The organism is Pseudomonas sp. P65(2024) (assembly GCF_057480955.1).
The window spans coordinates 1-55855 of record NZ_JBLIYX010000024.1 but is presented as its reverse complement, the minus strand read 5'-3'; the positions used below and the strand labels follow the sequence as shown (position 1 = coordinate 55855).

Annotated in this window: 53 protein-coding genes (1 of these 53 cut by a window edge); 30 read left to right on the top strand and 23 right to left on the bottom strand. The window is 66.6% G+C overall.

Annotation, left to right across the window (positions count from 1 at the left end; all coding sequences use genetic code 11):
• The 4 genes in view from AC25MA_RS24050 to AC25MA_RS24035 are tightly spaced (at most 30 nt apart) and all read right to left on the bottom strand, a layout consistent with a single transcriptional unit that may run on beyond the window.
• Positions 1–576, bottom strand: partial view of a curlin gene (locus AC25MA_RS24050; RefSeq protein WP_486972461.1) — the 5' end (the start) only. 870 nt of this gene lie to the left of the window's left edge; only the first 576 of its 1446 coding nucleotides appear in the window; the start codon lies at positions 574–576; its stop codon lies off the left edge, out of view.
• Positions 577–606: 30 nt separating this feature from the next.
• Positions 607–1077 (bottom strand): curlin, encoded by a 471-nt coding sequence (locus AC25MA_RS24045; RefSeq protein WP_486972460.1) that lies wholly within the window; start codon positions 1075–1077, stop codon positions 607–609.
• Between the two features lie 16 nt (positions 1078–1093).
• Entirely contained in the window at positions 1094–3328 is a 2235-nt protein-coding gene (locus AC25MA_RS24040; RefSeq protein WP_486972459.1) for an Ig-like domain-containing protein, read from the bottom strand.
• A 26-nt stretch (positions 3329–3354) separates the two neighbouring features.
• Positions 3355–4701, bottom strand: a complete 1347-nt coding sequence (locus AC25MA_RS24035) for a hypothetical protein (RefSeq protein ID WP_028692098.1) — start codon at positions 4699–4701, stop codon at positions 3355–3357.
• Positions 4702–5088: 387 nt separating this feature from the next.
• On the opposite strand from AC25MA_RS24035, the gene AC25MA_RS24030 reads away from it, so the two are divergent.
• The 4 genes from AC25MA_RS24030 to qhpG are packed head-to-tail and all read left to right on the top strand — an operon-like array spanning position 5089 to position 10679.
• The gene (locus AC25MA_RS24030; RefSeq protein ID WP_062363339.1) at positions 5089–7002 is read left to right on the top strand and encodes a sigma-54-dependent Fis family transcriptional regulator; all 1914 of its coding nucleotides are present in this window, start codon (positions 5089–5091) and stop codon (positions 7000–7002) included.
• Positions 7003–7005: 3 nt separating this feature from the next.
• Positions 7006–8733: an ABC transporter ATP-binding protein gene (locus tag AC25MA_RS24025; RefSeq protein ID WP_062363341.1), complete on the top strand. Its 1728-nt coding sequence runs from the start codon at positions 7006–7008 to the stop codon at positions 8731–8733.
• Positions 8723–9400, top strand: coding sequence for a subtilisin-like serine protease QhpE (qhpE, locus tag AC25MA_RS24020; RefSeq protein WP_028692094.1), 678 nt, complete (start codon positions 8723–8725; stop codon positions 9398–9400). The genes AC25MA_RS24025 and qhpE overlap by 11 nt, the downstream gene beginning before the upstream one ends.
• Complete coding sequence (qhpG, locus tag AC25MA_RS24015; protein WP_213883690.1) at positions 9393–10679, top strand: flavin-dependent monooxygenase QhpG; 1287 nt, start codon at positions 9393–9395, stop codon at positions 10677–10679. Before qhpE ends, qhpG begins: the two co-directional genes overlap by 8 nt.
• Before the next feature lies 1 nt (position 10680).
• Here qhpG and AC25MA_RS24010 read toward each other — a convergent pair whose 3' ends face one another.
• Positions 10681–11994: an alginate export family protein gene (locus AC25MA_RS24010; protein ID WP_213883692.1), complete on the bottom strand. Its 1314-nt coding sequence runs from the start codon at positions 11992–11994 to the stop codon at positions 10681–10683.
• Between the two features lie 89 nt (positions 11995–12083).
• Positions 12084–13577 (bottom strand): aldehyde dehydrogenase family protein, encoded by a 1494-nt coding sequence (locus AC25MA_RS24005; protein ID WP_280063989.1) that lies wholly within the window; start codon positions 13575–13577, stop codon positions 12084–12086.
• Between the two features lie 444 nt (positions 13578–14021).
• On the opposite strand from AC25MA_RS24005, the gene peaA reads away from it, so the two are divergent.
• The 5 genes from peaA (at position 14022) to AC25MA_RS23980 (ending at position 20307) form a co-directional block, all read left to right on the top strand.
• Complete coding sequence (peaA, locus tag AC25MA_RS24000; RefSeq protein WP_028692090.1) at positions 14022–15587, top strand: quinohemoprotein amine dehydrogenase subunit alpha; 1566 nt, start codon at positions 14022–14024, stop codon at positions 15585–15587.
• Positions 15588–15622: 35 nt separating this feature from the next.
• Positions 15623–17053, top strand: a complete 1431-nt coding sequence (gene peaB / locus AC25MA_RS23995) for a quinohemoprotein amine dehydrogenase maturation protein (RefSeq protein WP_186597480.1) — start codon at positions 15623–15625, stop codon at positions 17051–17053.
• A gap of 1 nt (position 17054) precedes the next feature.
• Positions 17055–17378: a quinohemoprotein amine dehydrogenase subunit gamma gene (qhpC, locus tag AC25MA_RS23990; RefSeq protein ID WP_028692088.1), complete on the top strand. Its 324-nt coding sequence runs from the start codon at positions 17055–17057 to the stop codon at positions 17376–17378.
• Positions 17379–17397: 19 nt separating this feature from the next.
• Complete coding sequence (gene peaD, locus AC25MA_RS23985; protein WP_486972458.1) at positions 17398–18516, top strand: quinohemoprotein amine dehydrogenase subunit beta; 1119 nt, start codon at positions 17398–17400, stop codon at positions 18514–18516.
• A 108-nt stretch (positions 18517–18624) separates the two neighbouring features.
• Positions 18625–20307: an AMP-binding protein gene (locus AC25MA_RS23980; protein WP_028692086.1), complete on the top strand. Its 1683-nt coding sequence runs from the start codon at positions 18625–18627 to the stop codon at positions 20305–20307.
• Between the two features lie 3 nt (positions 20308–20310).
• Here the strand turns inward: AC25MA_RS23980 and AC25MA_RS23975 are convergent, their stop codons facing one another.
• From AC25MA_RS23975 to AC25MA_RS23965, 3 genes are all read right to left on the bottom strand, one after another.
• On the bottom strand, positions 20311–20868 hold the full coding sequence (locus AC25MA_RS23975; RefSeq protein ID WP_213883699.1) for a TetR/AcrR family transcriptional regulator: 558 nt from the start codon (positions 20866–20868) through the stop codon (positions 20311–20313).
• 138 nt (positions 20869–21006) lie between these two features.
• The gene (locus AC25MA_RS23970; RefSeq protein ID WP_062363361.1) at positions 21007–22158 is read right to left on the bottom strand and encodes an acyl-CoA dehydrogenase family protein; all 1152 of its coding nucleotides are present in this window, start codon (positions 22156–22158) and stop codon (positions 21007–21009) included.
• A gap of 16 nt (positions 22159–22174) precedes the next feature.
• Positions 22175–23245, bottom strand: coding sequence for an enoyl-CoA hydratase/isomerase family protein (locus AC25MA_RS23965; RefSeq protein ID WP_088852609.1), 1071 nt, complete (start codon positions 23243–23245; stop codon positions 22175–22177).
• Between the two features lie 429 nt (positions 23246–23674).
• Between AC25MA_RS23965 and AC25MA_RS23960 the strand changes: the two genes are divergently transcribed.
• The 3 genes from AC25MA_RS23960 (at position 23675) to AC25MA_RS23950 (ending at position 27487) form a co-directional block, all read left to right on the top strand.
• Complete coding sequence (locus AC25MA_RS23960; RefSeq protein ID WP_028692082.1) at positions 23675–24523, top strand: helix-turn-helix transcriptional regulator; 849 nt, start codon at positions 23675–23677, stop codon at positions 24521–24523.
• 68 nt (positions 24524–24591) lie between these two features.
• The gene (locus AC25MA_RS23955) at positions 24592–26082 is read left to right on the top strand and encodes an aldehyde dehydrogenase (RefSeq protein ID WP_486972457.1); all 1491 of its coding nucleotides are present in this window, start codon (positions 24592–24594) and stop codon (positions 26080–26082) included.
• 22 nt (positions 26083–26104) lie between these two features.
• Complete coding sequence (locus AC25MA_RS23950; protein ID WP_062363373.1) at positions 26105–27487, top strand: aspartate aminotransferase family protein; 1383 nt, start codon at positions 26105–26107, stop codon at positions 27485–27487.
• Positions 27488–27530: 43 nt separating this feature from the next.
• Here the strand turns inward: AC25MA_RS23950 and AC25MA_RS23945 are convergent, their stop codons facing one another.
• Positions 27531–28328 carry a helix-turn-helix transcriptional regulator gene (locus AC25MA_RS23945; protein WP_069017021.1) on the bottom strand — a complete coding sequence of 266 codons (798 nt, stop codon included), beginning with the start codon at positions 28326–28328 and terminating at the stop codon, positions 27531–27533.
• Between the two features lie 205 nt (positions 28329–28533).
• On the opposite strand from AC25MA_RS23945, the gene AC25MA_RS23940 reads away from it, so the two are divergent.
• Together AC25MA_RS23940 and AC25MA_RS23935 are read left to right on the top strand one after the other, a co-directional pair.
• Complete coding sequence (locus tag AC25MA_RS23940; RefSeq protein WP_028692078.1) at positions 28534–29898, top strand: APC family permease; 1365 nt, start codon at positions 28534–28536, stop codon at positions 29896–29898.
• A gap of 17 nt (positions 29899–29915) precedes the next feature.
• Entirely contained in the window at positions 29916–31025 is a 1110-nt protein-coding gene (locus tag AC25MA_RS23935) for a DmpA family aminopeptidase (RefSeq protein ID WP_088852610.1), read from the top strand.
• 99 nt (positions 31026–31124) lie between these two features.
• Here the strand turns inward: AC25MA_RS23935 and AC25MA_RS23930 are convergent, their stop codons facing one another.
• Positions 31125–32453 (bottom strand): MFS transporter, encoded by a 1329-nt coding sequence (locus tag AC25MA_RS23930; RefSeq protein ID WP_069017020.1) that lies wholly within the window; start codon positions 32451–32453, stop codon positions 31125–31127.
• 155 nt (positions 32454–32608) lie between these two features.
• Between AC25MA_RS23930 and AC25MA_RS23925 the strand changes: the two genes are divergently transcribed.
• Together AC25MA_RS23925 and AC25MA_RS23920 are read left to right on the top strand one after the other, a co-directional pair.
• Positions 32609–33712, top strand: coding sequence for a sugar diacid recognition domain-containing protein (locus tag AC25MA_RS23925; RefSeq protein WP_028692075.1), 1104 nt, complete (start codon positions 32609–32611; stop codon positions 33710–33712).
• Between the two features lie 111 nt (positions 33713–33823).
• Positions 33824–34963, top strand: a complete 1140-nt coding sequence (locus tag AC25MA_RS23920; protein ID WP_186597470.1) for a glycerate kinase — start codon at positions 33824–33826, stop codon at positions 34961–34963.
• Between the two features lie 115 nt (positions 34964–35078).
• On the opposite strand, the gene AC25MA_RS23915 is transcribed toward AC25MA_RS23920, so the two are convergent.
• Positions 35079–35726, bottom strand: coding sequence for a helix-turn-helix transcriptional regulator (locus AC25MA_RS23915; RefSeq protein WP_062363381.1), 648 nt, complete (start codon positions 35724–35726; stop codon positions 35079–35081).
• Positions 35727–35953: 227 nt separating this feature from the next.
• Here AC25MA_RS23915 and hisN point away from each other — a divergent pair, with 227 nt between their 5' ends.
• Together hisN and AC25MA_RS23905 are read left to right on the top strand one after the other, a co-directional pair.
• A complete protein-coding gene (gene hisN, locus AC25MA_RS23910; RefSeq protein ID WP_028692072.1) occupies positions 35954–36745 on the top strand; it encodes a histidinol-phosphatase in 792 nt (263 codons plus the stop codon).
• Positions 36746–36825: 80 nt separating this feature from the next.
• Positions 36826–37884 (top strand): metal-dependent hydrolase, encoded by a 1059-nt coding sequence (locus AC25MA_RS23905; RefSeq protein WP_062363384.1) that lies wholly within the window; start codon positions 36826–36828, stop codon positions 37882–37884.
• A 70-nt stretch (positions 37885–37954) separates the two neighbouring features.
• Here AC25MA_RS23905 and AC25MA_RS23900 read toward each other — a convergent pair whose 3' ends face one another.
• Entirely contained in the window at positions 37955–38137 is a 183-nt protein-coding gene (locus AC25MA_RS23900; RefSeq protein WP_028692218.1) for a hypothetical protein, read from the bottom strand.
• 101 nt (positions 38138–38238) lie between these two features.
• The gene (locus AC25MA_RS23895; RefSeq protein WP_028692219.1) at positions 38239–38577 is read right to left on the bottom strand and encodes a hypothetical protein; all 339 of its coding nucleotides are present in this window, start codon (positions 38575–38577) and stop codon (positions 38239–38241) included.
• A gap of 161 nt (positions 38578–38738) precedes the next feature.
• On the opposite strand from AC25MA_RS23895, the gene AC25MA_RS23890 reads away from it, so the two are divergent.
• A complete protein-coding gene (locus tag AC25MA_RS23890; protein WP_062363390.1) occupies positions 38739–39560 on the top strand; it encodes a shikimate 5-dehydrogenase in 822 nt (273 codons plus the stop codon).
• A gap of 83 nt (positions 39561–39643) precedes the next feature.
• Here AC25MA_RS23890 and AC25MA_RS23885 read toward each other — a convergent pair whose 3' ends face one another.
• The 3 genes from AC25MA_RS23885 to AC25MA_RS23875 form a co-directional block, all read right to left on the bottom strand.
• Entirely contained in the window at positions 39644–39889 is a 246-nt protein-coding gene (locus AC25MA_RS23885; protein WP_028692221.1) for a hypothetical protein, read from the bottom strand.
• A gap of 93 nt (positions 39890–39982) precedes the next feature.
• Positions 39983–40510, bottom strand: coding sequence for a lactoylglutathione lyase (gloA, locus tag AC25MA_RS23880; RefSeq protein WP_028692222.1), 528 nt, complete (start codon positions 40508–40510; stop codon positions 39983–39985).
• A gap of 206 nt (positions 40511–40716) precedes the next feature.
• Positions 40717–41073, bottom strand: coding sequence for a histone-like nucleoid-structuring protein, MvaT/MvaU family (locus AC25MA_RS23875; RefSeq protein ID WP_028692223.1), 357 nt, complete (start codon positions 41071–41073; stop codon positions 40717–40719).
• Between the two features lie 346 nt (positions 41074–41419).
• Here AC25MA_RS23875 and AC25MA_RS23870 point away from each other — a divergent pair, with 346 nt between their 5' ends.
• Both AC25MA_RS23870 and cobF read left to right on the top strand, forming a co-directional pair.
• Positions 41420–42709, top strand: coding sequence for an OprD family porin (locus AC25MA_RS23870; RefSeq protein ID WP_213883706.1), 1290 nt, complete (start codon positions 41420–41422; stop codon positions 42707–42709).
• A gap of 64 nt (positions 42710–42773) precedes the next feature.
• Complete coding sequence (gene cobF / locus AC25MA_RS23865) at positions 42774–43523, top strand: precorrin-6A synthase (deacetylating) (protein ID WP_213883708.1); 750 nt, start codon at positions 42774–42776, stop codon at positions 43521–43523.
• Between the two features lie 169 nt (positions 43524–43692).
• Here cobF and AC25MA_RS23860 read toward each other — a convergent pair whose 3' ends face one another.
• A complete protein-coding gene (locus AC25MA_RS23860) occupies positions 43693–44007 on the bottom strand; it encodes a hypothetical protein (protein ID WP_028692226.1) in 315 nt (104 codons plus the stop codon).
• Between the two features lie 160 nt (positions 44008–44167).
• On the opposite strand from AC25MA_RS23860, the gene AC25MA_RS23855 reads away from it, so the two are divergent.
• From AC25MA_RS23855 to AC25MA_RS23845, 3 genes are read left to right on the top strand one after another with little or no spacing between them, the layout of a single operon-like run.
• Positions 44168–44812, top strand: coding sequence for an STN domain-containing protein (locus tag AC25MA_RS23855; RefSeq protein ID WP_279153401.1), 645 nt, complete (start codon positions 44168–44170; stop codon positions 44810–44812).
• Positions 44809–45351 (top strand): RNA polymerase sigma factor, encoded by a 543-nt coding sequence (locus AC25MA_RS23850; protein ID WP_028692228.1) that lies wholly within the window; start codon positions 44809–44811, stop codon positions 45349–45351. Before AC25MA_RS23855 ends, AC25MA_RS23850 begins: the two co-directional genes overlap by 4 nt.
• A gap of 29 nt (positions 45352–45380) precedes the next feature.
• Complete coding sequence (locus AC25MA_RS23845; RefSeq protein ID WP_028692229.1) at positions 45381–46283, top strand: FecR family protein; 903 nt, start codon at positions 45381–45383, stop codon at positions 46281–46283.
• On the opposite strand, the gene AC25MA_RS23840 is transcribed toward AC25MA_RS23845, so the two are convergent.
• Together AC25MA_RS23840 and gspH are read right to left on the bottom strand one after the other, a co-directional pair.
• Positions 46276–46869: a type II secretion system protein GspJ gene (locus tag AC25MA_RS23840; protein ID WP_486972456.1), complete on the bottom strand. Its 594-nt coding sequence runs from the start codon at positions 46867–46869 to the stop codon at positions 46276–46278. The two genes, AC25MA_RS23845 and AC25MA_RS23840, sit on opposite strands and share 8 nt — an antisense overlap.
• Positions 46866–47300 carry a type II secretion system minor pseudopilin GspH gene (gspH, locus tag AC25MA_RS23835; protein WP_028692231.1) on the bottom strand — a complete coding sequence of 145 codons (435 nt, stop codon included), beginning with the start codon at positions 47298–47300 and terminating at the stop codon, positions 46866–46868. Before gspH ends, AC25MA_RS23840 begins: the two co-directional genes overlap by 4 nt.
• Positions 47301–47415: 115 nt before the next feature.
• Between gspH and AC25MA_RS23830 the strand changes: the two genes are divergently transcribed.
• Positions 47416–47856, top strand: coding sequence for a general secretion pathway protein GspC (locus AC25MA_RS23830; protein WP_280093511.1), 441 nt, complete (start codon positions 47416–47418; stop codon positions 47854–47856).
• On the opposite strand, the gene AC25MA_RS23825 is transcribed toward AC25MA_RS23830, so the two are convergent.
• A complete protein-coding gene (locus AC25MA_RS23825) occupies positions 47838–48317 on the bottom strand; it encodes a GNAT family N-acetyltransferase (protein WP_028692233.1) in 480 nt (159 codons plus the stop codon). The genes AC25MA_RS23830 and AC25MA_RS23825 overlap by 19 nt on opposite strands.
• A gap of 244 nt (positions 48318–48561) precedes the next feature.
• Here AC25MA_RS23825 and AC25MA_RS23820 point away from each other — a divergent pair, with 244 nt between their 5' ends.
• The 4 genes from AC25MA_RS23820 to AC25MA_RS23805 all read left to right on the top strand — a co-directional run bounded on the left by AC25MA_RS23820 (position 48562) and on the right by AC25MA_RS23805 (position 53001).
• Positions 48562–49182, top strand: coding sequence for a LysE family translocator (locus tag AC25MA_RS23820; RefSeq protein ID WP_028692234.1), 621 nt, complete (start codon positions 48562–48564; stop codon positions 49180–49182).
• A gap of 18 nt (positions 49183–49200) precedes the next feature.
• Positions 49201–50073, top strand: a complete 873-nt coding sequence (locus tag AC25MA_RS23815; protein WP_213883714.1) for an alpha/beta fold hydrolase — start codon at positions 49201–49203, stop codon at positions 50071–50073.
• A 293-nt stretch (positions 50074–50366) separates the two neighbouring features.
• Positions 50367–51503: an HlyD family secretion protein gene (locus AC25MA_RS23810; RefSeq protein ID WP_213883716.1), complete on the top strand. Its 1137-nt coding sequence runs from the start codon at positions 50367–50369 to the stop codon at positions 51501–51503.
• Positions 51493–53001: an MDR family MFS transporter gene (locus AC25MA_RS23805; RefSeq protein WP_028692237.1), complete on the top strand. Its 1509-nt coding sequence runs from the start codon at positions 51493–51495 to the stop codon at positions 52999–53001. The genes AC25MA_RS23810 and AC25MA_RS23805 overlap by 11 nt, the downstream gene beginning before the upstream one ends.
• A 3-nt stretch (positions 53002–53004) precedes the next feature.
• Here the strand turns inward: AC25MA_RS23805 and AC25MA_RS23800 are convergent, their stop codons facing one another.
• Both AC25MA_RS23800 and AC25MA_RS23795 read right to left on the bottom strand, forming a co-directional pair.
• On the bottom strand, positions 53005–53610 hold the full coding sequence (locus AC25MA_RS23800; RefSeq protein ID WP_036986571.1) for an START domain-containing protein: 606 nt from the start codon (positions 53608–53610) through the stop codon (positions 53005–53007).
• An 80-nt stretch (positions 53611–53690) separates the two neighbouring features.
• Complete coding sequence (locus AC25MA_RS23795) at positions 53691–54527, bottom strand: bifunctional allantoicase/(S)-ureidoglycine aminohydrolase (RefSeq protein ID WP_028692239.1); 837 nt, start codon at positions 54525–54527, stop codon at positions 53691–53693.
• 255 nt (positions 54528–54782) lie between these two features.
• Here AC25MA_RS23795 and AC25MA_RS23790 point away from each other — a divergent pair, with 255 nt between their 5' ends.
• Complete coding sequence (locus AC25MA_RS23790; protein ID WP_186600661.1) at positions 54783–55691, top strand: NHL repeat-containing protein; 909 nt, start codon at positions 54783–54785, stop codon at positions 55689–55691.
• The last annotated feature ends 164 nt before the right edge of the window (positions 55692–55855 follow it).

The following is a 55855-nucleotide window of genomic DNA, read 5'->3' as shown; positions in this document are numbered from 1 at the left end:
CTCCTGGTAGATGGCGATATCACCATCCCGGTGGGTCAAATGCTCGGCGGCGGCTTGGTTGTCGCTGCCACCTTGCATGATCGAACTCTTGTTGTTGCTGCCACCGAACAGCTGTTCGACGGTCGCACTGTTGCCGAAGCCCGACTGCAAGGTGGTGGCCTTGCTGCCGGTCTGTGTGTCCTGCCAGATGATCGACTGGTTACCGCTGCCGGCCTGGATCTGCAGCGCCTCGTTGTTTTCACCCACCGACTGGCTGGCGAATGCATCGTTGAACTCGCCGCCGGCATGCTGGGTGATCTGGCTGCCGTTCTCGTACAGTTGCTCGGCGTAGCCGGCGTTGAACGAGCCGGTGGCGCTTTGCTGGATGTGGCTGGTGCTGGCGTCCTGCAACGCCATGTGGTTGTGATCGTGGCCGGTCTGGTTCTGCGTGGCCGAGGCGAAAGGCGCCTGCGACTGCTTGACCTCGGCAATGTTCTGGGCGCCTTGCTGGTTCTGGGTCGAAACGCTGTCGTCAGCCATGGCTTGGCCGGCAAGGGCCAGGACGATGGCAGCGCTCAGGGGGGCGAGCTTGTGCATGGTGTTGCCTCCAGATCTGTCTTGTTGGGCCTAGCGGTATTGGGTGACATGGACCTGCTGGCCGTTGCCGGCCTGGGTCACGGCGCTGTTCAGTCCCGTGCCACGCTGGTCGATGGTGGCGCTGTTGTGGTTGCCGATCTGTTCGATGGCGGCGCTGTTGTCGCTGCCGTTCTGGCGGATCGTGGCGTTGTTGCCTTGGCCCTGCTGGCTGATCGCGGCCGTCAGGTCGCTGCCCTCCTGCAGGATGTACGCTTCCTGCGCGCTCCCTGCCTGGACGATCCGGCCCAGCAGAGCCTGGCCGTTCTGGTCGAGGGCGGCGCGGTTGCCCGTGCCCAGTTGCTCGATCACCGCGGCCTGGCCGGCGCCCGACGGCATTAGGCGCAGCACCAGCGGCTCGCGGAGGTCGCTGCCGACGGCGAGGTCGGCGTTGTCCATCAGGTCGTCGGCCAGGGCCTGGCCGGTGAGGGCCAGGCTCAGCAGCAGTGGGTACAAGGCATTCATGGCATCCCCCCGAGTGTTACTGCACCACCACGTTGGCCGTGCGCGTGGTGCCCTGGCTGCTGGTCACCGTGGCGGTCGGCGCGGCGGTGGGCACCAGCGTCGTGCTGTTGCTCACCGTCAGGCGCCAGCGGCCGGTGACCGGCACGGTGGTAGTGCCAAGGGTCTGCACGCCGGTGGTGGTGGTCACGCGCACGGTGATGGTGTTGCCGGTGGTCACCGAGGACGTTCCGCTGATGTCCCAGTTGAAGCGATTGTTCGAGCGCGCCGTGACCGTCGCCGCGGTGACCGCGAAGGTCTCCTGGGCCGGCCGTGGCGATACCTGCACGGTGACCGTGCCGGGCGTCGAGGTGGCGCCGATCGCGTCACGGGCGATGTAGCTGAAGCTGGTGGTGAACGTCGCGCTCACCGTGGCCGGTGGCGTATAGGTGATCACGTTGCCGTCGGTACTGACCGTGCCGCGCCCGGCCGGGGTCGGCTGGGTGACGCTGGCGATGGTCAGCGGCAGGTTGCCTTCCGGGTCGGTGTCGTTGGCCAGCGCGTTGATGGTCAGTGGCACGCCGAGGGTGGCAACGCTGTCGGCCACTGCAGTCGGAGGTTGGTTCGGCGCGACATTGACGGTTACCGTGGCCGGTGTCGAGTTCAGTCCCTTGGCGTCCTGGGCGCGGTAGCTAAAGGTCGCCACCACGGGCGAGGTTGCACCGCTCGGCGGGGTGTAGGTCACCGAAGTGCTGCCGTTGAGCACCACGCCGCCCAGGCCGGTGCCAGGCTGGGTGAGGTCGGTGATGCTCAGCGGCACGTTGCCGTCCGGGTCGCTGTCGTTAGCCAGCAGGTTGAGGGTGATCGGCACCCCGACACTGGTGCTGGCGCTGTCGGCCTGGGCCACGGGAGCCTGGTTCTCGGTTGGTACCGGGGCGTTGCCGACCACCACCACCGGCTCCACATCGACACCGCCATGGGCCGACTTGACGGTGATGCTGGCGGGTGGCTGGGCCAGGTCGTTGACCGTCAGGCTCTGCTGCACGCCGGACTTGGACATGCGCCCGAAGCCCTGTACCAGTAGGTCGGGCACCACCACTTCATCACTGGAGTGGGCCTCGACCAGCAGGCGCTTGGCGCTCCAGTCGTAGCGCGCGGTGGCAACCTTGACCACGTCGCTGAGCTTGCTCGACAGCGCTGTCGGGCGCGTGGTGCCGGCCGGGCTGCTGGCAGTGACCACCACCACTGACGGCGGCACGGCCTGGCTCAGTTGCTGGCTGAAGAACAGCCCGTTGTTGTCGGCGAGCATGCTGAACTGGCACGGTGACGGCGGCGAGCCGATCAGTGCCAGGCCGTTGCGCAGGCACAGGCTGGCGCTGTTCGGCGCCTTGGCGAAGACCTCGACGCGGGTGCCGGCGGCGTTGCGCTGGTAGGTGGCGCGCTCCAGCGTCACCGGGGTCTGCTGGCGCTGGTCGAGAACCTTGCCCGAGACGCTGAAGACGTTGGTCTGGATGGTACCCGCCGGGCCCTGGATGCGCACGAAGTTGGTGTTGTTCGGGCTGCCGGTCACCGCCTCGGTGATGTTCGGGTCGCCGACGAAGGTCTCGGTGGCGCCGGTGTCCGGGTTGACCTCGGTGTAGGGGCCGCCGACCCCGCGCAGGAACGGGCCGAGATTACCGTTCAGGGCGCCGCTGAAGTTGCCCGGCGCGCCGATGCCGATGTCGCGGGTTATGTTGATCGCCCGCCGGCCGGCGGTGGTCACGTTGACCGTCTCGACGCCGAACGGGTGGGTGATGGTGTAGGTGCCGGTGCGCGGCACCGAGGCGCGGATGCGGATGCGGGCGAAGCTCTGCTGGTCGCCGTTGACCGGGTTCTCGGCGGCGAAGGCCGCCTCGAGGCCTGCGACATAGACTTCCAGCTCGTAGCCGCTGTTGCCCACCTGCGGGATCTGGGTCTCGGCCAGGAACCAGAACATCTCCGGCGGCCAGTTGTCCGGGAACACCAGCGGCAGGGCATCGTCGTAGACCCCGGGCTCGGGCAGCAGGGTGCACATGTAGGCCGGGGCGCCTGGCGCGCCCGGTGCCCGCGAGCTGATGGCGCGTGACTGGCACAGCTCCAGGGCGAGGTTGTTGGCGTCCTTGTACCACATCGGGTAGCCCCCGGTGGCGAAGGTGTAGGGGCCGGGATCGACCTCGCTCAGCGCTGCCCAGGCCGCGCTGCTGACGGTGAGGGTGAAACCAGCGGCGCACAGCGCCCGACGCGACCAAGTATTCATGCGGCCTCCTTGAAGGCGGTGTCTGTTCATGGCACCAGCACCACGTCTTCGTTGTCGCTGCCGCCGTGGCTGCTGGTGACTTGCACCTGCGCCGGCGGGATGGGTGACAGCCCGGTGGTCAGGGACTTGACCGCGCCGTTGCCGCTCAGGTTGCCGATCAGCGTGCCGTTGCCGGTGCGGGCGGTGAGGGCGGGCGGGCTGGTCTCGTCGCTGCTGCTGGCGACCAGGGTCAGCTGGCCGCTGGCCAGGCTGTATTCGGCGCGGCTGATGATCACCAGGTCGGTGAGCGGCATGGCGGCGCTGGTCGGCGTGCTGGTGGCGATGGCCAGGCTGTTGTCGGCGGTCACCTGCAGGGTCAGCGGCAGGGTCGGGTTGAGCGCAGATTGGGCGTACCAGGCGCCGGTGCCGTTGGCCTCGCCCAGGGGCAGGGCCGGTGTCTGACTGGTCAGGGTGACCGTGGCCGGCGCCGGCGGCGCCATGACGAACACATCCTGCTGGGCCCGCAGGTCGCCGTTGACGGTGTGCCGTGAGTAGGTGCTGCGCTGCGGGATCAGCGGTGTCGGGCGGTTGACCGTGGACAGCTTGCCGGAGACGGCGAACAGCTCGGTGCGCAGGTCGATGCCGTTGGGGCCTTCGATGCGCACGAAGTTGGTGTTGAAGGGGCTGCCGGTGACCGGCTCTTCCAGGTTCGGGTCGCCGATGTAGCGTTCGCTGGCGCCAGTGCCCGGGTTGGTTTCGGTGTAGGGCCCGTTGACGCTGCGCAGGAACGGCCCGACGTCGCCCTTGAGCGCGCCGCTGTAGTCACCGGGGGAGCCGATGCCGATGTCGCGGGTCATGTTGATCGCCCGGCGCCCGCCCGCTGGCACGTCGAAGACCTCGACGCCGTAGGGGTGGGTGATCGTGTAGGTACCGGCCACCGGCACATCGACGCGAATGCGCACCCGGGCGAAGCTGACCTGGTCACCGTCCACCGGCTCTTCGGCGGCGAAGGCAGCCTCGATGGCCGAGCCAAAGCTCAGGTCGATACCGCGGGCGGCATCGACGATGGCGGCGTCGGCGGTGAACCAGAAGGCCTCGTCGGGGAAGTTGCTGGGGAAGACGATCGGCTGGGTGTCGTCGAACACGCCGGGGGTGGGCAACAGCGTGCACATGTACGAAGGCGCGCCGGGGGCACCGGCGACTCGCGAGCTCACCGCCTTGGACAGGCACAGGTCGAGCACCCGGCCGTGGCTGTCCTGGTACCAGGCGGGGAACTTGCCGGTGGGCAGGGTGTAGGGGCCGCTGTCGACCGCGTACAGCGCAGCCTGGGCCGGTAGCTGGAGCAGGCCGGCGAAGATCGCCACGGCCAGCGGGTGGGGAATCGGTCGGTGCATGAGTTGCTTCCTCCTGCAAACGGGCCCATGGGTTGGGGCGTCTGGGGAGGGATCGGCAACTGTTGTGCCAGGTTTTTCAGGGGGCGGTTGAAGGGCTCTGGGGTAGGGGTTTCAGCGTTTCTGGCAGGTGTTCGGCTAGGTATGGCGGGTGGGCGGGGGGACCCAGGATTGGGGAATGGGGCAGGGCTTTCAGGGGGTCGCCGATAGCCTTGCAGCGCTTATGAGATCGAGCGCCGTCCGCGCGGCGCTCGATCTCATAAGCGCTGAAAATTCCCCGGCATACACCTCCCAGCGCGTACCTGATGACTACCAACGATTTCTGACGCACACTGCCGAAAAATCCGATGCCCATTGCCCCGCCTGAGCGGGGCACCCCTGGAGCACGCAATGGCGCGACAACTTCCAACAACAACCGCCAACGATCCACTGCAGCAATCCCGTCTGGTCCGCCTGAAACTGGCCAGCGAAGGCGAACTGCCCTCCGGCATGCTGCGTGACGAAATCGATGCCTCCTGGCGCCGCAGCCTCGGCCATGGCCTTGACTGCCTGCAGGGCGAGCAGGTGGGCCTGGGCATTCGCCATGGCCTGGACCTGCGCGCGCTGCTGGAGCACAACCGCCTGCTGATCGACGCGGTCACCCCCGAACTGGACTACCTGGTCAAGCGCCAAGGCAAGAGCGGCATCGTCATCCTCGGTGATGCCCAGGCCAACGTGCTGGCCATCGAGGGCCAGAAGCACGTGCTCGCCCGCGAAGGCCTGCGTGACCTGCACCCGGGCAGTTGCTGGAGTGAGGCCCTGCGCGGCACCAACGCCATCGGCACGGCGGTGGTCGAGGGCCAGCCGACCCTGATCAACTGCGGCGAACACTATCTCGACCGGCTCAGCCCGTTCTCCTGCACCTCGGTGCCGCTGCGCGATCCGCGTGGCGAGGTGATCGGCGTGCTCGACGTGACCCGCGAAGGCGTCATGGCCCAGCCCCAGGATAGCCTCTCCACGTTGCTGCTCGCCGCCGGCAATATCGAAAGCCGGTTGTTCGGGCTGTATCACCCCGAGCACCTGGTGCTGGCCTTCCACAGCCGCCCGCAGTACCTGGCCAGCGCCTGGCAGGGCCTGCTGGCGCTGAGCCTGGAAGGCGAGGTGCTGGCGGCCAACGACAATGCCTGCCAATTGCTGCAGATGCCGCGCCAGGCGCTGCTTGGTCGGCGCAGCAGCGATCTGCTGGGCGAGCGCTCGCCGGCATTCATCGCCCGCCTGTGGCAGGGCGGTGTCAGCAGCGTGCAGACCGCCAAGGGTGAATTCTTCTTCCGCGCCTTGCAACTGCCACGGCATGGCCGCATCAGTGGTCCGGCGCCCAACACCAAACCGGCCGAGCCGGCCAAGGCCCAGGCCCTGGAGGCCCTGGCCGGCGGCGATGCACGCCTGGCCCGTGCCTTGCGCATGGCCCGTCAGGGCCTGGCCAATGGCTTGCCGGTGCTGCTGCTGGGCGAAACCGGTACCGGCAAGGAAGTCGCCGCCCGCGCCCTGCACCAGGCCGGAACGCGGGCCGACAAGCCGTTCGTGGCGGTCAATTGCGCGGCGATTCCCGAGGGCCTGATCGAGTCCGAGCTGTTCGGCTACCGTGAGGGCGCGTTCACCGGCTCGCGCCGCGGCGGCATGGTCGGGCGGCTGATGCAGGCCCATGGCGGCACGCTGTTCCTCGACGAGATCGGCGACATGCCCCTGGCCTTGCAGGCCCGTCTGCTGCGTGTCCTGCAGGAGCGTCGGGTAGCGCCGCTGGGCGCCGGCGACGAGCAGGACATCGACGTGGCGCTGATCTGCGCTACCCACCGCGATCTCAAGCGACTGGTCGCCGACCAGCAGTTTCGCGAAGACCTCTACTACCGGGTCAACGGCGTATCCCTGCGCCTGCCGGCACTGCGCGAGCGCGACGACCTGGCGACGCTCATCCAGGGCCTGCTGGACAAGTCCGGGGCCAGGGGCGTAAGCCTCGATGCGCCCTTGGTGGCGCTGCTGGAGAACTTCGACTGGCCGGGCAACATCCGCCAGCTGGAGATGGTGGTGCGTACTGCCCTGGCGATGCGCGAGGAGGGCGAGCAGGTGCTGACCCTCGACCATCTCACCGACTGCCTGCTCGATGAACTGGCCAGCGGCGCCGCGCCGTCCGGCAGCCTGCGCGACAACGAGCTGGAGCTGATCCGCGCCGCCCTGGCCCGCCATCAGGGTAACGTCTCGGCGGCGGCCGAGGCCCTGGGCATCAGCCGCGCGACGCTGTATCGCAAGCTCAAGCAGTTGCGTGGTTGAGCCATGGGCGGACTGTTTTCCCGATTGATCGAATCCAGCGAGCCGGCGCTGATGCGTCAGGCGCTGGCCTGGCTGTATGGCTTCGTGCGTCCACACCGTGGCGCCATTGGCGCGCTGCTGGCGCTGTCCCTGGGCGCCTCGCTGCTGGCCCTGGCGCAACCCTGGCTGGTCAAGACGCTGATTGACGAGGGGCTGCTGGCCAAGGACTACCAGACCCTCTGGCACATGGCGGCGATCATGATTGTCGCCGGCCTGTTCGGTACCGTGCTGGCCGGGGTCAACCGCTACCTGCACACACGGCTGTCCGGGCGCATCCTGTTCGCCCTGCGCGATGACCTGTACCGCCATTTGCAACGGCTGTCGCCGACGTTCTATGGGCAGCGGCGCACCGGCGACATCCTGTCGCGGTTGGACGGCGATGTCGCCGAGATCCAGCGCTTTGCCGTGGATTCGCTGTTCTCGGCGGTGTCGGCGCTGATCGGCCTGGTCGGCGCCGTGGCCTTGATGCTCATGCTGTCCTGGCAGCTGTCGCTGCTGCTGGCGCTGTTGATCCCGCTCGAGGTGCTGTGGCTGCGCTGGATGCGGCGCAAGGTCGAGCGCGAGGTGCGCAGCCTGCGCGAGCGCTCGGCGGACGTGTCGTCGTTCCTGGTCGAGACGCTGCCGGCGATGAAGTTCATCCAGGCCGCCGGCCAGCAGCAGCGCGAGGCCGAACGTCTCGACCGGCTGGGCCAGGGCTACATGGGGCAGTTGCTCAAGGTGCAGGTCACCGAGTTCTTCACCCAGGCGCTACCCGGCACCCTGACCTCCTGGTGCCGGGCATGCGCGTTCCTGGTCGGCGGCTGGTGGGTGATCCAGGGGACCTGGCAGCTGGGCGCGCTGATCGCGTTTTCCACCTACATGGGCATGGCAGTCGGCCCGGTGCAGAGCCTGCTGGGCCTGTACGTGGCGGTGCAGCGGATGGCCGTGAGCCTGGGGCGGGTGATGGAACTCAAACAAGAGGCGGTCGCGGTGCGCGAGGCGGATGATCCCAAGCCCATGCCGCAGGGGGCCGGCGAGCTGCGCCTGGACCGGGTGTGCTTCGCTCACGACGGCCGCCAGGGCAGGGTGCTGGACAAGGTCGATGCCTGCCTGCCGCCCGGGGCCAAGGTTGCCATCAGCGGCGCCTCCGGTGTCGGCAAGTCGACGCTGATCGACCTGCTGCAACGCTTCTACGACCCCGATGACGGGCGCATCCTGCTCGATGGCGTCGACCTGCGCGAGCTCGACCTGCAGGCCCTGCGGCGACGCATCGCCGTGGTCAGCCAGGACATCGTCCTGTTTCGCGGCACCCTGGCGCAGAACCTGGCCTACAGCACGCCCCAGGCCAGCCGTGACGACCTGGAGCGAGTGGTGCGCCTGACCCGCCTGGACAGTCTGGTGCAGAGCCTGCCGCTGGGGCTCGACGGCCTGCTGGGCGAGCGCGGCCAGCAGCTGTCCGGCGGGCAGAAGCAACGCATCGCCATCGCCCGGGCGCTACTGCAGCAACCGACAATCCTGGTGCTGGACGAAGCTACTTCGGCGGTGGACGAAGCCACCGAGCGCGAGGTGATCGCCGCCATCGACCAGTTGTTCGCCGGGCGCACGCGGATCCTCATCAGTCACCGCGCCTCGACCCTCGCCGACGCCGACCTGCACCTTGAGCTGCACGGCGGGCAGTTGCGCAGCAAGGAGCCCGTCGACCATGGCCGCTGAACCGTGGATTGGCGTGATCGACAGCGGCTGCTCGCCGGAGCAGGCGGCCGGCCTCCTGGATGCGCGACGTTTCTGGCTCGAAGAGGGCAGGTTACGCGAGGGTGACTCGCTGCCGGACGCCTTGGGCCATGGCAGCGCCGTGCTGGCGCGGCTGCGCGCAGAGTCCGGTGCCCAGCCCGTGCTGCTGGCCCAGGTGTTCGCCGGGCAGGGCAGTACCAGTGCCTTGCAGGTGGCGGCTGGCCTGTTGTGGCTGGTGGAAGCCGGCGCGAGCGTGGTCAACCTCAGCCTGGGTCTGCGCCAGGACCGCCCGGTGTTGCGCCAGGCCTGCGCCGAGGCCGTGGCCGCCGGGGTGCTGCTGTGCGCCTCGAGCCCGGCGCGGGGCGAGCCGGTTTACCCGGCCAGCTACCCTGGGGTCATCCGCGTGACCGGTGATGCCCGCTGCGCTCCCGGGCAGTGGTCGTGGCTGGACACGGCCCAGGCCGACTTCGGCGCGGCGGTCGGCAGCGATGGCGGGGCAGGCGCCAGCCTGGCCTGCGCCGCGTTCAGTGGCCGGGTGGCGGCCCTGCTGCGCGATGAGCCCGGCATGACCCGGGAGGCGCTGTTGCGGTGGCTGAAGCATCACGCGGCGTTCGCCGGCCCTGAGCGCAAGGGGCCGATCGATGCCTGAAGCAAGCATCCTGGTACTCGGCGCCGGGCCTGCCGGCGCGGCCACGGCCCTGGGGCTGCGGCGGATGGACTACCCCGTCACGGTGGTGTCCGACTGGCGTCGCTTCGCCGCGGTGGAAGGCGTGTCGCAGCGGGTGCTGGAGGGCCTGCGTCATGCAGGCCTGGGCGCCGCCCTGGCCGAGGCCACCACGCCGGCCACGCGCCAGGTGCACTGGAACGGCAAGCGGCTGCAACCGAACCAGGAGTGCCTGCTTGATCGCCAGCGTTTCGACCAGGCCCTGCGCGACGACCTGCGCCGCGCCGGTGTCGAGCTGGTCGAAGGGCGTGTGCGCGAGGTGGAGCGGGGGCAGGGGTACCGGATACATCTGGACGACGGTCGCACCCTGCACGGCGAGTTCCTGGTCGAGGCCCGTGGTCGTCAGGCCCCGTTGAGTGAAGGTCGCCTGCGCGGGCCGGAGACCGTCAGCCTGCTCAACCTCTGGCAGGCCGCGCCCGGCACGCCGGTGTCGGCGGTGGAGAGCCTGGACGACGGCTGGGCCTGGATGGCGCGGCTGGCCGATGGCCGCTGTTACTGGCAGGTGACGCTGGACGCGACGACGGCGCAGTTGCCGGGCAAGGCGGCCTTGCCTGAATACTGTGCCGAGCGTCGGCGTGGTTCGGCGTTGGTGGCGCAACTGTTCGGTGAGCGGGCCTTCGCCCCTGCGCAGGTGCATGCGCGCAGCAGCACGGCGATCCTGGCCGGCAACTGCGCGGGCCCGGACTGGCTGCGGGTTGGCGATGCCGCGATGGCGGTCGACCCGCTGTCGGGCAATGGTATCTTCCAGTCGTTGTCCTCGGCGCTCCAGGCGCCCGTGGTGATCAATACCCTGTTGCAACGACCTGGGCAGGCGGACTTGGCGCAGCGCTTCCATCAGACACGGGTCGAGCAGCTGTTCCTGCGTTTCGCCCGGATCGGCCGGGATTTCTACGCGCAGGAAACGCAGCGCGTGGCCCAGCCGTTCTGGGCCCGCCGCCGGGGTTGGCCGGATGCCCAGCCGCTGCACGCGGCGGCTGACTGGCAAGCGGTGCGGGTGGAGCGACGCCCGGTGTTGCGCGAAGGCTGGGTGGAGGAGGCCGAGGTGGTGGTGACGGCGGACCAGCCGTTGGGCGTGTGGCACCTGCAGGGTGTCGAGCTGGCGCCGGTAGTGCGGGGGTTGCAGGCCGGCATCGGCCTGGAGCGCCTGGTGAAAAAGGCGCACCAGCCGATGGTCAAGCGCTGGTTACGCGAACAGGGCCATTGACTCAGAAGAACGTCCCGACCACCAGTTGCAGGTAGGTTCCGCTCTCCCGCCCACCCACCTGCACGCCGCCATCCTGCGCACTGCGCTGTGGGGTATAGAACCCCACCAGCGGGCTGATCAGCCAGTGCTCGTTGATCATCCATTCGACATACAGGTCCACCTCGCGCCCACCCAGGTTGCCCTGGTCGGTCTTGAGCGTGTCGAAGTCGAAGTACAGCGCCCCCACGGTCAGGCCCTCCCGCGGCGTGGCCTTGAGCGCCACATGGTGCACCTGGGTGTTGCTGTTGAAGGGACCGGCGTAGTTGGCCGCCACCTCGCCCTGGAACCAGGTGCCGTAGCCACGGCTCAGGCCATAGAACAGCGGGTCGAAATGCTCCGAGAAGCGGCTGTAGCGGTAGGTGGCGGTGGGCGACCAGGGCAGTGCGGAGAAGGTCCAGTTGCCCTCCAGGTACCAGGCGTTCTCGCGTCCGTCACTGCGGTCCTGGGTGACGTATTCGGCGGCCAGTTCGAGGTCTTTGACCCCCAGGTTGCCGCGCCCGCGTAGGCTCACCGTGTCCATGCCGTCGCGGTGTTCCAGGCCGAGGATCTCGGCGTAGCGGCGGTCGACATCCAGGCCGTGGATCCAGCTCAGGCCCACGGTGCCTGCATCGGCGACATGTTCGAAGTTGGCCACCGCCATGGAGGTGTCGGCCTGGAACGGGTTGTCTGATTTGAGCCACATCAGGTCGCCACGCCAGCCTTGCTTGCCCCCCAGGCGCAGCACGGCGGTGCGGTCGAAGGCCTTGCGCGCCGCCAGGTAGTAGGCGCCGCCCCGGTCGAAATCGGCACCTAGGTCGACATTGCCGGCATTGACCGGGTCGCCCTGGATCAGGAAGCCGTCGCCGAGGGTGATGACCTGGCGCCCCCCGGAGACATCGATGCCATCCTCACCGAGGGCCGGGAACAGGCTGCCCGAGCGCCAGCCGAGGTAGGCGTCCTCGATACCGGTGCGACGTTCGTTGCCCAGAGTGAAGCCGGCGGCGTCGCCATCGCCCCAGGTGGCCGAGCTGAGCAGGCTGAAGGCACCGTACAGCGTGCCGCTGCCGGCCAGGGCGTGGCTGGCGCTCAGGCCGTATTTGACGTAGCCCTCGCGCCAGTTGCTGCTGCCGGGCTGGCGGTTGCCGAACTGGTCGAAGCTTTCGTCGCTGTGGAAGACGCCGAACAGGGCTTCGAGGTTGGCGTCCAGGGTGGTGCCGGCGTTGTTGTAGAGTTCATGGGCCTGGGTGAAGGGGGAGGCCAGCAGCAGGGCCAATGTGCAGGCGAGCTTGTGCGTCATGGTGTGCTCCATGTTTTTATTGTGTGTTCTGTAAGGTCTGTACCAGCCTCTTCGCGGGTAAATCCGCGAAGAGGCCAGTGCAGGAAGACTCAGAGCTTGATCAATACCGACTTCAGCTCGGTGTAGTGCTCGATCGCCGCCGCGCCCATCTCGCGGCCGACGCCGGAGAGCTTGTAGCCGCCGAACGGCAGCGCCGGGTCCAGCGCGCTGTGGCAGTTCACCCATACCGACCCGGACTTGATCCGCGGGATCATCCGGTGCACCGCGGCCAGGTCGTTGGACCAGATGCTCGCGCCCAGCCCGTAGGGGTTGTCGTTGGCCATGCGCACCACCTCATCGAGGTCGTCGAACGGCATGGCTACCAGTACAGGGCCGAAGATTTCCTCCTGCACCAGCCGGTGGCGTTGGTCGACATCGACGATCACCGTTGGTTTGACGAAGTAGCCCGGGCCGAAGCCTTCGCCGCCGCAGGCGATGGTCGCGCCCAGTTCGCGGCCCAGGTCGATGTAGCCGGTGACCCGGTCCTGCTGCTTGGCCGAGATCAGTGGCCCCATCTGCACGGTCGGGTCCAGGCCGTTGCCCAGTTTCATGGCGTTGGCGATGCCGGCGATATCCGCCACCACATTGTCGAAGTGCTTGCGGTGCACGTACAGGCGGGAACCGGCGCAGCACACCTGGCCCTGGTTGAAGAAAATCGCCGTGGCGGCGCCGGCGGCGGCTTCCTGCAGGTTGGCGTCGGGCAGGACGATGGTCGGCGACTTGCCGCCCAGCTCCAGGGTGACGCGGGTCATGTTGTCCATGGCCGCCTTGCCGATCAGCTTGCCGACCTCGGTGGAGCCGGTGAAGGTCAGCTTGTCCACGCCCGGGTGGCGGCTCAGGGCGGCGCCGGCGTTCAGCCCGGTGCCGGTGATCACGTTGAACACGCCGTCCGGGTAACCGGCCTCGCTCACCAGCTCGGCGAGCTTCAGCGCGGTCAGCGGGGTTTCGTCGGCAGGCTTGAGGACCACGGTGCAGCCGGTGGCCAGGGCCGGACCAAGCTTCCAGCAGGCCAGCAGCAGCGGGAAGTTCCAGGCAACGATGGCACCGACCACGCCGACCGCTTCGCGGCGAATGAAACCATGGAACTGATCGTCGGGCATCAGCGGCAGTGAGGGCTCGACCGTGCTGCCTTCGAGCTTGGTGGCCCAGCCGGCCATGTAGCGCAAAAAATCGATGGCCAACTGCACATCCATTACCTGGGCCACCGCGGCGCTCTTGCCGTTGTTCAGGCATTCCAGCTCGGCCAGTTCCCGGGCATCGCGCTGCATCAGGTCGGCCAGGCGCCACAGCAGGTTCTGCCGCTCGCGCGGGCGTGTTCGGCTCCAGGCCGAATTGTCGAAGGCCAGGCGCGCGGCCTGCACGGCGCGGTCTACGTCCTGGGCCTCGGCTGCGGGCACCTCGCCGAGGATCTCGCCGGTGGCCGGGTTGCGCAAGGTCATGGTGCGGCCGCTGACGGCGTCCTGCCAGTCGGCGCCGATGCGCATCCTGAGCTTGCGTGCGAGGAAGTCGCGGGTGGCGGGTAGGATCGGCAGTTCGGAATGCATGGGCGGTGCCTCTTGTCAGGGTTGTGACCAGGGTCGGGGCAATGGGCGTGCCAAAGGACTCGGGTGGCGGGCAAGGCCCGGCTAGCGGTGGTTTTTGCCGGATTGGGAGTGAATAGAATCAGGGTTGATCTGTTGCATATTGAGATCGGGTGAGACGTCATGCGATACACATGGTTATGCGTTCGGCTCGAGGGTGCTGGGGGCGCAAAGCAGCCCCAGGATTGCCAGCCACGGCGGATGTCTCAAGGTGAAACACCCAGTCGCGAAATGGGACGTTCACCTACAACCCCAGACGCAGGCCCATTCCCGCAAAACATAGGCAACTCACTGATCCAAAACATTTTTGCTACAACTGGCATGCTTCCTGTATCGCAACTGTCACATGCACACCGCTGTATCCAAGCGTGCGAATAACGATAAGAACAACACCGTGGAGGTCTGACCTTGAAGACGACTCGACTCCGGCGGCAGGCGGGCACACTGGCGCTGGTCGCCACCGCACTGCTGTCCGCCCAGGCCATGGCGGCCGAGCAGGGCCCGAGCCTGTTGCAGAACAAGTGCATGGGTTGCCATATCCCCGAAGGCAACGACAGCTACAGTCGCATCAGTCACCAGCGCAAGACCCCGGAAGGCTGGCTGATGAGCATCGCCCGCATGCAGGTGATGCATGGCCTTTCGATCAGCGACGACGAGCGCCGCACCCTGGTCAAGTACCTGGCCGACAAGCAGGGCCTGGCGCCCAGCGAGACCGAGGGCGTGCGCTACGCCATGGAGCGCAGGCTGAACACCGTCGAACACTTCGACGATCAGCTCAGCCAGATGTGCGGCCGCTGCCACTCCGGTGCCCGGGTCGCCCTGCAGCGGCGACCGGCCAAGGAATGGGAGCACCTGGTCAACTTCCACCTCGGCCAGTGGCCGTCCCTCGAGTACCAGGCCCAGGCCCGCGACCGTGACTGGCTGGACATCGCCCTCAAGCAGATGGTGCCGGACCTGGCCAAGCGCTTCCCCCTCGACAACCCGGCCTGGGCCGAGTGGCTCAAGGCACGGCCCGAGTCCAAGGTCCTGGCCGGGCAATGGGCGTTCAGCGGCCACATGCTGGCCAAGGGCGACGTGCGCGGGGTGATGACGGTCAGCGCCGAGCAGGGCGATACGTTCAAGGTCGAGCTCAAAGGCGCCTATGCCGATGGCACGCCGTTCAACGGCAGCGGCTCGGCGATCCTCTACAACGGCTATGAATGGCGCGGCAACGTCAAGGTCGGCGAAGCCAACCTGCGCCAGGTGTTCGCCGCCATCGACGGCCAGATGAAGGGCCGCATGTTCGAGGCCGAGCACGACGAGCGCGGCCTGGACTTCAGTGCCTCGAAAGCCGGTCAGGGTCGCCTGCTGGCAGTGCAGCCGGCCTTCATCAAGGCCGGTGCCGAGAGCGAGATCACCCTGGTGGGCAGCGACCTGGCCGGCAACCCGGACCTGGGCGCGGGTGTCGAGGTGACCGAGGTGCTGGAGTCGACGCCGACGCTGATCCGGGTCAAGGCGCGTGCCGCCAAGGACGCCGCGAGCGGCCAGCGCGAAGTGGCAGTGGGCGCGCTCAAGGGCGTGCAACTGGCGGTGTACGACAAGGTCGAGGAGGTCAAGGTAGTGCCGGCGTTCTCCATTGCCCGTATCGGTGAGAACGGCGCCTCGGTGCCCAAGGTCCAGGGCCGTTTCGAGGCCGAGGCCTGGGGCAGGGACGCCGGCGGCCAGCCGCTGCGCATCGGCTACCTGCCGGCCAGCTGGAAGGTCGAGCCGTTCAACGAGCGCGCGGTCGAGGACGAGGACGTCAGGTTTGCCGGGCAGATGCAGGCCGATGGCGTGTTCGTGCCGGGCGGGGCAGGGCCCAACCCCGCGCGCAAGATGATGACCAACAACGCCGGCAACCTGAAGGTGATCGCCACCCTCGCCGACGGCGGCCAGCAGGGCGAGGGTCACCTGATCGTCACCGTCCAACGCTGGAACAATCCGCCGCTGCCATAGGCATCAACTGACGCATCGAATCCCGGGAGGTCGCCATGGGCGCACTACTGAACCTGGTCGAACGCAACCTGCACGAAGTGCAGGTGGATGCCGACCGCATGCTGTTTCATATCCCCAGCAGTTCGCTGTTCGCCGCCGACGCGGTGACCGGCGGCATCATCGACACCTTGCGCCGCCAGGGCTGCTCCGCCGAGGAGCTGATGCAACGTCTCGGCCAGCAGTTTTCCGGGCAGGACATCGAGGAAACCCTGCGCGAGCTGATCGCCCTTGAAGTGGTCAGCGACGGCTCGCCGCTGACCCCGGAGATCGCCCTGAAGCAGGTCGAGCGCACGGCGCTGAACACTGTGGTGCTCAACGTCAACACCGGCTGCAACCTGAGCTGCACCTACTGCTACAAGGAAGACCTCGACAAGCCGTCGGCCGGGCGCAAGATGAACACGGCCACCGCCGAGGCCTCGGTGGAGATGCTGCTCAAGGAGTCGCCCGGCGAGCAGCGCTACAGCGTGGTGTTCTTCGGCGGCGAACCGCTGTCCAACCGGGCGCTGATCGAGCACATGGTGACCTACTGCGAGCGGCGTTTCGCCGAGGCGGGCAAGCAGGTCGAGTTCATCATGACCACCAATGCCACCTTGCTGACCGAGGAAATCGTCGACTGGCTCGACGCCCACCGTTTCGGTTTGTCGGTCAGCATCGACGGGCCCAAGACCGTACACGACCGCAACCGCATCACCGTGGGCGGGCAGGGCACCTACGACGTGGTACGGCGCAAGGCCGACATGCTGCTGTCGCGCTACCGCAGCCGGCCGGTGGGGGCGCGGGTCACCCTGACCCGTGGCATCACCGACATCGAGACCATCTGGAACCACCTGTTCAACGAACTGGGCTTCGCCGAGGTCGGTTTCGCCCCGGTGACCTCCGGCGACATGGCCGACTTCAACCTCACAGGCGAGGAGCTGGTGCAGGTGTTCGCCAACATGAAGGCCCTGGGCCGGCGCTACCTGGAGGCGGCGCTGGAGCACCGCAACATCGGTTTCTCCAACCTGCATCAGCTGATCACCGATATCCACGAGGGCCACAAGAAGGCCCTGCCGTGCGGGGCCGGGTTGAAGATGCTGGCGGTCGACCACGAGGGCGAGCTGAACCTGTGCCACCGTTTCACCGGCTCCAGCTTGCCGACCTTCGGCAACGTGCATCAAGGCGTGAAGCAGGCGCAGCTCAATGATTTTCTCTCGCAGCGTCTGGACCGCAGCGGCACCGGCTGCGACAGCTGCCGCATCCGCAACCTGTGCTCCGGCGGCTGCTACCACGAGAGCTACGCCCGCTACGGCGATCCGCAGCACCCGACCTACCACTACTGCGAGCTGATGCGCGACTGGGTCGACTTCGGCATCGAGGTCTACAGCCGCATCATGGCCGCCAACCCGGCCTTCATCGATCGCTACATCACTCCCAGGAAGGCGCACTGACATGAAGCACCTCAAACCGCTGAACAACAAGGCGCGCATTCTTGAACAGGCCGCCGCCGAAGACCGCGTCGACGAAGTGCTGGCCATGAGCGCGGTGGCCGGCTGCACCGCCACCACCGACCCGGGCTGGGAGGTGGATGCCTTCGGCGGCGTCAGCTCGCTGTGCCAGCCGATGGAGGCCGACCTGTACGGTTGCTCCGACCCTTGCTGGTGGCCGGCCCAGGTGCCGGACATGATGAGCACCTACCAGGACTGGAACGCCCAGGCGAGCAACTCCGCCGAAGACTGGCGCAACCTCGGCACCGTATTCCCGAAAGACAAATAGAACGACAAGGGGAAACCGCATGAAAGCTGGATTCTGCGCGCAGCTCGCGCTCACCGTCGCCGCCACGGCCTGCGCCTGGGCGGCCCAGGCCGACGAGGCAAAGGCTTTGAAGGCTGGCCATGAATACCTGATCGCCACCAACTACCCGAACAACCTGCACGTGGTCGAGGTGGCCAGCGACACGCTGTACAAGACCTGCCGCATGCCCGATTCGTTCGGCCCCGGCACGGCGATGATGGCGCCGGACAACCGCACCGCCTATGTGCTGAACAACCATTTCGCCGACATCTACGGCATCGACCTGGACAGCTGCAAGACCACCTTCCACGCCAACCTCTCCAGCGTGCCGGGCGAGGTCGGCAAGGCCATGTACTCCTTCGCCATCAGCCCCGACGGCAAGGAGGTCTACGCCACGGTCAACCCCAGCCAGCGCCTGAATGACCACTACGTGGTCAAGCCGCCGCGTCTGGAGGTGTTCCGCACCCGCGATGGCCTCGACGCCAAGCCCGTGCGCTCGTTCCCGATGCCGCGCCAGGTGTACCTGATGCGCGCCGCTGACGACGGCAGCCTGTACGTGGCCGGGGCGGACATCTACAAGCTCGACGTCAAGACCGGCAAGTACAGCGTCGCGCTGCCACTGCGCAGCTGGAACCGCCCGGGCTACAGCGCCCCCGACGTGCTGTACTTCTGGCCGCACCAGAGTTCGCGGCATGAGTTCTCGATGCTCTACACCATTGCGAAGTTCAAGGATGCCAAGCAGGACCCGGCCACCGCCGAGCCGCTGTACGGCTACCTGAGCATCGACCTGAAGACCGGCAAGGCCCACACCCAGGAGTTCGCCGAGCTGACCGAGCTGTACTTCACCGGCCTGCGTTCGCCGAAGGATCCGAACCAGATGTACGGCGTGCTCAACCGCCTGGCCCGCTACGACATCCAGCAGAAGAAACTGGTCAAGGCCGCCAACCTCGACCATACCTACTACTGCGTGACCTTCGACAAGGCCGGCGACAAGCTCTACCTGGGCGGCACCTTCAACGACCTGGCGGTGTTCGATCCGAATACGCTGGAGAAGGTGCGCAACATCAAGCTGCCTGGTGGCGACATGTCGACCACCACGCCGCAGGTGTTCGTTCGCTAGCGCCATCGCGGGGCAAGCCCGCTCCCACGCCGGCCACACTGGACCGGTGGGAGCGAGCTTGCCCCGCGATAGGGCCATGTCAGGAAAAACAAAGACAAGAGACAGCCCATGCCCCAGCCCAGCCATACCCAAGGCTCAAAAGCCACTCCATTGCTTACCCATTGCATCGGCGACGTCTTCGACGCCACGGTCGCCCGCTTCGCCGACCGCGAAGCGCTGGTGGTCTGCCACCAGCACCTGCGCTACACCTGGCGGCAACTGGCAGATGCTGTCGACCAGCACGCCCGCGCCCTGATGGCCCTGGGCCTGCAGGCCGGCGATCGCCTGGGCATCTGGGCACCCAACTGCGCCGAGTGGTGCATCACCCAGTTCGCCAGCGCCAAGATCGGTGCGATCCTGGTCAACATCAACCCGGCCTACCGCACCAGCGAGCTGGAGTACGCCCTGGGCCAGTCGGCCTGCCAATGGGTGATCTGCGCCGACGCCTTCAAGACCTCCGACTACCACGCCATGCTGCTGGACCTGGCGCCCGAGCTCGGCGCCTGCCGGCCGGGCGAGTTGCACAGCGCGCGCCTGCCCGAGCTGCGCGGGGTCATCAGCCTGGCCGCCACGCCCCCCAATGGCTTCCTGGCCTGGTCGGCATTGCAGGCCCGCGCCGGCGAAATCGACGCCGGGCAGTTGGCCGTACGCCAGGCCAGCCTGCACCGGCATGAGCCGATCAACATCCAGTACACCTCCGGCACCACCGGTTTCCCCAAGGGCGCCACCCTCAGCCACCACAACATCCTCAACAACGGCTACATGGTCGGCGAAAGCCTCGGGCTGACCGAGCACGACCGGCTGGTGGTGCCGGTGCCGCTGTACCACTGCTTCGGCATGGTCATGGCCAACCTCGGCTGCATGACCCACGGCAGCACCCTGATCTACCCCAACGACGCCTTCGATCCGCTGCTGACCTTGCAGGCAGTGGCCGAGGAGCGCGCCACCGCGCTATACGGTGTGCCGACCATGTTCATCGCCGAGCTCGACCACCCACGCCGCCACGAGTTCGACCTGAGCAGCCTGCGCACCGGCATCATGGCCGGCGCCACCTGCCCGATCGAGGTGATGCGCCGGGTGATCGACGAGATGCATATGGGCGAGGTGCAGATCGCCTACGGCATGACCGAGACCAGCCCGGTTTCGTTGCAGACCGGCGCCGCCGACGATCTGGAGCGCCGGGTGACCAGCGTCGGCCGCACCCAGCCGTGGCTGGAGAGCAAGGTGATCGACAGCACAGGTGGCACCCTGGCACGCGGCGAAATCGGCGAGCTGTGCACCCGCGGCTACAGCGTAATGCTCGGCTACTGGAACAACCCCAAGGCCACCGCCGAGAGCATCGATGCCGATGGCTGGATGCGCACCGGCGACCTGGCGGTGATGGACGATGAAGGCTATGTGCGTATCGTTGGCCGCAGCAAGGACATGATCATCCGCGGTGGCGAGAACATCTACCCGCGGGAGCTTGAGGAGTTTTTCTTCACCCACCCGGCGGTGGCCGACGTGCAGGTCATCGGCATTCCCTGCAGCCGCTATGGCGAGGAGATCGTCGCCTGGGTCCGTCTTCACCCGGGTCAGGCGCTGGGCGAGGACGCGCTGCGAGACTGGGCACGGGCGCGCATCGCGCATTTCAAGGTGCCGCGGCATTTTCGCTTCGTCGACGCGTTCCCGATGACCGTGACCGGCAAGGTACAGAAGTTCAGGATGCGTGAGATCAGCATCGAGGAATTGGCGGGCGGCACCGATCAATAGCCGTCATCCCTGTGGCCGGGCGCCGTTCAGGAACAGCTGCTCGACCGTCCGCGCGCTGTCGGCGCTCGCGGCGCGGCCACGGTGCTCGGCATCGACCATGCCGTAGACCAGGGTCATGAATGTTTCGGTGAACACCGCCGCGCTGATATCGATGCGCAGCAAGCCCAACTGCTGGGCGCGCAGGAAGAACGCGTCCATGGCCTGGATATAGGCCTGCCAGCGCAGGTCCTCGGCGTCGTTGAGCAAGGTGTCGGGGCGGTACTGGAACATCAGGAACATCAGCAACTCGCGGTGCTTGAGGTGTTCGGCGATCAGGTGACGAATACCGGCCAGCGGTTCGATGCGTTCCAGGTCGGCTTCGAGGATGACCTGGTTGAGCACCTGCTCGCCATGGTCCTCGAGCAGCTTCACCAGGTTGTCGCGGGTGCCGCAGAAACGGTGCAGGGTCGCCTTGCTGACCCCGGCGGTTTCCGCCAGCTCCTTGAGGGTGGCGCGGGGGTGGACGACAATGGCCTGGGCCAGGGCTTTGAGCAGGCGCTCTTCCTGGAGGGTTCTACGCATGTGGGACCTCGAGTCCGGGTTCGGCGACGAAATATCCACAATTGTATCATATGAGACGAATAAATCTCATTGAGCGCATGATGACCGAGATTACGCGATCCCACAGGGATCGCGTATGGCCTGAGGCAATGGCCGGGCTCAAACCGTGTAATGCTTCAACTCACGCGCAATCAGCATGCGTTGGATCTCGCTGGAACCCTCGTAGATCTGGGTAATGCGCGCATCGCGATAGTACTTCTCCACCGGGTAGTCTTCCAGGTAGCCGTACCCGCCATGCACCTGGATCGCCATCGAGCAGACCCGCTCGGCCATCTCCGAGGCGAACAGCTTGGCCTGGGAGGCCTCCGACAGGCAAGGCTTGCCGGCGCTGCGCAGGCGCGCGGCATGCAGGATCAGCAGGCGAGCTGCGTTGACCTGCACCTGCATGTCGGCCAGCAGGTTGGCGATGCTCTGGTGCTCGTTGATCGGCTTGCCGAACTGGATGCGCTCGCGGGAGTAGGTCAGCGCCGCCTCGAACGCCGCGCGGGCAATGCCCAGGGCCTGGGCGGCGATGCCGATGCGCCCGCCTTCGAGGTTGGACAGGGCGATGGCCAGCCCCTTGCCGCGCTCGCCCAGCAGGTTGGCGGCCGGGATGCGGCAGTCGTCCAGGGTCACCGCGCAGGTGTCGGAGGCGCGGATGCCCATCTTGTGCTCGCTGCGGTCGACCTTGAAGCCTGGGTTGTCAGTGGGTACCAGGAAGGCCGAAAGGCCTTTCTTGCCCAGTTCCGGGTCGGTCACGGCAAAGACGATGGCCAGTTTGGCGCGGCGGGCGTTGCTGACGAACTGCTTGGCGCCGTTGATCACCCACTGGCCATCGACCAGTTCGGCGCGGGTGCGCAGGTTGTGGGCCTCGGAGCCGGCCTGCGGCTCGGTCAGGCAGAAGCAGCCGATCGCCTCGCCGCTGGCCAGTTGCGGCAGCCAGGCCTGCTGCTGCTCGGGCGTGCCGTAGGCCAGCAGCGGGCCGCAGCCCACCGAGTTGTGGATGCTCATCATCGCCCCGGTGGCGCCATCGGCGGCGGAGATTTCCTCCACCGCCAGGGCGTAGGCCACGTAGTCGGTGTAGCTGCCGCCGAACTGCTCCGGGGCGACCATGCCGAGCAGGCCCAGTTCGCCCATCTTGCGCACCACGTCATCGTCGATCCAGCCGGCCTTTTCCCAGGCCTGGGCATGGGGCGCGATCTCGCCGCGGGCGAAATCGCGGGCCATGTCGCGGATCATGATCTGCTCTTCGCTCAGTTCCAGGTCTTGCATCTGTGTACTCCCGGGCTCACAGGCCTTCGAAGAATTGGTCGACCCGCTGGGTGGTGAGGCCGGCCAGGGTCGGCGGATTCCAGCGGGGTTGCTTGTCCTTGTCGACGATCAGGGCGCGCACGCCTTCGATGATGTCGCCATGGGCGAACCACTGGCGGTCGATGTGCAGTTCCATGGCGAAGCAGTCTTCCAGGGCCAGGTGGCGGCCGCGACGCAGCAGTTCCAGAGTCACGGCCATGGCCAACGGCGAGCGCGTTTCCAGCAGGTCGGCGGTGTCCAGCGCCCACTGGCGACTGTCGCCGATGGTCACGGCGCGCAACTGCTCGATGATGCTCGGCAGGTCGGGCAGGGCGAAGAAGTGGTCGATCACCGGGCGCAGTTGCGCCAGTGGCGCGTCCGCCAAGGTCTGGGTGCCCAACCCGGCGAGCAAGCCTTGCAGGTCCTTGAGCGGGTTGGCGCCGAACGCCAGGCGGTCGAGCCTGTCATCGAGGGCCGCGAGCTTCTCACTGTCGACATACCAGTCGGCCAGGCCGCAGTACAAGGCATCGGCCGCCTTGATCTGGCTGCCGCTGACGCCCAGGTAGATGCCCAGCTCGCCCGGTACCCGGGGCAGGAAGTAGCTGCCGCCGACATCCGGGAAGTAGCCGATGCCCACCTCGGGCATGCCCAGGCGGCTGCGCTCGGTGACGATGCGCAGGTCGCAACCCTGGGCCAGGCCCATCCCGCCGCCGAGGGTGAAACCGTCCATCAGCACCAGCACCGGCTTGCGGTAGCGGTGGATGCACAGATCCAGGGCGTATTCCTCGACGAAGAAGTCCTCGTGGAGTTTCTCGCCGGCCTTGTAGCTGTCGTGCAGCGAGCGGATATCGCCACCGGCGCAGAAGCCCTTGGGCCCCTCGCCACGCAGCATCACGGCGTGCACCTGCGGATCCTGGGCCCACTGGTCGAGGTGGCGCTGCAGGCTGCGCACCATGTCCAGGGTCAGGGCGTTGAGGCCGGCGGGGCGGTTGAGGGTGAGGTGGCCAATGTGGTTGCGGACCTCGGCCAGTACTTGATCCGTTGCCGAGGGTTGAGCGTGCGCGGTCATCGCGGTCTCCCTGCTTTGTTATTGATTTTCCAAGTGAAGTCCTGGAATGCGCGGGCGGATCGAACGATCCTGTCATGCAAAATTACCTCGCACAATTGGCAAATCTGCAGGGCTGCCCTGCATTTTTGTCATCACGCGCATTCCCGGCCCGACGCAGTACTGTAGCAATAGCGCGCAATCTGTAGGAGCGGTCTTGCCGAGGCGTCGGACCGGTCGGAAAGGGCCGCAAAGCGGCCCCGGCGATAGGTGCATCAACGCTGAAAACCTGGGGGCGCTGCGCGCCCCTTTCGCGACACAAGGCCGCTCCTAAAAGGATCGTGCGGCAATTAAGACTCGTCCCTCATCTTCCTCACCCCGAAGGGTGATAGCCGCCCGTCCCCCCCCATGAAACAATCCCGCCCAGCACTCACCCTGGCGGGGACAACAACAATGAGCAACGCCCAGCTGAATTCGCCCGACTGGTACGCACAGATGGCCCGCGTGGTCGACGCCATCGGCACGCCCGTTTTCGTCGAGGCATTGTTCGCCGCCCTCAACCAACTGGCGACGTGCCAGGCCATCACGGTGTTCCTGTACCCACGCAAAGGCCTGCCCTCGGCACTGTTCGCCAAGGACGACGAGGGACCCTGGCTGCCGGAGGGCAACGTGCAGAAGTACCTCGAAGGCTACTACCTGTTGTGCCCGTTCTACCGCGCCTGCATGGACGGCATGCCCGCCGGCTGCTATCGCCTCAGCGATGTCGCCCCCGATCATTTCAAGCGCAGCGAGTACTACACCTCGTTCTACCAGCATGCCCACCTGGAGGACGAACTCAACTACCTGGTGCCGCTGGACGCCCAGCTGTCCATCGCCGTGGCCCTGGGCAGCACCCGGCGCCTGGGCAGCCGCCAGGTGGCCGAGCTCAAGTGCGTCGCTGCCTGGGTGGTGGCGGTGGTGCGCCGACACTGGGGGCAGCTGGATGCCGAGGCCCTGGGCGGACGCTTCGAAAGCGTGCTTGGGCGGCAGATCAACGCCGCGCTGAACAATTTCGGCTCCTCCCTGCTCACCGAGCGTGAATGCCATATCGCCCAGTACCTGCTGCGCGGCCATTCCACGCGCTCGCTGGCCGAACGCCTGGGGATCAGCGAGGACACCGTCAAGACCCACCGCAAGAACCTCTACGCCAAGCTCGACATCGCCACCCAGGCCGAGCTGTTCTCGCTGTTCATCGCTTCGCTGGCCCAGGCCCAGGAAGGCTTGAGCAAGGACCCGCTGGAAAGCTACCTGCGACGGCGCTGAACCACCGTTTCACTTCATCCAGACAACGACAATCACCGGCCCCGCGTGTGGCCGGAGGGGAGACCTGCGTGCATACGAAAAGCGATTGGCAGCAGCGCGCTGCACGGCAAAGCTTCATCACCACCGCGTTGATCGACGGCCGCCCGGTGGCGGCCCGCGACGGCGTCACCTTCGCCGCCGTCAATCCGGCGACCGGGCGTTGCCTGGCCCAGGTCGCCGCCTGCGCCGACGACGAGATCGACCAAGCGGTGCGTGCCGCCCGCCGAGCCTTCGAGCACGGCCCCTGGGCACGCATGGCACCGGCCGAGCGCAAGCGCGTGCTGCTGCGCCTGGCCGAGCTGATGCTGGCCCACCGTGAGGAGCTGGCGCTGCTCGATTCGCTGAACATGGGCAAGCCGGTGATGGACGCCTACAACATCGACGTCCCCGGCGCCGCCCACGTTTTCGCCTGGTACGGCGAGGCGCTGGACAAGCTCTACGACCAGGTTGCGCCGACCGCGGCCAGCGCCGTGGCAATGATCAGCCGCGAGGCGCTGGGCGTTATCGGCGCGGTGGTGCCGTGGAACTTCCCGCTGGACATGGCCGCCTGGAAGGTTGCCCCGGCGTTGGCCGCAGGCAACAGCGTGGTGCTCAAGCCCGCCGAGCAGTCGCCGTTCTCGGCCCTGCGCCTGGCGGAGCTTGCATTGCAGGCCGGGCTGCCGGAGGGCGTGCTCAACGTGGTGCCGGGCCTGGGCGAGACCGCGGGCCGCGCCCTGGGCCTGCACCCGGACGTGGACTGCCTGGTGTTCACCGGCTCCACCCAGGTGGGCAAGTACTTCATGCAGTACTCGGCGCAGTCCAACCTCAAGCAGGTGTGGCTCGAATGCGGCGGCAAGAGCCCGAACCTGGTGTTCGACGACTGCCGCGACCTCGATCTGGCGGCGCAGAAGGCGGCGTTCGGCATCTTCTTCAACCAGGGCGAGGTGTGCTCGGCCAACTCGCGGCTGTATGTGCAGCGCTCGATCCATGACGAGTTCGTCGAGCGCCTGCTGCGCCAGGCCCGTGAATGGTTGCCGGGCGACCCGCTGGACCCGGCCAGCCGCGCCGGCGCCATCGTCGATGCCGGGCAGACCGCGCGCATCGAAGCGGCCATCGCCCAGGGCCGGGCCGAGGGCGCGCGCCTGCTGTGCGGCGGCGAGCGGCTGAGCGTGAACGGCTCGCAGAATTTCATCACGCCGACGATCTTCACCGACGTGCGCCAGGACATGGCCCTGGCCCGCGAGGAGATCTTCGGCCCGGTGCTGGCGGTCAGTGCTTTCGACAACGAGGAGCAGGCCATCGCCCTGGCCAACGACAGCGTCTACGGCCTGGCCGCATCGGTCTGGAGCGACGACCTCAACCGCGCCCACCGCGTGGCCCGGCGGCTGAAGGCCGGCACGGTGTCGGTCAACACCGTCGATGCCCTGGACGTGACCGTTCCCTTCGGCGGCGGGCGCCAGTCCGGCTTTGGCCGCGACCTCTCGCTGCATTCGTTCGACAAGTACACCCAGCTCAAGACCACCTGGATCCAGCTGCGCTGACATTCACCCGAGGAGCACGACAATGAACGCACCTTTCTCGCCCAAACGCGACACCCGCGACTACCAGGCCAGCGACGCCGCCCACCACATCCACGCCTTCCTCGACCAGAAGGCGCTCAACGCCGAGGGCCCACGGGTCATCACCCGCGGTGAAGGCCTGTACCTGTGGGACAACGACGGCCGCCGCTACCTGGACGGTATGTCCGGCCTGTGGTGCACCCAGCTCGGCTACGGTCGCAAGGACCTGACCGCCGCCGCCGCCGCGCAGATGGACCAGCTGGCGTACTACAACATGTTCTTTCACACCACCCACCCGGCGGTGATCGAACTGTCCGAGCTGTTGTTCAGCCTGTTGCCGGGTCACTACAGCCACGCCATCTATACCAACTCCGGCTCCGAGGCCAACGAGGTGCTGATCCGCACCGTGCGCCGCTACTGGCAGGTGGTCGGCCAGCCGAGCAAGAAGATCATGATCGGCCGCTGGAATGGCTACCACGGCTCGACCCTGGCGGCCACGGCGTTGGGCGGGATGAAGTTCATGCATGAAATGGGCGGGCTGATCCCGGACGTTGCGCATATCGACGAGCCTTACTGGTTCGCCGCGGGTGGCGAGCTGACCCCGGCCGAGTTTGGCCGCCGCTGCGCCCTGCAGTTGGAGGAGAAGATCCTCGAACTGGGCGCCGAGAACGTCGCCGGTTTCATCGCCGAGCCGTTCCAGGGCGCCGGCGGCATGATCTTCCCGCCCGAGAGCTATTGGCCGGAGATTCAGCGCATCTGCCGCCAGTACGATGTGCTGCTGTGCGCCGACGAGGTGATCGGCGGTTTCGGTCGTACCGGCGAGTGGTTCGCCCACCAGCACTTCGGTTTCGAGCCCGACACCCTGTCCATCGCCAAGGGCCTGACCAGCGGCTACGTGCCCATGGGCGGCCTGGTGCTGAGCAAGCGCATCGCCGAGGCGTTGGTGGAGCGGGGCGGGGTGTTCGCCCACGGCCTGACCTATTCCGGCCACCCGGTGGCGGCGGCGGTGGCGGTGGCCAACCTCAAGGCCTTGCGCGATGAAGGCATCGTGCGTCAGGTCAAGGACGACACCGGGCCGTACCTGCAGCGCATCCTGCGTGAGGTGTTCGCCGATCACCCGCTGATCGGCGAGGTGCAGGGCGCCGGACTGGTGGCGGCGCTGCAGTTCGTCGAGGACAAGGCCACGCGCAAGCGCTTCGCCAACGAGAACGACCTGGCCTGGCAGTGCCGCACCTTCGGTTTTGAGGAAGGAGTGATCATCCGTTCGACCCTGGGGCGGATGATCATGGCGCCGGCGCTGGTGGCCAGCCGAAGCGAGCTGGACGAGCTGGTGGACAAGACCCGGATCGCGGTGGATCGCGTGGCGGGGATGGTCGCCAGACGCTGAGTCTGGCTTGGGAGACTGGGGGCGCAATGCGCCCCCAGGGTCGTCACGGGTCCTGCGGATCATGTCCCAGTGACTGCAGGAACAGCGAAAACAACTCCGGCTGCGACGAGATGTCCAGCTTGGCGTACAGGTGCCGGCGATGGACCTTGATGGTCTCCGGCGAAATGGCCAGCCGCTCGGCCATGGCCTTGGATGAATACCCGCGCAGGATCAGTCGGGCGATTTCCAGCTCGCGCTCCGACAACACTTTCGCTCCAAACAGGCTCATGGCGTCGCGTACTTGGTGGGCCATGCCCGTCGCTGGCGCCGGGCGCAGGCTCAGCTGCAGCCAGTGCTGGGCCATCAGCGCGACTACCCACGGGCACACCACCGCCAGCAACCCATGACTGGCGCTGTCAAACCGCTCGCGGCGGCCCAGCGACAACGACAGGGCGCCACTTTCACCCAACTGCACGATGAACTGCACTTCGTCTTCCAGCACATGGTCGTGGAAGTACTTGAGGTAGTACTCGCTCTGGCGGAACTGGTCCGGCGCCACTTCCTCCAGGCGATGCAGACCATCGCCGATGCGCTCCTGGCAGGCCTGGTAGAACGGGTCGAGCTGGTACAGCCCGCTCAGGTACAAGGCCATGGCCTCGGGATTGCCTTCGCCCCGGGCATCGAAGATCTCCAGCGCGCGGGGCAGGCCGGCGCGCGGGTAGACCATCGCCAGCGCGTTGTCGAACGCCAGCCATTGCTGCAGCAACAGGATCAGCTGGCGCCAGAAGCGCGGCTGGCCGATCTGCTCGACGGTGCGGGCCAGGCCTGCGTGGGTACTGGCTTCGGTGAACAGGTTATGCATGCGGCGGCGCCATGAGAGTGAAGGAAGCGGGCTCGCCCGCGACAAGGCTCCCGCAGTGTTCAGAGCTTTTCACCTCGGCGTCAAGGGGCGTACCCCCTAAGGGTAATTGGCCCGGGCGTTCGCTCGGCCTACAGTCCAGCCCAGGTCCAGCGGCCGCGTGACCGGTTTTCCCCTCACAACCAATAACAACCAGAGGAAAAACGCCATGAGCTCCAGCGCAGCGCCCACGGGCGCGCTCCAGCAACGGCTGGGGGTGTTCGACGTGGTCGCCATCACCGTGTCGGCGGTGACCCCGGCCAGTTCCGTGTTCGTCATCGCCCCGTTCGCCATCCAGCAGGCCGGCAGCGGCGCCTTTCTTTCCTTCATCATGGCTGCGGCCCTGGCGCTGATGTTCGCCTGGTGCTACGCCGAACTGGGGCGTGCCCACAGCTCCGCCGGCGGTGAGTACGTGTACGCCAAGCGGGTGTTCGGTGGGCTGGCCGGCTACGCCACCTTCCTCACCGTGCTGGCCTCGATGCTGTTCATCCCGCCGGTGCTCGCCGCCGGTGCCGCCACCTACCTGAACAACGCCTTGGGTACCACGTTCGACACCCAGGCAGTGGCCCTGGTGATCGTGGTGTCGAGCTATGCGCTGGGCATCCTCAATATTCGCCTGAACGCCTGGATCACCGGGCTTTTCCTGTTCTGCGAGGTCGCCGCGTTGCTGGTGATCGTGACACTGGGTTTCGGCAACGCCAGCCAGCCAGTGGCGAGCTTGCTGCAACCGCAGATGCTCGAGCAGGGCAGCCTGGTCGTCGCACCCTGGGCGCTGGTGCTGGGGGCGGTGGGCATGGCCCTGTTTGCCTTCAACGGCTACGGTGGCGCGGTGTTGCTCGCCGAGGACATGAAGGACCGTGGCCGTACCGTGCACCGCGCAGTGCTGTGGTCGCTGGCGGTGGTGGTGGCGATCGAGGTGATTCCACTGGCGGCGCTGCTGATCGGCGCGCCGTCGCTGCAGGCGATGCTGGCCAGCGGTGATCCGATCGGCTACCTGCTGACCGCCCATGGCAACGAGACCCTGGCGCGACTGGTCAGCGCCGGTATCTTCCTCTCGGTGTTCAACGCCATCGTCGCCATCGTCATCCAGGTCGGCCGGGTGGTCTACAGCAGCGGCCGCGATGCGATCTGGACGCCAACCCTCAATCGCGCCTTCACGCTGATCCATCCGCGCTGGGAGTCGCCGTGGCTGGCGACCCTGTTCCTGGCCGTCCCTTCGGCATTGCTGAGCCTGTCCGGCAGCCTGGAGCAACTGACTTCGTTCACCGTGCTGCTGTTGCTGTTGATTTACCTGGTGGTGGCGGCCTGCGCGCTGTGCAGCCGGGTACTGCGGCGCGACCGTGAGCACCCGTATCGCATGCCGCTGTGGCCGTTGCCGGCCCTGCTGGCGGTCAGCGGCGCCGGCTGGCTGCTGGTGACCTTGCTGCGCGAGGCGTCGCTGCGCGACCTGTCGATCATTCTCGGGCTGCTGGCCGTGTCGATGGTGCTGTACAGCACCCACGGCCGCCTCAGCCCGACTTTCCAGAAATTGTGAGCATCCAAGGAGTACACATGCGTGCGCGTCAACTGGGCATCACCCTCGGCCACGGCACCCCGGGCCCGTTCAATGCCATCACCGACGTACCGGGAGTGCGGGTCGGCCACAGCACCCTGGTCGACGAACAACGCCCGGTGCCGATCCGCACCGGGGTGACCCTGATCGAGCCACGCGCGGGTGCGGCCCGCCAGCAACCGTGCTTTGCCGGTTGCCATGTGCTCAACGGCAACGGCGACGCCACGGGGCTGGAGTGGATCCGCGAGGCCGGGCTGCTGACCACGCCGATTGCCATCACCAACACCCACAGCGTCGGCGTCGTGCGCGACGCGCTGATCGCCGCCGAGCGTGAGCGCCTGCCCGACGACGCGGTGTACTGGTGCATGCCAGTGGTGATGGAAACCTATGATGGCCTGCTCAATGACATCTGGGGGCAGCACGTGACGCCGGCGCAGGTGCGCGAGGCGCAGCAGGCCGCGGAGTCCGGCCCGGTGCAGGAAGGCCCGGTGGGTGGTGGTACGGGAATGATCTGTCATGAGTTCAAGGGCGGTATCGGCACGGCCTCGCGGCGCCTGGCAGATGACCAGGGGGGCTGGACCGTCGGCGTCCTGGTTCAGGCCAACCATGGCCAGCGGCGCGAGCTGCGGGTCGACGGCTATCCGGTGGGGCGTCAGCTGGGTCACCTGCCGTCGCCCTTCGCCGAGGCCGAGGCGGGCACCCCGGGGATGGGTTCGATCGTGGTGGTGATCGCCACCGACGCGCCCTTGCTGCCGCACCAGTGCCAGCGCCTGGCGCAGCGGGCGTCGATCGGTATCGCCCGTACCGGCGGCGGTACCGAGGACTCCAGCGGCGATATCTTCCTGGCGTTTTCCACCGGCAACCAGGACCTGCCCGCAGCGGACTATGCGCGCAAAGGGCTGGCGCAGTGCACGGCGGTGCGCATGCTCAACAACGACCATATCTCGGCGCTGTTCATGGCGGCGGCGGAGGCGGTGGAGGAGGCGATCGTCAACGCTTTGCTGGCGGGGCGGACGATGCAGGGCAAGGGCGGGCTGGTGGTGCCGGCGCTGGAGGGGGACACGCTGTTGACGGCGTTGCACGAGGCGGGGTGGAAGCCTCGCAACTAGCGTTATGACCATCGCGGGGCAAGCCCGCTCCCACAGATCCTGTGCCGGCTGGCTACAGGCGTGGGAGCGGGCTTGCCCCGCGATGAGGTTGTCTGCTGTCTAGCGGGCTCCAGCCAACACGGCACTACCACCTCGCGAAACCCGCAACGCCACCAGGCTGCCGACCACGATCAACCCCGCCAGCGCATACAGCGCCGCGTCGGTCGAACCGGTCTGGTCCTTGATGAAGCCCACCAGGTAAGGGCTGAGGAAACCCGCCATTTGCCCCACCGAGTTGATGATCGCCAGGCCCGCCACCGCGGTGCCTGCAGTCAGCAGTGCAGTCGGCATCGGCCAGAACATCGGCAGACCGGTCAGCGCGCCCATGGTGGCGATGGAAAGGCCGAGGATGGCGATGCTCGGGCTGCCGGCGAAGTTCACCGCGATCAGCAGGCCCAGGGCGCCCATCAGCATCGGCACCACAAGGTGCCAGCGGCGTTCGTTGCGCAGGTCCGCCGATCGTCCGACCAGGATCATGAACACCCCGGCCAGCAGGTAGGGAATGGCGCTCAGCCAGCCAATCAGCAGCGGGCTGTCAAAGCCCATGTTCTTGATGATCGACGGCAGCCAGAAGTTGATGGCGTAGACACCGCTCTGGATGCAGAAGTAGACGAAGCCGAAGGTCCAGATCAGCGGGTTGCTCAGCACCGACAGCACGCTGTCGCCGCGGGTGGCCGGCTTGCTGGCGGCGTCGGCCTTCAGGTCCGCCTCGATCAGCTGGCGCTCGGCCGGGCTCAGCCAGCGGGCGCTCTGGTAACCGTCACTGAGCAGTACGATCGCCAGCGCGCCGAGTACCACGGTGGGCAGCCCCTGAATCAGGAACATCCACTGCCAGCCGGCCAGGCCATGCTGGCCGGCGGCGAAGTGGTCGAGGATCCAGCCGGAGAACGGTCCGCCGAGCAGGCCGGACACCGGGATCGCCGACATGAACAGCGCCATGATGCGGCCGCGGCGGTCGGCCGGGAACCAGCGCGAGAGATACAGCACCACGCCGGGGAAGAAGCCCGCCTCGGCGGCGCCGGTGAGCAGACGCAGGGCATAGAACTCGGTGGGGGTGGTGACGAACAGCAGGCAGGTGGACAGGCTGCCCCAGGCGATCATCATCAGCGCGATCCAGCGCCGCGGGCCGAAGCGGTTGAGCGCCAGGTTGCTGGGCAGGCCGCAGAGCACGTAGCCGATGAAGAAGATGCCGGCGCCGAGGCCGTACACGGTTTCGCTGAACTTCAGCGCGTCGAGCATCTGCAACTTGGCGAAGCCGACGTTGACGCGGTCCAGGTAGTTGAACAGGTAGCAGATGAAGATGAACGGGATCAGCCGCAGGGTAATGCGCCGGTACAGCGCGTTGCGGGTGCTCTCGATGCCTTGGTCAGGGGCGGGGCTGTGTGCCATGATCGGGTTCTCTGTTGTTATGGTTGTCACCGCGTCGCCTGTGCCGGCGCTCGCCTTGAGCAGTCTCGGGGAGTGTAGCGCGGCTGTCTTTGTGCTTTTGCACAGCCTCAGGTGCAGGCTGCTGTGCCGCCGACCAAAGTCGAAGGACCCTTGCAATGTTCGAGCTGGACCACGACCTGGCCCAGGACATCGTCAATCGGGCGATGGCCATCCTGCCGTGCAACGTCAACGTGATGGACAGCCAGGGCCTGATTCTCGGCAGTGGCGAGCCCGAGCGCATCAATACCCGCCACGAAGGCGCGCAACTGGTGCTGGCCAACGGTCGTATCGTTGAACTGGATACGGACGCGGCCAAGTGCCTCAAAGGCGTGCAGCCCGGTGTCAACCTGCCGCTGATGCTCGATGGCCGGCTGATCGGCGTGCTGGGACTGACCGGTGATCCGCAGCAACTGCGCACCTACGGCGAGCTGGTGCGCATGACCGCCGAGATGTTGCTGGCCCAGCGTCACCTGCAGGTGGAGCAGCAATGGCGTCGCCAGCGCTGCGACGACCTGCTGGCGCTGTTGCTGGGTGGCAGCGGTGATTCACCTCGCCTGGTCGACGAGGCCCAGCAACTGGGGCTCAAGCCCAACCTGCCACGAATTCCCTGTCTGTTCGAACTGCGCGCCGGGCCGCCGGCCGAAGCGCTGTCGGCCTGGCTGATGAACCGTTACCCGGACAGCTGGTGTGTCAGTCCCGCGCGCCAGTCGTTGCTGTGGTGCCGTCCGGCGGGCGTGGTGCTGGACGAGCCGCGCCTGTTCGAGCGCCTGCAGCGCCATGGCTGGGACGTGGAACGCCTGGCGCTGGGCAGTCCGGCGCAGAGCCTTGAGCAGTTGCGCCGTGGCTATCGACGGGTGCGCGACCTGCTGGCCTATGGCCGAGAAGTGCTGCCTGACGAACGCCTGCTGAGCCTGGCCCGCTATCGCCTGCCGGCGTTGCTCTGGCGGCATCGCAACGACGATGCGCTGGATGAACTGCTCGAACCGTTGCAACGCATCCGCGCCAAGGATGCCAGCGGCCAGTTGCTGCTCACCTTGCGCGCCTGGTGCGCCCATGATGGTCAGAGCCAAGCCTGTGCCGAGGCGCTGGGGATCCATCGCAACAGCCTGCGTTATCGACTGGAGCGGATTGCCGAGTTGGGGGAGGTGGATCCGTTGCGGATGGAGGGGATGTTGAGTCTGTATCTGGGACTGCAGCTGTTGCCGGCAAAGGGGTTGTAGCGTCGCGAACAGGCATCCGCCCAAACAACGCCCTTGTGTTTTGTGCATCCGACCGAGGCCGCTCTGGCGCACACCTGTCAGCATGCACGGCAACAGGACAGGAGAATCCCCATGAAGATCGTCATCGCCCCCGACTCGTTCAAGGACAGCCTCGACGCCGCCGGCGTCGCCCACGCCATCGCCGCTGGCCTGGCAGAGGTCTGGCCGGCGTCCGAGCGCATCGAATGCCCGATGGCCGATGGCGGCGAAGGCACCATGGAGGCGATTGTCGCCGCCAGCCAGGGCGAGTTGCGCCGCCAGGTGGTGCGCGGCCCGTTGGGCGAGCCGGTCGAGGCGGGCTGGGGCTGGCTGGCCGCGAGCCGCACGGCGGTGATCGAGATGGCCCAGGCCAGTGGCATCCAGCTGGTGCCCAACGGCCAGCGCGACGCCTGCCGCAGCAGCACCTGGGGCACCGGTGAGCTGGTGGCCGCGGCGCTGGCGGCCGGTGCCTCGCGCATCGTCCTGGCCATCGGCGGCAGCGCCACCAACGATGGCGGCAGCGGCATGCTGCGCGCGCTGGGCCTGCGACTGCTGGATGCACAGGGCGCGCCCTTGGCCGAGGGCGGACTGGCCCTGGCGCAACTGGCGCGAATCGATGCCAGCGATCTGGATCCGCGCCTGGCGCAGGTGCGGGTGGACGTCGCCGCCGATGTCGACAACCCGCTGTGCGGCGCCAACGGCGCTTCGGCGATCTTCGGCCCGCAGAAGGGTGCCAGTCCCGAGCAGGTGCAGGCCCTGGACCTGGCCCTGGCGCATTTCGCCGATCATTGCGCGGCGCTGCTGGGCAAGGATGTGCGTGACCAGCCGGGCAGCGGCGCGGCCGGGGGCATGGGGTTCGCCGCCAAGGCGTTCATGGGCGCGCGGTTCCGCCCGGGCGTCGAGGTCGTTGCCGAGCTGGCCGGCCTGGATGAGCTGGTGCAGGGCGCGGACCTGGTGATCACCGGCGAAGGCCGTTTCGATGCCCAGACCCTGCGCGGCAAGACGCCGCTCGGCGTGGCGCGGGTGGCCAAGCGCCACGGCGTGCCGGTGGTGGTGCTGGCGGGGACCCTGGGGGCCGGCTACGAGCAGTTGTACGCACAGGGCATCGATGCCGCCTTTGCCTTGGCCAGTGGGCCGATGAGCCTGGAACAGGCCTGCGCCGAGGCAAAGACGTTATTGAAGGCGCGGGCCGGGGATGTGGCGCGGTTGTGGCAGGTGGCGCGCCAGCGCTGATTCTCAAGTCCTGCGGTAACCCTGAACAACGTCATGGCTGCTGTGCCTGCTGCCCCATTTTCTCCAACCCCCGCATAGTCCGCGTGCGTCACCGGCACCAAGCCGGTGACAACCCTCAGGCCTCGGCATACATCCACCGCATCAGCGAATGCCGGCCACTGATTCCCAACTTGATTGCGGCGCGGCGCAGGTAACTCTCCACTGTATTGACCTTCAGCAGCAAGTGCTGCGCCTGCTGTGGCGCCGTACGCCCGGCTAGCAGCCCTTTGCATACCTGCATCTCGCGTTCCGAGAGGCTGATTCCGGTTTGACGCAGTCGTTCAAGGAACCGTTGACCCAGGCTGTCCAGATCCGCCAGCCCGACGGTGGCGGGCTGCAACGCATTGATGTGCTTCTCGAGCATAGGCAGCAACAAGGGCGAAATATCTTCCAACCGGCTGCGTTCGATGGCAGAAAAACCATTGCGCGTGCCCGCCCGCAGCACGGTGATTTCGTAGCGGTAGCCATCCTTGCGTCGGGTCAGGTGCAAGCGCGACGAATCGTCGAAGCCCTCACCGGGATCGCCGGCACTGAACACCGTCTCGTTGATCAGTGTCGTGTCAGGCTGGCTGGCGCACGCCGGGTCGATTCGCAGTTGACGGATATGCGTCGCGTCAATGGTCAGGTGGGTCTGGATCAGGTCGTGCAGGTGCCTGGGAAAGTGGCGGCTACCGGTACTGGATATGGCTTTGCCGATCTGCGGAAACAGCAGGTGCGAATTCATCGTGTCATCCATGATATGCGGTGGAACGGGGGGCCGCGCGCGCCAGTGACCAGCATCCTTGACTGCCGGCGGGGCCATTGGAGCTGCTTGCTATGCTAGTACAACGATTGAGTGACGATTAAATGAAGTGGCAATAATGGCATAACAATATCATTGTCGGTGCCAGTCATCCGCCGCACCGCGCAGTCGGGTATCATGCGGGTCCTTTCAATCACGAGGCCCGCTCCATGTTCCTGAGCCCCGAACAGACCGACGAATTCCGCTCTTTCGCCGAGCAGCTGGCCGATGCCGCCGCGGAGGCGATCAAGCCTTACTTTCGCGCCAGCCTGGACGTCGAGGACAAGGGGGGGCGCCTTTACGATCCGGTGACCGTCGCCGACAAGGCCGCCGAAGAAGCGATGCGCCGATTGATCCAGTCTCGTTATCCGGACCATGGCATCCTGGGTGAGGAGCAGGGCACGGCAATGGGCAGCAGCCCGTTGACCTGGGTGCTTGACCCGATCGATGGTACCCGCGCCTTCATTACCGGTCTGCCATTGTGGGGCACCCTGATCGCCCTCAATGATGGCGCGCGCCCTGTGGTCGGCGTGATGAACCAGCCGTTCACGGGCGAGCGCTTCGTCGGCACCCCCCAAGGTGCCTGGCGTGGGCAGACGCCGCTCAAGACCCGTGGCTGTGCTGACTTGAACTCGGCCACGCTGATGTGCACCACCCCCGACATGTTCGATACCCCGGCGCGCAAGGCGGCTTTCGAGGCCGTGGCCGGCAAGGCTCGCCTCATGCGCTACGGCGGTGATTGCTACGCCTATTGCATGTTGGCGTCGGGCTTTGTCGATGTGATTGTCGAGGCGAGCCTGCAGCCGTATGACGTGCAGGCCTTGATGCCGATCATCGAAGGCGCGGGCGGGGTGATCTCCGCCTGGGATGGCGGTTCGGCCCAGAACGGCGGTTGCGTGGTGGCTTGCGGCGATCCAGCACTGCATGCGCAGGTGGTGGAAATGCTGCGTCACGCCATGTGACCCTCGCCAGCGCGCAGGCCTTCGGACGGTTTGCGCGCGTTTCTGGTTACCTTGGTCGATCGTGCGGGAGAATCGCCACCTTGGACTCACTTACCCAAGCCGTGCTCGGCGCAGCCTTGCAAGGCACCGTGTTGGGTCGCCTGCAAGGCCGCCGCGCATTGCTCTACGGCGCCGCTCTGGGCACCGTACCCGATCTGGATGTGGTGATCCGCTACGCCGATCCGGTGTCGCAGATGACTTTTCATCGCGGCTTTTCCCACTCGATCTTTGTCCTGACTGGGCTGGCCCTGGTGCTGGCCTGGCTGGTTGCCTGGCGCTGGCCGGACAAGGGTTACACCCGGCCCCGGCTGTTCCTGGCTTTCTGGCTGGCACTGGTCACCCATCCCATTCTCGACGCTTTCACCGTCTACGGCACCCAGTTGTTCTGGCCACTGCACCTGACGCCGCAGAGCTGGGCCGCCGTGTTCATCATCGACCCGGTGTACACCGTGCCGTTGCTGCTGGCGGTCGGCTATACGGCGATCAAGGGGCTGCAGGGCAGGGCGACCTCGCTGCTGGCGCTGGCGTTGGCGTGCAGTACCGCGTACCTGGGGTTCGGCCTGGCTGGGCGCATGGCCGCCGAGCAGCGCTTCGAGCTGGCCTTGCGGGCACAAGGCGTCACCCCCGGCGAGGTCCGTGCGGTGCCTATAGCCTTCAACAGCCTGATCTGGCGGACACTGGCGAAAACACCGGAGGGTGACTACTACGAAGGTGTGAGCAGCTGGTTTGATCGCGAGTCTCCAGAGATGCTGCGCCAGTCGCGCAACCTGGAGGTGGCCAGGGTGCTTCGCGGTTCGGCGTTGCACGAGCGGCTGCGCTGGTTCACCGACGACTGGCTGCGCTACGACATCATTGGTGATTCGCTGGTGGTCACCGATCTGCGCATGGGCATGCCGGGCAGCTACAGTTTCCGCTTCGAAATGGCCCGGCGCGACCCCTCCGGGCGGTGGGTGGTCACCCAGCCCAGAGGGTGGATCGGGGGCGGCGCCGCAGCCCTGTTCGATGGCGGCAGGCTGGCCTTGATCTGGCGGCGGATCCTCGACCAGCAACCACCGCTGCCCCTGGCGGCCTGGGCGGCGCCGGGTTCAGGGCATTTGTGATACCCAAAAAAAGCCCGCCATGGCGGCGGGCAACAAGAGGCGTAGGGAGCAACGCACAACAAACTTCGGGTCAGGCGGTGAGCGTCTGGCCAAGCAAACGGTCGGCCAGGGTTTCAGCGGCGCGGCGACTGGTCAACGGGCCGCTGATGGTTTCGCCGTTGCGCAGCAGGTACCAGCAGGCCAGCAGGCCTTGTTGGCGCAGACTGCCGGGTACCGCGCTGCCGACAACGGACATGATCTGGATCGGGGCCATGATGGATCTCCTCTCGAACATGGCTCCACCTTACGCAGATGCCCTCAGGGTTAGAAATCAATGTCCTCGATAGTGGTCATTGCTTTTATCAACGATGGCGCCTACCAGCGCGGTGGACCGTAGTACACCGGCGGTGGGCCGTAGTAGCGACGGTACACCGGTGGCGGTGCCGGTACGTAGCGTTCGACCACGTAAGGCTGGTAGTAGACCGGTGGTGGTGGCGCCTGCACGTAGACCGGGGGCGGTGGATAGTAGGCCGGTGGTTGCTGGACATAGACGGTACGCGGAGCACTGGAGACGGCCGCCCCGAAAATCGCACCGGCCACGGCAGCACCGACGACCGGCCCCGGGCCGTACCAGCCGCCACCGTGGGCGGATGCCTGCCCGCTGACGGCCAGTGCGCCGACCAGCAGGGCGATTCCGGGGATGAAACGGTTCATGGTCGATCCTCACAAGACAACCCCACGTTCGGGGCTCGATTACTATGACCCCATCTTTGCGCAACTGCTGCCAGGGCAAGGGTAAAGGTTGTGTAAGGGGCGACCGGCGGCAGGGTCTGCTACGCTGGCGCAATCGTTTCAGCCATGACAGAGGATCCGCGATGAGCCATTCACCGAGCCGGGACACGGTGCTGTGCATCTCCCTGGCCGGGCGCCCCGGAACGTTCGGCGTGCGCTTTCACAACCATCTCTACCGCCAGCTCGGGCTGGATTACTACTACAAGGCCATGACCACCCAAGACCTGCCTGCTGCCGTTGCCGGCATCCGTGCACTGGGCATTCGTGGCTGCGGCGTGTCGATGCCGTACAAGGAGGCTTGCCTGGCGCTGGTGGACGAGGTCGATCCGTCCGCCGCGGCCATCGCCTCGGCGAACACGCTGGTCAACACCGACGGCCATCTAAAGGCCTACAACACCGACTACCTGGCGGTGCGCCAACTGCTGGCCCGACACCAGGTCGATCCATCCACCGCGTTCGCCCTGCGTGGCAGTGGCGGCATGGCCAAGGCAGTGGCCAGTGCGTTGCGGGATGCAGGATTCCGTGACGGCACTATCGTTGCCCGCAACGAGCAGGCCGGGCGGCAGTTGGCGGATGTCTGCGGGTATCGATGGCTGCCGGAGCTGGGCGACCGGTGTCCGCCGATGCTGGTCAATGTCACACCGATCGGCATGGCCGGAGGGCCGGATGCCGAGCGACTGGCGTTTGCCGAAGCCGCCATCGAGGCGGCGCAGCGGGTGTTCGACGTAGTGGCCATGCCTGCGCGTACCCCGCTGATCCGCGCCGCCGAGGCGCTTGGCACGCCAGTGATCACCGGGCTCGATGTCATCGCCTTGCAGGCGCTGGAGCAGTTCGTGCTGTATACCGGGGTGCGGCCGACACCGGAGCAAATGCAAGCCGCCGTGGCGTTTGCCCGGGAAAGTTGACGCCAGACGTCCCTGTTACAGGGCGCCGTTAACGCGCCGTATCGCCGGCGTGCCGGCGATACGGCCGGGGCAGGTCACAGGATTCAGAACACTTTCCGGCCAGTCTCGTCCAACTGCTGGTCAACCAGCGCCCTGCCATGGGCCAGGGACACATGCTGGGCATTTTCCAGGTCGGCGAAGAACTTCATCGGCATCGAGATTCGCCGGCTGCAGTGGCCCGCAGGATCGGTGATCACGCAACCGGCCGCATAGGGCAGGGGCGAGTCGGGGTGAGGCATCACGCTGGCGGTGATGGTGTGGTCGCGGTATTCACAGTGAAGGGTTTGCATCGTCCTTACCTCGCTGTGGCTGGGAACAGGCGCTCCTTCTAGATACCACAGCGAGGGGCCGGGAGTTCCCGGCCCGACGAGCGCGACCGACGATCAGGCCTTGAGTTCGGTCGGCTGGATGATCTCGACCCAGTAGCCGTCCGGGTCCTTGACGAAAGCCAGGTGCTTCATGCGGCCATCGCTCAGGCGCTTCTGGAACGGCACGTCCAGGGCTTCGAAGCGGGCACAGGCGGCGACCACGTCGGGTACCGAGATGCAGATGTGCCCGAAGCCGCGTGGGTCGGTGTTGCCATCGTGGTAGGCGAACTCTGGGTCGTTTTCGGTGCCGTGGTTGTGGGTCAGCTCGAGCACGCCGGGGATCGACTTCATCCACTGGTGGCGTTCGGCGTCATCGGCCGGGATGGCTTTCTGGTCAACCAGGGCCAGGAAGTACAGGCTGAAAGCCGCTTCCGGGAAGTCACGCTTGTCCACCAGGCTGAAACCCAGCACGCGGGTGTAGAAGTCCAGGGACTTCTCGATGTCCTTGACCCGCAGCATGGTGTGGTTGAACACGAAGTGGGCGGTGGCGGTGTCCGGCTGGGCGGTGACGCCGGGCAGGGTTTGCAGATCGTGCAGGCTCATGGGTACTCCTGGATCAGGGCCTAAAACAGGCAGACCATGATACGGAAGTCCATCGCCAGCGCAAATGAAAGCGCCCCGCACGTGTGCGGGGCGCTGGAATTAGAGGCCCGCATGTGCGGGCGCGTGATGGGGTCGCTAGTCCTTTAGCTGGTTCGATACTGGGCCTGCGCATGTGAAAAAAGTGTGAAGCAGGTGTCGAGGTTTCATCACCGCACCCAACTTTCCACCGTCTGCGCCCCGTACTGTTCCTTCCAGGCTTTCAGCCCCCGATGGTTGCCGCCCTTGGTCTCGATCCGCTCGCCGGTATGCGGGTTCTGGTAGACCTTCACCACCCGTGGCCGACGCTGCTGCTTGATCGGCGCCGGGGCGCGGCTCGCGGCCTTCGGATCGAGGATGGCGATGATGTCGCGCAGGTTCTTGTCATAGCTTTTCATCAGGCCGACTAGTTTCTGCTCGAATTCGATTTCGCGTTTAAGGCCGGCATCCTTTTTCAGCGCTTCCAGTTGTGCCATCTGTTCCTTGAGCGCTTTTTCGGCAGCACGAAACTCTGCAAGTCTGGACACTGTCATCACTCCTGTAAGTCTGCCGTGGCGGGACGTGACGAACATGAAAACTGACTGAACGCCGGCCACGTGGATGGGTAAAGCTGTTCGCTAAGCGAGAGTGTAGTAGTCGCTTGCGAGTGGGTAAACTGCAAACTTTCAATCAATTAGCCGGGAACTTTGCCGGTTTTTTACGCGCTATTCGAAACCACCCTGGCAGCGGCGTTAGACCATGGTCCCATGGCGCAGGCTAGAGCCTTTGGCGGAAAATTATGGATGATGGTCGACATGTATTCGTTCATCGCGTAGTGCCGGTGCAGATGACTGCCCGGATGGTTTTTCGCCCTTCTTTTGGATGTTCCCTCGCATGTTTGCCCCTTTCCCCCTCGCCCCCGGGCGCCGAGTTGCCGGCCTGTTCTTCCTGTGTGCCGGTGTCAACGCCCAGGCCGCCGGTTTTCTTGAAGACAGCAGTGCCAAGGTCGAAGCACGCAATGTCTATTTCAACCGGGACTTCCGTGATGGCCACAGCAGTTCCAAACAGGGTGCGTCGAAACGCGAAGAATGGGCGCAGGGGTTTATTCTGAATGTCCAGTCCGGTTATACCCAGGGGCCGGTCGGCTTCGGGGTGGATGCCTTGGGCATGGTCGGTTTCAAACTCGACTCCAGCCCCGCCGACAGCAACAGCGGCCTGTTGCCGTCTTCCGGTCACGACCCGCGCCACTCTGCCGACCAGTACGCCAAGATGGGTGTCGCCGGCAAGGTGAAAGTGTCCAACACCGTGCTCAAGTACGGATCGATGATGCCGGACGTGCCGTTGCTCAAGTACAACGACGGCCGCCTGCTGCCGACCATGTTCCACGGTGCCTGGCTGACCTCCGAGGAGGTGCGCGACCTCAAGTTCACCCTGGCGCGCCTGAACCAGTACACCGCGCGGGACTCCACCGACCGCCAGGATATCCGCGTGCACTGCAAGAACAAGCGCTATGCCTGTGACATCGAGGCCGACCACTTCGACCTGGCCGGTGTCGACTACCGCGTCAACGAGCGTGTCAGCGCCCAGTACCAGGTTTCCAAGCTTGAGGACATCTACCGCCAGCACTTCCTCGGCCTGGTCGCCAACCAGCCACTGGAGGTCGGCACGCTGTCGGCCGACCTGCGCCTCATCAAGAGCGACGACATCGGCAACGCCCGCGCCGGGCATATCGACCACCGCGCCTTCAGCGGGATGCTCGGCTACAGCCTCGGTGGCCACAAACTCAGCGCCGGCTGGCAGCGCATGTACGGCGACAGCGCCATGCCGTACCTCGACGGCAGCAACCCGTACCTGGTCAACTATGCCCAGGTCAACGACTTCGCCGCCGCCCAGGAACGCTCCTGGCAGGTGCGCTACGACTACGACTTCAAGGCCCTGGGCGTGCCCGGCCTGACCTTCTTCACCCGCTATATCAACGGCGACAACGTCAAGGTTCCCGGCAGCAATGCCGAAGGCAAGGAATGGGAACGCGACAGCGAGCTGAAGTACCAGGTGCAGTCCGGCACCTTCAAGGACGTCAGCGTGCGCCTGCGCAACTCCACCTACCGCAGCAACTACGAGAAATGGGCGCGCGACATGGACGAGACCCGGGTCATCGTCAGCTACAACTTCTCGATCTTCTGAGCCGCTTTGCCAAAGGGCCGGTGGTCGGTCGACAATGACCACTGGCAACCAGGCAGGGCAGGCGATGAAACAGCTTCTACTGATCGGCATCGGGCCGGGCGATCCGCGCCAGGTCACCTATGAGGCGGTGGAGGCCCTGCGCCGCGCCACGGTGTTCTTCGTCCTCGACAAGGGGGCTGACAAGGACGAACTGGTGCGCCTGCGCCGGGTCATTATCGAGCGCTACCGGCCCGAGGGCGGCTACCGCCTGGTGCAGGTCGAGGACCCCCGTCGGGACGGTCAGGCGCCGGACTATGTCGGTGCCGTGCAGGACTGGCACGTCCAGCGCGCCGCGTTGTACGCCCGCCTGATCGAGGATGAACTGGGCGCCGCCGACACCGGTGCCTTCCTGCTGTGGGGCGAGCCCGGGTTGTACGACAGCACCCTGCGCATCCTCGACCTGGTGCGCGAGCGAGGCGTGGCGCTGGCCTTGCAGGTGATTCCCGGCATCAGCAGCATCCAGGCCCTGGCCGCCCGCCACCAGATCCCCCTCAACCGCATCGGCGAGCCGCTGACCGTGTTGCCGGGGCGACGCCTGGGCGAACAGGCGCGGATCGACAACGTGCTGGTGATGCTCGACGGCCAGTGCGCCTTTGCCGACCTGGACGACCCGCAATTGGAGATCTATTGGGGCGCCTACCTGGGCACGCCGGACGAGTTGCTGGTCAGCGGGCCGTTGCTGGCGGTGAAGGCACGCATCATCCAGTTGCGCGAGGAGGCGCGGCGGCGCAAGGGGTGGATCATGGATACCTATCTGTTGCGCAGGGAGGGGTAGTGGTGTCCATGCTGTAATTTCGTCGGGCCAACAAGGCGGACCAGGCATTGGTACAGGATTGATTGGCCCGAAACAGGTGCAGGAGCGGCCTTGCGTCGCGCGGGCGGCGCTCGATCTTGTAGGCGCTGCAACTCTATCGCCAGAAACCCAGCAGACTCCGCCAACCCCCTCAAGGCCGCTGTGGCACCACGGAACTGCCAAAACTGTTACCCATGCGCGTCGAGGTCGCCGCCGGCGTCGCCAGCCCCATCTGGTTCGGCGCCCTGCGCTGCATCTGCCGCGCCGGATCCAGTTGCTCGCGCAGCCCCTTGGCGGCGCGCGGGTCAGTGCCTTGCAGCTGCTGGGTCAGGCAGTCATAAGCCAGTGCCCGTGATTGGCCGACCTGCACGTCGATACAGCCCTGGCCGTCCTTGGGCGGTTCGGCGTACGCCGGCAGGGCACAGGCCAGCAGCAGGGGCAGGGTGGTCAGGGGCAGGCGGGCCATGGCGGGTCTCCGGGCAATCGTTCTTCGGCGCAGTCTAGCCCCTGCAGGCCGCCGTCGGGGTGAAGCTTTGGTTGCCGCTGGCTGTCACCACAGCGTCATACACAGGCCCCAGGATGACGTTTCCCCGGCGACGGCGGCCAGCAAGGAGGCCCGGACAGCTGTGCGTGCATTGCTCGTGGCCGGCGTGCTGATGCTGGCCGGGTTGCTGGCGGCTCCCGGTCTGCGCGGCCAGCCGTTGCTGACCCTGGATATCCCGGCGCAGGCGCTGGACCGGGCGCTGGACAGCTTCGGCCAACAGAGTGGCCTGGCCGTGCTGGTCGACCAGGCCTTGCTCGCCGGTCAGCGCTCCAGCCCGGTCGTGGGCCGTTATCCGGCGCGCGAAGGCCTGCAGCGACTGCTGCAGGGCACCGGTCTGCAGGCGAGCTACAGCGGCGGCGGCTTCACCCTGCAACCGTTGCGCCTGCGCGGCACACCCGCGCGCGGTCGCGCCGGTGGCTTTTCACCGGGCAGTTATGCGCTGGCGCTGCAACACGCGGTCGAACGCGCCCTGTGCGCCTCGGAACTGACCCGGCCGGGCGCTTACCGGGCGGCCTTGCAGGTGTGGATCGATGTCAACGGCCAGCTGGTGCAGAGCCGCCTGCTGGCCTCGACCGGCGATTTCACCCGCGACGCAGCGCTCGTCGAGCGTCTGCGCACGGTGCGCCTGGAACAGGCGCCGCCGACATCCCTGGCGCAGCCGCTGACCCTGCTGCTGCGTCCGGAACCTATGGATTGCCCACTTTCGCAAGGAGCTGCGGCGGCATGAACAAACCTCGGGACAGTGCGCTGGTCAAGCTGTTTCTGACCTCCTACGACGCCTTCAGGGTACGCCTGAGGCGTCGACTCGGTTCTGATGACCTGGCCAACGACGTGCTGCAGGAAACCTACCTGCGGGTTGACCGCATGGACGCGACGCACGACCTGCAACGCCCTGGCGCCTACCTGTACCGCATGGCACTGAACGTCGCCGCCGACCGCCGCGAGGCCGACGCCCGGTTGCTCACCGGTGCCGAGATCGAGGCGTTGCTGCAGGTGGCCGAGGACCAGGACCCGGCGCGCATCGTCGGCGGCCAGCGCGAGATCCAGAACCTGCTGGGCGCCCTCTACGAACTGCCGGCCCGGCGCCGGCGGATCTTCATCGCCGCTCGCCTGGAGGAGGCGTCGCACCTGGAAATCTCCCAGCGCTTCGGCATCTCCACGCGCACGGTGGAAAAGGAACTCAAGGCGGCGCTGGGGCATTGCGCGATGCGCCTGGATAGAAAAGTGTTTCAGCGGTTCGGTCCCGGCGCGGGAAAACCGTCTTGAACGATAGTCGACCTCTTCATGTGAGCCCCATGTCCCAGATTCCGCCCGATCCCGACTTGCAGCGCCAGGCCCAGGACTGGCTGTTGCGGCTGACGTCCGGCCAGGCCACCCAGGCCGATGCCCGGGCCCTGCGCCAGTGGTGCGCGCGCAGCCCGGCGCATGCCCAGGCCTTTGCCCAAGCGCGCCAACTCTGGCATTTGCTCGGCCCTGCGGCACGGCAGGCGGGGCAGGGTGCGCCGTTGCTCGGTCGCCGGGCGTTGCTGGGTGGCGCGCTGGCGGCGTCGGTGGCGCTGGTGGTCTGGCGCGGCGGCCTGCTCGAGGCGGCCATGGCGCCAGCACCGGCGTTTGCCACCGAGGTCGGCGAGCAACAACGGGTGGAGCTGGCGCCGGGGATCAAGCTTGAGCTGAACGTGCGTACCCGGGTCAGCCGCGAACTTGAGGGTATCGCACTGCTGGCCGGCGAAATCGAGGTGCAGGCCGGCAAGCCCTTGCAGGTGCGGGCGCAGGATGGGGTGATCAGCACCGAGCAGGCCCGATTCAACGTGCGTGAGGACGATGAAGGTGTCTGCGTGACTTGCCTGGGGGGTGAGTTGCGCGTGGCCTTCCAGGGGCGCGTCGAGGCGCTGCCGGCGGGCCGTCAGTTGCGCTATGGCGCCCAAGGCATCGGTGTGCCCGAGCCGTTCGATCCGGGCCAGGTGATGGCCTGGCGCGAGCGCATGCTGGTATTTCGCGATGCGCCATTGGCCCGGGTGATCGATGAGATCAACCGCTACCGTCCTGGTCGCCTGGTGTTGCTCAACCCCACGCTAGGGCGCCGACGGGTGCAGGCGCGGTTCAGTTTCGACCAGTTGCGCCAGGCCGCCGAACTGATCCGTGTCGCCTATGGTGCCCGCTGTCTGGAGCTGCCGGGCGGCGTGGTGCTGGTCAGTTGAACGGCCCCAATACCTGGCGATAACGCTCCTCGCCCTGAGGGCCGCGGCGGGTAAGTCGCACCTCGAGACCAATGGGGTTGTCGTTGGCCTCGCTGGCCGGTGCGCGCCAGCCGCCCTTGGCTTGCCAGCTGCGCAGGTCGAAGGCGCTTACGTTATCCAGCACCGCCACCGCGGCCTTGGGCGCGGGCAGCGCAAAGCGCTCGCGCAGCGGCGCGGCGGCGCGATACAAGGTGCCGCCACGCACGTACCAGCGCACCCGTTGCAGACCGCTGCCAGAGACGGCGCCGGAGCGCACCAGCTCAAGCCGGTCGGCACGGGCGCGCACCGCGGGCAGCAACGGCTTGCCAGGCGGTTCGCGGCCGGGCAGGGTCGGCTCGACCAGCTCGACGGTGGCGCGCAGGGCCAGGTCGCGTTCCAGTTGCTGGAACACCCTCAGGATCGCCTGTTGGTCTTCGCTGGCCTCACGCACATGCCGGTCGGCGCGGCTGACGCTGTCCAGCCCGCGCCAGGCGATCAGGCTGACCACCGCCATCAGCAGGATGGCGATCATCACTTCGATCAGGGTGAAGCCCGCCTGCCGGTTCATGGCTGGCTGACCCGCACCTGGCCGGCGGCGTTGCGCGCCAGCTCCACCCGCAGCGCGCCGCTGCGCAGGCGCAGGGTCAGTGGCGTGCCGATCCACTCGCCATCGAGCCATACCGCGCCGCGGGGCTCGCTTTGCACCTTGACCGCCTCGGCCTGCCAGCTGCGCGGCTTGAGTGGGCCGTCAGCAAGTATCTGGCCGTCGGCGCGGATGAAGCGGTAGCCGTCGCGGTCGCTGTGCCAGCGCAGCGGCTGGCCATCGGCCTGGGCTTCGCTCTGCGCCAATTCCAGCAGGCGCGCAAGGCGCTCGGCGTCGGCGCGCAGGTGCTTGCCCGGGTCGGGGCGGATGTTCAGGCTGATGGCGGCGCTGGCGATACCGACGATCACCAGCACCACCATCAGTTCGATCAGGGTGAAACCACGTTGTCCGTTCACGGGGCGCTCCTTGTCCTGCCAGGTAGCTTGCCCGTGCAAGATGATCGCCGTGTGAAACAAAACCGTGAGAATCGCCCGGTATGCTCGGGCACAGGCACACAAGGAGCGCGTGACCATGCGTATTGTCCATCCCAACCTTTCCCTCGGCCCATTGTTGCAGGGGCTGGGGTTGCTGGCCCTGATCGCCGGCCTTGTGACCTGGACCAGCCTGTTGCTGCAGCCCGCGCCGGGCGTAGCCTCGCTGCAGCCTGCCGAGGCCCTGACACCCAGTGAAACACCGGCCGGGCGTTGGTTCGCCGACCTGCCGTTGCAGGCGCAGATCCAGGTCAGTGGGGTGATGGCCGGCAGCCAGGGCGCGGTGGCCATCGTCAGCATCGACGGCGGCCCGGCGCGTGCCGTGCGCAGTGGCGAGGAACTGGCCCGCGGCGTGCGCCTGGTGGCCATCGAAGGCCGCGGCCTGGTGATCGAGCGCGGCGGCCAGCGCAGCCGCGTCGAGGTGCCGGTATTGGCGCAGGCGTCGTTCTGGGGGCAGGCGCCTCAGCCTTCGGCGAACTGACGCAGGCGCTCGCCGTCGAGGCGGTAGCGGATCCACTCGTCCTGCGGCTCGGCGCCCAGCGAGCGGTAGAAACCGATGGCCGGCTCGTTCCAATCCAGCACGCTCCATTCCAGGCGACCGCAGCCATTCTCCACCGCCTCGCGGGCGATATGCCGCAGCAGCTTGCGCCCGGCACCGTCGCCGCGCTGCTGAGGCGTGACGTAGAGATCCTCGAGGTAGATGCCGTTGCGCCCCAGCCAGGTGGAGTAGCTGTAGAAGTAGACGGCGAAACCGATGGCCTGGCCGTCGCGCTCGCAGACCAGACTGCGCACCGTGCTGCTCGCGTCGAACAGGCTGTGCTCAATGTCGGCGAGGGTCGCCACGACTTCGTGGCGGGCGCGCTCGTAGTCGGCCAGTTCGGTGATGAAGGCCAGGATCTGGGCGGCGTCGCCGCGAACTGCGGGGCGGATGGTCACGGGCATGGTGGGCTTCCTTGTGATCGGTTGGGTACAAAGGTGATCGGTAGTGTCAGGGAAAACGAAGTGAGGCCGCCAGGTGCCTGGCGGATGATTTGCCGCGCCGATGATGTAGAAGCGGTCAGCAAACATGCATATGAATGGAACAGAAATTTGTATCTGCTCAATTTCGCGCAACTGTACCGGTCATTTCCCCCAGCCCTCCGCTACTGTGGCCTTTCGATAATCAGAAAAGCCGGAAACCGCCGTCATGCTTGCCTCGCTCGATCTGCTCAGTGCGTTCGTCCTGTTCGCCTTCGTCTCTTCCATCACCCCCGGCCCGAACAACACCATGCTGCTGGCCTCGGGGGTCAACTTCGGCGTGCGCCGCACCATTCCCCACGCGTTGGGCATCAGTGTCGGTTTCATGGTGATGGTGCTGGCGGTCGGCCTTGGGCTGGGCGAGGTGTTCAAGGCCTGGCCGGCGCTGTACAGCATCCTGCGCTACGCAGGTGCGGCGTACCTGTTGTACCTGGCCTGGAAGATCGCCACGTCCGGTCCGATGTCCGGCGACAGTGGCGGCAGCCGCAAGCCGCTCGGGTTCTGGGGCGCCGCTGCGTTCCAATGGGTCAACCCGAAGGCCTGGGTGATGGCGGTCGGAGCGATCACCACCTATACGCCGGCCCAGGGCTACGTGTTCAACGTGATTGTCATTGCCGCCGTGTTCGCCCTGGTGAACCTGCCGAGCGTCGGTATCTGGGTGATGTTCGGCAGCGCCTTGCGCAACCTGCTGCGCAATCCGCGCGCGGTGGTGCTGTTCAATGTCCTGATGGCCGTGCTGCTGGTGATTTCACTGTATCCGCTGCTGTTTGTAGAATCGGCGTTTTCCTAGAGCCGATGAGTGCCGTCGATGGAGTTGATTCCCTGGTCCCATGAATGCGCCGAAGGCTTTACCCTGCGTGGATGGCGAACCCCCGCCAGCGGCAAGCCGCTGCTGCACTTTTTGCATGGCAACGGTTTCTGCAGCCTGGTTTACCAACCTATGCTCATGCGCCTGGGTGAACACTTCGACCTGTGGTTGAGCGATGTGCAAGGCCATGGCGACAGTGATCACGGCGGCGCCTTTTGCGGTTGGAATCGCAGCGCGGCGCTGGCGGTAGAGGCGTTCGAGACCGAGCGCGGCGAGTATGGAGATGTTCCACGTTACGCCCTGGGCCACAGTTTCGGCGGCGTGCTCACTGGCCTGATCCTGGCCAGCGAGCCGCAGTTGTTCCAACGCGCCGTGTTGCTCGACCCGGTGCTGTTCAGCCGACGCATGATCGGAGTGATGGGCGCCGCCGCCATGGTCGGCCTGCACCGGCGCCACGCTCTGGCGCGCAAGGCCGCCACCCGCCGTAGCCACTGGCCCGATCGTGAGTCGGCGCAGGCCTCGCTGCAAGGGCGCGGGATCTTCAAGGGCTGGACCGATGCCGCCCTGCAGGCCTACGTGGAGCACGCCATCGGGGATTGTGGCGAAGGCGTGGTGCTCAAGTGCCGGCCCAGCCGCGAGGTGGAGATCTTCAGTTCGTTCCCCGAACGCATGTGGCAGCACCTGGGCCGTATCCAGACGCCGACGCGGATCCTGTACGGCGAGCAGACCTATCCGTTCGTGCCGCACTCGGTACAGCGCCTGGCGGGGCTCAATGCCCAGGTGAGCGGGCAGCAGGTGGCGGGCGGGCACTGCTTCATGCAGGAAGATCCGTCGATAGCCGCGGAGCAGGTGCTGGCGTTCCTGCAGGATTGAAGGCATTCCACAGCCAACGCAATCCCCTGAGCGGCCTTACCGAGGCGTCGGACCGGTCGGAAAGGGCCGCGAAGCGGCCCCAGGGCTTCAGCGTTGACGCATCAATCGCTGGGGCTGCTGCGCAGCCCATCCGAACGGTCCGACGCCTCGGCAAGGCCGCTCACAGGTTCCGCACGCAGGATTAGCGTTGATTGATCTGCTGTCCATTTCACGACGATTGCTTGCCGATTCACGAGCGAACGACAATCACAGTTTCCGTACCCTGGCGCTCCCCCCATCGGATGGAGCCCAGCATGAACCAGGCGGTCAGCCCAGATCCCCAGCACACCTTCGAACAAACCCAGATCCGGCGCCGCCAGCGCCTGCTGCGCTTCGGCCTGGCCGGGGGCGTAGGTCTGCTGTTGGCGGCCTATGGCGGCTACTGGTGGCTCGATGGTCGTTTCCTGGAGCAGACCGACGACGCCTACGTGCGCGCCGACTGGGCACCGATCAGCGCTCGGGTCAGTGGTTATGTGGCTGAGGTGGCGGTGGCGGAAAACGCCGCGGTCAAGACCGGCGACCTGCTGGTGCGCCTGGACGAACGGGACTTTCGCGATCGCCTGCGCAAGGCCGAGGCGCACCTGGCGGTGAGCGAGGCGGCGTTGCAGGTGCAGCGCATGCGCCTGCGCGCCTTCGCTGCCGAGCAGGACGAGCAGGCCCATGCCATCGCCCGTGCCGACGCCGAGCGTGGTGGCAGTCGCGGCGAGGCGCAGCGGGCCGAGGCCGACTGGCAGCGCTACCAGCACCTGGCGCAATGGCAGGCGGCCAGCGTGCAGCGCATGGAGCAGGCCCGCGCTACTCGTATCCAGGCCCAGGCCATGCAGCGCGCGGCCGACGCCGAACTGGCGCGCCAGCATGCACGCAAGGCGATGCTGGAGCAGCAGGGCAAGCAACTGGAGGCTGAGTTGCTGCAACGCCAGGCCGACCTCGACCAGGCCCGCGCCGAGGCTGACCTGGCCCGCAGCGCCCTGGCCGACACCGAGATCCGTGCGCCGTTCGACGGCGTGGTCGGCCAGCGCAAGGTACGCCAGCAGCAGTACGTCACCCCCGGCCTGCCGCTGCTGGCGGTGGTGCCGGTGGCACAGGCGTACGTGGTGGCCAACTTCAAGGAAACCCAGTTGGCGCAGATGCGTCCCGGCCAGCCGGTGACCCTTGAGGTGGACACCTTCGGCCAGCACTGGCGCGGTACGGTGGACAGCGTCTCCCCGGGTTCCGGCGCGGTGTTCGCGCTGCTGCCGCCGGACAACGCCACCGGCAACTTCACCAAGATCGTCCAGCGCTTTCCAGTCCGTATCCACCTCGACCCGGCGGGTGACGACAGCCCACGGCTGCTGCCCGGCATGTCGGTGATCGCCACCGTCGACACCCGGCAGGCCCGCCATGAGCGCTGAAGAAAAGGTCTCCCTGCGCGCCTGGGTGGCGGTGATCGGCGGCCTGTTCGGCTGCTTCATGGCTGGCATGAACGTCCATGTCACCAGTGCCGCCCTGCCCGAGATCGAGGGCGCGCTGGGGGCCAGCTTCGAGGAGGGCTCGTGGATCTCCACCGCCTACCTGGTGGCCGAGATCAGCATGATCCCGCTGACCGCCTGGCTGGTGCAGGTGTTTTCCCTGCGCCGGGTGATGCTGGTGGGCTCGGCTGTGTTCCTGGTCAGCTCGGTGAGCTGCGCCATGGCCGGCAGCCTGGAGGCGATGATCAGCCTGCGGGTGATCCAGGGCGCCTCCGGTGCGGTGCTGATACCGCTGTCGATGCAATTGATCATCACCGAGCTGCCGGCCAGCCGCCTGGCGCTGGGCATGGCGCTGTTCAGCCTGTCCAACAGCGTGGCCCAGGCTGCCGGGCCGTCGATCGGCGGCTGGCTCACCGACATGTACTCCTGGCGCTGGATCTTCCTGCTGCAGTTGCCGCCGGGCGTGGCCCTGCTGGCGGCGGTGGCCTGGTCGATCAAGGGTCAGGCCGGGGATCGCAGTGCCTTGCGCCAGGCCGACTGGCTGGGCATCGCCGCCATGGCGCTGGGGCTGGGTGCGTTGCAAGTGGTGCTGGAGGAGGGGGGGCGCAAGGACTGGTTCGAGTCGCGCTTCATCGTCGGTTTCAGCCTCGTCGCGATGATCGCCCTGGCGTTGTTCATCCAGCGCCAACTGTGGGGCACACGGCCGTTCATCAACCTGCGCCTGCTGGGCAGCTACAATTTCGGTGTATCGAGCCTGGCCATGGCGGTGTTCGGCGCAGCCACTTTCGGCCTGGTGTTCCTGGTGCCCAACTACCTGTCGCTGGTGCAGGGCTACAGCGCCAGCGAGATCGGCAAGAGCCTGATCGCCTACGGCATGGTCCAACTGCTGCTGGCGCCGTTGCTGCCCCGGCTGATGCGCTGGCTCAATGCCAAGCTGCTGGTGGCCAGCGGCTTCGCCATCATGGCCCTGGGTTGTTGGCTGGGCTCGACGCTGACGGTGGACTCGGGCAGCAACGTGATCATCCCTTCGACTGTGGTGCGCGGCATCGGCCAGCCGTTAATCATGGTGGCGCTGTCGGTGCTGGCAGTGAAGGGCCTGGACAAGGCCCAGGCCGGCTCGGCCTCGGCGCTGATCTCGATGCTGCGCAACCTGGGTGGCGCTTTGGGCACGGCGTTGCTGACGCAACTGGTGTCGCAGCGCGAGCGTTTTCATTCGGTGCGGGTGGGCGAAGGGCTGACGCTGTTCGACGGCGCGCTGCAGCAGCGCCTGCCCGATGGCATGGTCGATCCGCAGTCGCCACAGGTGATGCAGACCCTGGCGCTGATCGACCAGAGCGTGCGCGAGCAGGCCTACCTGATGGCCTATTCGGATGCGTTCTATCTGTCGTGCGTGGCGTTGCTCGGTTGCGCGCTGGCGTCCCTGCTGCTGCGCAGTCGCTAGCCATCACGGCTGGCGTTCGGCCACGGCGCGCAGGGTCTTCAGGGTAACCATCGGCGCATCCACCACGAAGCGATTGGCCAGCCAGCCCGGCACATCGCCGGCCGGGTCGGCGCGTAGTTGGTAGGTGACCTCGGTCTCGCGCTCGCCCAGCGGACGCATGACCCATTCGCCGCTGAGCCGGCGCACCCGGATCAGCCCGGGCGCAGCCGGCACCCGTCCGGGCTCGGCGCTCAGGTGACGGACCAAGGTGTCGCTGTCGAGGCGCTCGGTGCGCACCTTGAGCACCATGTCGCGGGGCTTGGCCGGCCAGGGCAGGGCGGTGGTGAGGTAGACCCAGGTGGTGTCGCCGTCCACCTCCAGCAGGCGCATGTCGGCGCAGGCGTACAGCCATTTACAGGCCACCCGCAGGTTCTCCTGCAGGTCGGTGAGGGTGCGCAGGCTGGCCTTGATCCGGGTGATGCCGCGGAACTGCTGGTAGGCCGAACCCTCAACGCTGCTCAGGTAGACATCGATGCCGTCTTCCTGGTGGGCGAGTTGCCAGTCGTCTGCCCACGGCAAGGTGCCCGGCAGCAGGAGCAGCAGGACAAACAGAGGGCGCAGGAGGGGCATGGCGGGGACGCCGAAGGAGGAAGGTCCGATCAGTATGGATCAAGACCGGCAGGAGCGGGCGTGCCCGCTCCTGCATTGCATCAACGCTGCGGATTGAGCGTCAGGTGCACGTGACGGTTGACGTCCTTGTACAGCAGGTAGCTGAACGGGCCTGGGCCGCCGGAATAGCAGGCCTGCGGGCAGAAGGCGCGCAGCCACATGAAGTCGCCGGCCTCGACCTCGACCCAGTCCTGGTTCAGGCGGTACACCGCCTTGCCTTCCAGCACGTACAGGCCGTGTTCCATGACATGGGTCTCGGCGAACGGAATCACCCCGCCCGGCTGGAAGGTCACGATGTTCACGTGCATGTCGTGGCGCATGTCGGCCATGTCGACGAAGCGGGTGGTGACCCAGCGGCCTTCGGTGCCAGGCATCTCGATGACGGTGGCGTTGTCGCGGTGGGTGACGAACGACTCGGGAACCGGTAGGCCCTCGACCTTCTGGTAGTGCTTGCGCAGCCAGTGGAAGGTGACATTGGCCTTGCTGTTGTTGCGCAGGCTCCAGTCGGCGCCCGGGGCCAGGAACGCGTAGCCGCCCGGCACCAGGGTGTGGTGCTTGCCTTCGACGGTAATGTCGATTTCACCCTCGACCACGAACAGCACCGCTTCGGCGTTCGGGTCCAGCTCAGGACGCTCGCTGCCGCCTTCGGGGGCCACTTCGACGATGTACTGGGAGAAGGTTTCAGCGAAACCGGTCAGCGGGCGGGCGATGACCCACATGCGCATCTTGTCCCAGAACGGCAGGTGGCTGGTGACGATGTCACGCATCACGCCCTTGGGGATGACGGCATAGGCTTCGGTGAACATGGCACGGTCAGTCAGCAGCTCGGTCTGAGCCGGGTGCCCACCGTGGGGGGCGAAGTAGGAAGGTTTCGACATGAACGGTCTCGACTTGTTGTTCTTTCCCCATGCCTTGGACCACACCGGCCGGTGCGTGCAGGGGATGCACCGACAGCATAGGGGCGGGCCGGCGCCATCTACAAATTAAATGTTGGAATACCCGGTATCCAGTTGCTGAATGTCATGACAGCATTCTCATGGCGCCGGTGTAGGAAGTTTCCCAGGGTTTACGGCCATGACATTTTTTTCACATCGCCTTGCTAGCATCGCCAGCACTTCCACGGAGCTGAATCGATGATACCTGTCCTGCGCAAACGTGCTGTTCGCCTCGCCCTGGCCGGTACCGGAGGGCTGCTGGCCTGTACCCTGGGTTTTTTCGGCTGGCAGTCCTTCTACCCGGTGCAGGCCGCCGAGGGCTGGGACGTTCAGGTGCTGCACAATTCGGTGACCCGGGCCGCCTCGTTGCTGCCCCAGGCCGACGGCAGCTTGCTGGTCAGTCGCGAGCTCAACGGTGGCAAGGGCAGCATCATGCGCATCACTGCCGAGGGTGACCGGATGGTGGTGCTCGATGGCCTGTCCAAGCCCGACGGTATGGTTGCTGTCGAGGGTGGATGGGCGTTCAGCCAGGAGGTAGGCGGGGCTCCGGTCAGCCTGTCGCGCGATGGCAGGGTCAGCCAGCTGTTCTCGGGCAACAATGTGCAGGGGTTGTATAACGATGGTCAGCATCTTTATGCCATTGAGGACCGCAAGGGTGATGGCCGATTGATGCGATACGACTGGCGCAGCGGTGAGGTCGATGTGCTGCGTGCGGGGTTGACCGAGACCGAAGGGCTGACCCGTTGTACCGATGGACGGTTGCTGTATACCGAGAAGGCTACCGGCAAGATTCGTGCGTTCAATGCCGAAGGCGCTGATCCGGTGGTGGTTGAGGGGCTGCGTAACCCGACGTTCCTGCTTTGCGATCAGCGTGGATTGTGGATCAGCGAGGATTCCACTCATCGGGCGCGGTTGGTGCGGATTGATGGTGATGGTGCTCGGCATACGATTCTCAGCTATCTGAAGGCGCCTCAGGCTATTGTTCCGGATGGCAAGGGGGGGTATTTGCTGGCTGAAGGAGGACGGGATCGGGTGTTGCGGTTGACGCCGCCGGTCGAGGCCAGTACGGCTCAGGTCGACGCGTTGCCTCGGGGGCCTGAGGCCTGATCTGGCGTTGTTGTTGTTGTTGTTGTTGTTGTTGTTGTTGTTGGGTGGTTTTGATAGTTGTATGCGCATTCATTTGCGATGTTGACGCTTATTCACCTTTCCGCCCTTACGGCGGGTTACTTAATGAGATGGTCACCCCGGCACCCTGCGAGGCGTACGCTTTC

Bases quoted from the DNA above. Each gene is read 5' to 3' on its own strand.
- AC25MA_RS23860 (WP_028692226.1), bottom strand. From the start codon at position 44,007: ATGGCCCGCCTGCCCCTGACCACCCTGCCCCTGCTGCTGGCCTGTGCC.
- AC25MA_RS24035 (WP_028692098.1), bottom strand. From the start codon at position 4,701: ATGCACCGACCGATTCCCCACCCGCTGGCCGTGGCGATCTTCGCCGGC.
- AC25MA_RS23850 (WP_028692228.1), top strand. From the start codon at position 44,809: ATGAACAAACCTCGGGACAGTGCGCTGGTCAAGCTGTTTCTGACCTCC.
- AC25MA_RS23815 (WP_213883714.1), top strand. From the start codon at position 49,201: ATGGAGTTGATTCCCTGGTCCCATGAATGCGCCGAAGGCTTTACCCTG.
- AC25MA_RS23980 (WP_028692086.1), top strand. From the start codon at position 18,625: ATGCCCCAGCCCAGCCATACCCAAGGCTCAAAAGCCACTCCATTGCTT.
- AC25MA_RS23900 (WP_028692218.1), bottom strand. From the start codon at position 38,137: ATGGCCCCGATCCAGATCATGTCCGTTGTCGGCAGCGCGGTACCCGGC.
- AC25MA_RS23790 (WP_186600661.1), top strand. From the start codon at position 54,783: ATGATACCTGTCCTGCGCAAACGTGCTGTTCGCCTCGCCCTGGCCGGT.
- AC25MA_RS23950 (WP_062363373.1), top strand. From the start codon at position 26,105: ATGAACGCACCTTTCTCGCCCAAACGCGACACCCGCGACTACCAGGCC.
- AC25MA_RS23890 (WP_062363390.1), top strand. From the start codon at position 38,739: ATGAGCCATTCACCGAGCCGGGACACGGTGCTGTGCATCTCCCTGGCC.
- AC25MA_RS23845 (WP_028692229.1), top strand. From the start codon at position 45,381: ATGTCCCAGATTCCGCCCGATCCCGACTTGCAGCGCCAGGCCCAGGAC.
- AC25MA_RS23825 (WP_028692233.1), bottom strand. From the start codon at position 48,317: ATGCCCGTGACCATCCGCCCCGCAGTTCGCGGCGACGCCGCCCAGATC.
- hisN (WP_028692072.1), top strand. From the start codon at position 35,954: ATGTTCCTGAGCCCCGAACAGACCGACGAATTCCGCTCTTTCGCCGAG.
- AC25MA_RS23800 (WP_036986571.1), bottom strand. From the start codon at position 53,610: ATGCCCCTCCTGCGCCCTCTGTTTGTCCTGCTGCTCCTGCTGCCGGGC.
- AC25MA_RS23810 (WP_213883716.1), top strand. From the start codon at position 50,367: ATGAACCAGGCGGTCAGCCCAGATCCCCAGCACACCTTCGAACAAACC.
- AC25MA_RS24005 (WP_280063989.1), bottom strand. From the start codon at position 13,577: ATGCATTCCGAACTGCCGATCCTACCCGCCACCCGCGACTTCCTCGCA.
- AC25MA_RS23945 (WP_069017021.1), bottom strand. From the start codon at position 28,328: ATGCATAACCTGTTCACCGAAGCCAGTACCCACGCAGGCCTGGCCCGC.
- AC25MA_RS23805 (WP_028692237.1), top strand. From the start codon at position 51,493: ATGAGCGCTGAAGAAAAGGTCTCCCTGCGCGCCTGGGTGGCGGTGATC.
- AC25MA_RS23930 (WP_069017020.1), bottom strand. From the start codon at position 32,453: ATGGCACACAGCCCCGCCCCTGACCAAGGCATCGAGAGCACCCGCAAC.
- AC25MA_RS23925 (WP_028692075.1), top strand. From the start codon at position 32,609: ATGTTCGAGCTGGACCACGACCTGGCCCAGGACATCGTCAATCGGGCG.
- peaD (WP_486972458.1), top strand. From the start codon at position 17,398: ATGAAAGCTGGATTCTGCGCGCAGCTCGCGCTCACCGTCGCCGCCACG.
- AC25MA_RS23940 (WP_028692078.1), top strand. From the start codon at position 28,534: ATGAGCTCCAGCGCAGCGCCCACGGGCGCGCTCCAGCAACGGCTGGGG.
- AC25MA_RS23915 (WP_062363381.1), bottom strand. From the start codon at position 35,726: ATGAATTCGCACCTGCTGTTTCCGCAGATCGGCAAAGCCATATCCAGT.
- gloA (WP_028692222.1), bottom strand. From the start codon at position 40,510: ATGAGCCTGCACGATCTGCAAACCCTGCCCGGCGTCACCGCCCAGCCG.
- AC25MA_RS23975 (WP_213883699.1), bottom strand. From the start codon at position 20,868: ATGCGTAGAACCCTCCAGGAAGAGCGCCTGCTCAAAGCCCTGGCCCAG.
- AC25MA_RS23830 (WP_280093511.1), top strand. From the start codon at position 47,416: ATGCGTATTGTCCATCCCAACCTTTCCCTCGGCCCATTGTTGCAGGGG.
- AC25MA_RS23970 (WP_062363361.1), bottom strand. From the start codon at position 22,158: ATGCAAGACCTGGAACTGAGCGAAGAGCAGATCATGATCCGCGACATG.
- qhpC (WP_028692088.1), top strand. From the start codon at position 17,055: ATGAAGCACCTCAAACCGCTGAACAACAAGGCGCGCATTCTTGAACAG.
- AC25MA_RS24040 (WP_486972459.1), bottom strand. From the start codon at position 3,328: ATGAATACTTGGTCGCGTCGGGCGCTGTGCGCCGCTGGTTTCACCCTC.
- AC25MA_RS24010 (WP_213883692.1), bottom strand. From the start codon at position 11,994: ATGACGCACAAGCTCGCCTGCACATTGGCCCTGCTGCTGGCCTCCCCC.
- AC25MA_RS23795 (WP_028692239.1), bottom strand. From the start codon at position 54,527: ATGTCGAAACCTTCCTACTTCGCCCCCCACGGTGGGCACCCGGCTCAG.
- AC25MA_RS24030 (WP_062363339.1), top strand. From the start codon at position 5,089: ATGGCGCGACAACTTCCAACAACAACCGCCAACGATCCACTGCAGCAA.
- AC25MA_RS23820 (WP_028692234.1), top strand. From the start codon at position 48,562: ATGCTTGCCTCGCTCGATCTGCTCAGTGCGTTCGTCCTGTTCGCCTTC.
- peaB (WP_186597480.1), top strand. From the start codon at position 15,623: ATGGGCGCACTACTGAACCTGGTCGAACGCAACCTGCACGAAGTGCAG.
- AC25MA_RS23920 (WP_186597470.1), top strand. From the start codon at position 33,824: ATGAAGATCGTCATCGCCCCCGACTCGTTCAAGGACAGCCTCGACGCC.
- AC25MA_RS23895 (WP_028692219.1), bottom strand. From the start codon at position 38,577: ATGAACCGTTTCATCCCCGGAATCGCCCTGCTGGTCGGCGCACTGGCC.
- qhpE (WP_028692094.1), top strand. From the start codon at position 8,723: ATGGCCGCTGAACCGTGGATTGGCGTGATCGACAGCGGCTGCTCGCCG.
- AC25MA_RS23960 (WP_028692082.1), top strand. From the start codon at position 23,675: ATGAGCAACGCCCAGCTGAATTCGCCCGACTGGTACGCACAGATGGCC.
- AC25MA_RS24025 (WP_062363341.1), top strand. From the start codon at position 7,006: ATGGGCGGACTGTTTTCCCGATTGATCGAATCCAGCGAGCCGGCGCTG.
- AC25MA_RS23965 (WP_088852609.1), bottom strand. From the start codon at position 23,245: ATGACCGCGCACGCTCAACCCTCGGCAACGGATCAAGTACTGGCCGAG.
- AC25MA_RS23885 (WP_028692221.1), bottom strand. From the start codon at position 39,889: ATGCAAACCCTTCACTGTGAATACCGCGACCACACCATCACCGCCAGC.
- AC25MA_RS23840 (WP_486972456.1), bottom strand. From the start codon at position 46,869: ATGAACCGGCAGGCGGGCTTCACCCTGATCGAAGTGATGATCGCCATC.
- qhpG (WP_213883690.1), top strand. From the start codon at position 9,393: ATGCCTGAAGCAAGCATCCTGGTACTCGGCGCCGGGCCTGCCGGCGCG.
- AC25MA_RS23870 (WP_213883706.1), top strand. From the start codon at position 41,420: ATGTTTGCCCCTTTCCCCCTCGCCCCCGGGCGCCGAGTTGCCGGCCTG.
- cobF (WP_213883708.1), top strand. From the start codon at position 42,774: ATGAAACAGCTTCTACTGATCGGCATCGGGCCGGGCGATCCGCGCCAG.
- AC25MA_RS23935 (WP_088852610.1), top strand. From the start codon at position 29,916: ATGCGTGCGCGTCAACTGGGCATCACCCTCGGCCACGGCACCCCGGGC.
- AC25MA_RS24045 (WP_486972460.1), bottom strand. From the start codon at position 1,077: ATGAATGCCTTGTACCCACTGCTGCTGAGCCTGGCCCTCACCGGCCAG.